The 57671-nt window shown below is 61.4% G+C and carries 46 protein-coding genes and 1 tRNA gene (2 of these 47 cut by a window edge); 20 read left to right on the top strand and 27 right to left on the bottom strand.

Annotation, left to right across the window (positions count from 1 at the left end):
- Positions 1 to 18, top strand: a tRNA-Arg gene (locus tag EKN07_RS07740); it begins 55 nt to the left of the window's first position.
- Positions 19 to 136: 118 nt separating this feature from the next.
- On the opposite strand, the gene EKN07_RS07735 is transcribed toward EKN07_RS07740, so the two are convergent.
- Together EKN07_RS07735 and EKN07_RS07730 are read right to left on the bottom strand one after the other, a co-directional pair.
- On the bottom strand, positions 137 to 928 hold the full coding sequence (locus tag EKN07_RS07735) for a glycerophosphodiester phosphodiesterase family protein (protein WP_240611244.1): 792 nt from the start codon (positions 926 to 928) through the stop codon (positions 137 to 139).
- A gap of 51 nt (positions 929 to 979) precedes the next feature.
- Positions 980 to 3079, bottom strand: a complete 2100-nt coding sequence (locus EKN07_RS07730) for a M23 family metallopeptidase (RefSeq protein ID WP_126146097.1) — start codon at positions 3077 to 3079, stop codon at positions 980 to 982.
- A 388-nt stretch (positions 3080 to 3467) separates the two neighbouring features.
- On the opposite strand from EKN07_RS07730, the gene EKN07_RS07725 reads away from it, so the two are divergent.
- From EKN07_RS07725 to EKN07_RS07710, 4 genes are all read left to right on the top strand, one after another.
- Entirely contained in the window at positions 3468 to 4067 is a 600-nt protein-coding gene (locus tag EKN07_RS07725) for a GDSL-type esterase/lipase family protein (protein WP_241228154.1), read from the top strand.
- A 792-nt stretch (positions 4068 to 4859) separates the two neighbouring features.
- Positions 4860 to 5882 (top strand): efflux RND transporter periplasmic adaptor subunit, encoded by a 1023-nt coding sequence (locus tag EKN07_RS07720; RefSeq protein ID WP_126146096.1) that lies wholly within the window; start codon positions 4860 to 4862, stop codon positions 5880 to 5882.
- 1 nt (position 5883) lies between these two features.
- A complete protein-coding gene (locus tag EKN07_RS07715) occupies positions 5884 to 6576 on the top strand; it encodes an ABC transporter ATP-binding protein (protein ID WP_108716136.1) in 693 nt (230 codons plus the stop codon).
- Entirely contained in the window at positions 6576 to 7976 is a 1401-nt protein-coding gene (locus EKN07_RS07710; protein WP_126146095.1) for an FtsX-like permease family protein, read from the top strand. The genes EKN07_RS07715 and EKN07_RS07710 overlap by 1 nt, the downstream gene beginning before the upstream one ends.
- Positions 7977 to 8174: 198 nt before the next feature.
- Here EKN07_RS07710 and rsrA read toward each other — a convergent pair whose 3' ends face one another.
- Both rsrA and EKN07_RS07700 read right to left on the bottom strand, forming a co-directional pair.
- Positions 8175 to 8492 (bottom strand): mycothiol system anti-sigma-R factor, encoded by a 318-nt coding sequence (rsrA, locus tag EKN07_RS07705; RefSeq protein ID WP_126146094.1) that lies wholly within the window; start codon positions 8490 to 8492, stop codon positions 8175 to 8177.
- A 2-nt stretch (positions 8493 to 8494) separates the two neighbouring features.
- Positions 8495 to 9100, bottom strand: coding sequence for a sigma-70 family RNA polymerase sigma factor (locus EKN07_RS07700; protein WP_126146130.1), 606 nt, complete (start codon positions 9098 to 9100; stop codon positions 8495 to 8497).
- 201 nt (positions 9101 to 9301) lie between these two features.
- Here EKN07_RS07700 and EKN07_RS07695 point away from each other — a divergent pair, with 201 nt between their 5' ends.
- Genes EKN07_RS07695 through EKN07_RS07670 form a run of 6 tightly spaced genes read left to right on the top strand, consistent with a single transcriptional unit; the run spans position 9302 to position 17460 of the window.
- Positions 9302 to 9808, top strand: a complete 507-nt coding sequence (locus EKN07_RS07695; RefSeq protein ID WP_108716138.1) for a DoxX family membrane protein — start codon at positions 9302 to 9304, stop codon at positions 9806 to 9808.
- Entirely contained in the window at positions 9805 to 11247 is a 1443-nt protein-coding gene (aroA, locus tag EKN07_RS07690) for a 3-phosphoshikimate 1-carboxyvinyltransferase (protein WP_108716139.1), read from the top strand. The genes EKN07_RS07695 and aroA overlap by 4 nt, the downstream gene beginning before the upstream one ends.
- Positions 11244 to 12308 (top strand): ribosome small subunit-dependent GTPase A, encoded by a 1065-nt coding sequence (gene rsgA, locus EKN07_RS07685; protein WP_126146093.1) that lies wholly within the window; start codon positions 11244 to 11246, stop codon positions 12306 to 12308. The genes aroA and rsgA overlap by 4 nt, the downstream gene beginning before the upstream one ends.
- Positions 12309 to 13145, top strand: coding sequence for a histidinol-phosphatase (hisN, locus tag EKN07_RS07680; RefSeq protein WP_126146092.1), 837 nt, complete (start codon positions 12309 to 12311; stop codon positions 13143 to 13145). It abuts the gene before it with no gap.
- Positions 13146 to 13202: 57 nt separating this feature from the next.
- Positions 13203 to 14456 carry an exonuclease SbcCD subunit D gene (locus EKN07_RS07675; protein ID WP_126146091.1) on the top strand — a complete coding sequence of 418 codons (1254 nt, stop codon included), beginning with the start codon at positions 13203 to 13205 and terminating at the stop codon, positions 14454 to 14456.
- Entirely contained in the window at positions 14437 to 17460 is a 3024-nt protein-coding gene (locus EKN07_RS07670; protein WP_164546636.1) for an SMC family ATPase, read from the top strand. The genes EKN07_RS07675 and EKN07_RS07670 overlap by 20 nt, the downstream gene beginning before the upstream one ends.
- 196 nt (positions 17461 to 17656) lie before the next feature.
- Here the strand turns inward: EKN07_RS07670 and EKN07_RS07665 are convergent, their stop codons facing one another.
- From EKN07_RS07665 to EKN07_RS07655, 3 genes are read right to left on the bottom strand one after another with little or no spacing between them, the layout of a single operon-like run.
- Complete coding sequence (locus tag EKN07_RS07665; RefSeq protein ID WP_108716144.1) at positions 17657 to 18154, bottom strand: hypothetical protein; 498 nt, start codon at positions 18152 to 18154, stop codon at positions 17657 to 17659.
- Positions 18151 to 19452: a tyrosine-protein kinase family protein gene (locus EKN07_RS07660; RefSeq protein WP_126146089.1), complete on the bottom strand. Its 1302-nt coding sequence runs from the start codon at positions 19450 to 19452 to the stop codon at positions 18151 to 18153. Before EKN07_RS07660 ends, EKN07_RS07665 begins: the two co-directional genes overlap by 4 nt.
- Positions 19449 to 20033 carry a hypothetical protein gene (locus EKN07_RS07655; RefSeq protein WP_126146088.1) on the bottom strand — a complete coding sequence of 195 codons (585 nt, stop codon included), beginning with the start codon at positions 20031 to 20033 and terminating at the stop codon, positions 19449 to 19451. The genes EKN07_RS07660 and EKN07_RS07655 overlap by 4 nt, the downstream gene beginning before the upstream one ends.
- A 116-nt stretch (positions 20034 to 20149) precedes the next feature.
- On the opposite strand from EKN07_RS07655, the gene EKN07_RS07650 reads away from it, so the two are divergent.
- The gene (locus EKN07_RS07650; RefSeq protein ID WP_108716727.1) at positions 20150 to 20371 is read left to right on the top strand and encodes a helix-turn-helix domain-containing protein; all 222 of its coding nucleotides are present in this window, start codon (positions 20150 to 20152) and stop codon (positions 20369 to 20371) included.
- Positions 20372 to 20622: 251 nt separating this feature from the next.
- Here the strand turns inward: EKN07_RS07650 and EKN07_RS07645 are convergent, their stop codons facing one another.
- Complete coding sequence (locus EKN07_RS07645; RefSeq protein ID WP_126146087.1) at positions 20623 to 21144, bottom strand: hypothetical protein; 522 nt, start codon at positions 21142 to 21144, stop codon at positions 20623 to 20625.
- A 191-nt stretch (positions 21145 to 21335) separates the two neighbouring features.
- On the opposite strand from EKN07_RS07645, the gene EKN07_RS07640 reads away from it, so the two are divergent.
- Both EKN07_RS07640 and EKN07_RS07635 read left to right on the top strand, forming a co-directional pair.
- A complete protein-coding gene (locus EKN07_RS07640; RefSeq protein WP_108716148.1) occupies positions 21336 to 21989 on the top strand; it encodes a LysM peptidoglycan-binding domain-containing protein in 654 nt (217 codons plus the stop codon).
- A 22-nt stretch (positions 21990 to 22011) separates the two neighbouring features.
- Positions 22012 to 22758: an Rv3235 family protein gene (locus EKN07_RS07635; RefSeq protein WP_126146086.1), complete on the top strand. Its 747-nt coding sequence runs from the start codon at positions 22012 to 22014 to the stop codon at positions 22756 to 22758.
- Between the two features lie 302 nt (positions 22759 to 23060).
- On the opposite strand, the gene secA is transcribed toward EKN07_RS07635, so the two are convergent.
- From secA to EKN07_RS07540, 19 genes are all read right to left on the bottom strand, one after another.
- Complete coding sequence (secA, locus tag EKN07_RS07630) at positions 23061 to 25916, bottom strand: preprotein translocase subunit SecA (RefSeq protein WP_108716150.1); 2856 nt, start codon at positions 25914 to 25916, stop codon at positions 23061 to 23063.
- An 820-nt stretch (positions 25917 to 26736) separates the two neighbouring features.
- A complete protein-coding gene (locus EKN07_RS07625) occupies positions 26737 to 29037 on the bottom strand; it encodes a 5'-nucleotidase C-terminal domain-containing protein (RefSeq protein WP_126146085.1) in 2301 nt (766 codons plus the stop codon).
- Positions 29038 to 29328: 291 nt separating this feature from the next.
- Positions 29329 to 30261: a polyprenyl synthetase family protein gene (locus EKN07_RS07620; RefSeq protein ID WP_241228157.1), complete on the bottom strand. Its 933-nt coding sequence runs from the start codon at positions 30259 to 30261 to the stop codon at positions 29329 to 29331.
- A 93-nt stretch (positions 30262 to 30354) separates the two neighbouring features.
- On the bottom strand, positions 30355 to 31995 hold the full coding sequence (gene nuoN, locus EKN07_RS07615; protein WP_126146084.1) for an NADH-quinone oxidoreductase subunit NuoN: 1641 nt from the start codon (positions 31993 to 31995) through the stop codon (positions 30355 to 30357).
- The gene (locus EKN07_RS07610) at positions 31992 to 33620 is read right to left on the bottom strand and encodes an NADH-quinone oxidoreductase subunit M (protein WP_108716153.1); all 1629 of its coding nucleotides are present in this window, start codon (positions 33618 to 33620) and stop codon (positions 31992 to 31994) included. The genes nuoN and EKN07_RS07610 overlap by 4 nt, the downstream gene beginning before the upstream one ends.
- A 16-nt stretch (positions 33621 to 33636) precedes the next feature.
- The gene (gene nuoL / locus EKN07_RS07605; RefSeq protein ID WP_126146083.1) at positions 33637 to 35595 is read right to left on the bottom strand and encodes an NADH-quinone oxidoreductase subunit L; all 1959 of its coding nucleotides are present in this window, start codon (positions 35593 to 35595) and stop codon (positions 33637 to 33639) included.
- Between the two features lie 17 nt (positions 35596 to 35612).
- Positions 35613 to 35912: an NADH-quinone oxidoreductase subunit NuoK gene (gene nuoK, locus EKN07_RS07600; RefSeq protein WP_108716155.1), complete on the bottom strand. Its 300-nt coding sequence runs from the start codon at positions 35910 to 35912 to the stop codon at positions 35613 to 35615.
- Positions 35909 to 36853 (bottom strand): NADH-quinone oxidoreductase subunit J, encoded by a 945-nt coding sequence (locus tag EKN07_RS07595; protein WP_126146082.1) that lies wholly within the window; start codon positions 36851 to 36853, stop codon positions 35909 to 35911. The genes nuoK and EKN07_RS07595 overlap by 4 nt, the downstream gene beginning before the upstream one ends.
- On the bottom strand, positions 36850 to 37596 hold the full coding sequence (gene nuoI / locus EKN07_RS07590; RefSeq protein ID WP_108716157.1) for an NADH-quinone oxidoreductase subunit NuoI: 747 nt from the start codon (positions 37594 to 37596) through the stop codon (positions 36850 to 36852). Before nuoI ends, EKN07_RS07595 begins: the two co-directional genes overlap by 4 nt.
- On the bottom strand, positions 37589 to 38977 hold the full coding sequence (gene nuoH, locus EKN07_RS07585; protein ID WP_126146081.1) for an NADH-quinone oxidoreductase subunit NuoH: 1389 nt from the start codon (positions 38975 to 38977) through the stop codon (positions 37589 to 37591). Before nuoH ends, nuoI begins: the two co-directional genes overlap by 8 nt.
- On the bottom strand, positions 38974 to 41559 hold the full coding sequence (locus EKN07_RS07580; RefSeq protein ID WP_126146080.1) for an NADH-quinone oxidoreductase subunit G: 2586 nt from the start codon (positions 41557 to 41559) through the stop codon (positions 38974 to 38976). Before EKN07_RS07580 ends, nuoH begins: the two co-directional genes overlap by 4 nt.
- Positions 41556 to 42902 (bottom strand): NADH-quinone oxidoreductase subunit NuoF, encoded by a 1347-nt coding sequence (gene nuoF / locus EKN07_RS07575; RefSeq protein WP_126146079.1) that lies wholly within the window; start codon positions 42900 to 42902, stop codon positions 41556 to 41558. The genes EKN07_RS07580 and nuoF overlap by 4 nt, the downstream gene beginning before the upstream one ends.
- Positions 42899 to 43588, bottom strand: a complete 690-nt coding sequence (gene nuoE / locus EKN07_RS07570; protein WP_108716161.1) for an NADH-quinone oxidoreductase subunit NuoE — start codon at positions 43586 to 43588, stop codon at positions 42899 to 42901. Before nuoE ends, nuoF begins: the two co-directional genes overlap by 4 nt.
- Positions 43588 to 44937: an NADH-quinone oxidoreductase subunit D gene (locus tag EKN07_RS07565; RefSeq protein ID WP_126146078.1), complete on the bottom strand. Its 1350-nt coding sequence runs from the start codon at positions 44935 to 44937 to the stop codon at positions 43588 to 43590. Before EKN07_RS07565 ends, nuoE begins: the two co-directional genes overlap by 1 nt.
- Entirely contained in the window at positions 44937 to 45638 is a 702-nt protein-coding gene (locus tag EKN07_RS07560; protein WP_277600505.1) for an NADH-quinone oxidoreductase subunit C, read from the bottom strand. Before EKN07_RS07560 ends, EKN07_RS07565 begins: the two co-directional genes overlap by 1 nt.
- Before the next feature lie 23 nt (positions 45639 to 45661).
- Complete coding sequence (locus tag EKN07_RS07555; RefSeq protein ID WP_108716163.1) at positions 45662 to 46222, bottom strand: NADH-quinone oxidoreductase subunit B; 561 nt, start codon at positions 46220 to 46222, stop codon at positions 45662 to 45664.
- Between the two features lie 10 nt (positions 46223 to 46232).
- On the bottom strand, positions 46233 to 46592 hold the full coding sequence (locus EKN07_RS07550; protein ID WP_108716164.1) for an NADH-quinone oxidoreductase subunit A: 360 nt from the start codon (positions 46590 to 46592) through the stop codon (positions 46233 to 46235).
- An 88-nt stretch (positions 46593 to 46680) separates the two neighbouring features.
- Positions 46681 to 47940 (bottom strand): geranylgeranyl reductase family protein, encoded by a 1260-nt coding sequence (locus EKN07_RS07545; protein WP_126146077.1) that lies wholly within the window; start codon positions 47938 to 47940, stop codon positions 46681 to 46683.
- Positions 47941 to 48286: 346 nt separating this feature from the next.
- Complete coding sequence (locus EKN07_RS07540; protein ID WP_126146076.1) at positions 48287 to 48982, bottom strand: demethylmenaquinone methyltransferase; 696 nt, start codon at positions 48980 to 48982, stop codon at positions 48287 to 48289.
- 152 nt (positions 48983 to 49134) lie between these two features.
- On the opposite strand from EKN07_RS07540, the gene EKN07_RS07535 reads away from it, so the two are divergent.
- The 6 genes from EKN07_RS07535 to EKN07_RS07510 form a co-directional block, all read left to right on the top strand.
- Positions 49135 to 52065, top strand: coding sequence for a hypothetical protein (locus tag EKN07_RS07535; protein WP_126146075.1), 2931 nt, complete (start codon positions 49135 to 49137; stop codon positions 52063 to 52065).
- A gap of 60 nt (positions 52066 to 52125) precedes the next feature.
- The gene (locus tag EKN07_RS07530; RefSeq protein ID WP_126146074.1) at positions 52126 to 53892 is read left to right on the top strand and encodes a hypothetical protein; all 1767 of its coding nucleotides are present in this window, start codon (positions 52126 to 52128) and stop codon (positions 53890 to 53892) included.
- Between the two features lie 57 nt (positions 53893 to 53949).
- Positions 53950 to 54909 (top strand): 1,4-dihydroxy-2-naphthoyl-CoA synthase, encoded by a 960-nt coding sequence (locus tag EKN07_RS07525; RefSeq protein ID WP_126146073.1) that lies wholly within the window; start codon positions 53950 to 53952, stop codon positions 54907 to 54909.
- 2 nt (positions 54910 to 54911) lie between these two features.
- On the top strand, positions 54912 to 56045 hold the full coding sequence (locus EKN07_RS07520; RefSeq protein WP_126146072.1) for an AMP-binding protein: 1134 nt from the start codon (positions 54912 to 54914) through the stop codon (positions 56043 to 56045).
- Between the two features lie 210 nt (positions 56046 to 56255).
- Entirely contained in the window at positions 56256 to 57128 is an 873-nt protein-coding gene (locus EKN07_RS07515) for a 1,4-dihydroxy-2-naphthoate polyprenyltransferase (protein WP_108716173.1), read from the top strand.
- Positions 57129 to 57356: 228 nt separating this feature from the next.
- A protein-coding gene (locus EKN07_RS07510) for a PLD nuclease N-terminal domain-containing protein (RefSeq protein WP_108716174.1) crosses the window boundary here: on the top strand, positions 57357 to 57671 show its 5' portion. The gene runs 54 nt beyond the window's last position; 315 of the gene's 369 nt are visible here — the first part of the coding sequence; its start codon is at positions 57357 to 57359; its stop codon lies off the right edge, out of view.

Raw genomic sequence — 57671 nt, 5'->3', positions numbered from 1 at the left:
CGAATCCTGTCTGGGGCACGACGGTGCCGGGGCATTCAACAATGCCCCGGCACGTGACATTTCTGGCCTTTGCCCTGACCCTGTTCCTCCCCGCACCGAGAGCCTTCCCGTTCCTATTGACCGGGCAGCTGCCGCCCTACAGTTCGACCGTGATTCCCCTGGCGGCGAGTTGGTCGCGCATTGCGCTCGGCTCATCCGTGATGATGCCGTCCACGCCATAGCTCAAGAGTCGGGCGGCCGTGTCGATGTCATTGATCGTCCACGCATGCACCGCAACACCTCGGGTATGAGCCGTTTCCACCAGCGCGGGAGTTAACACGGCTACGCCGCGGTAGTGCAGCGGAACCTGCGCCGCCTGCACACCCTGCTGCGGTCCTGTGAGAAAACGCACGAACTGCCGTCTTAGCGCCGCAGGAAGATGCGCCACTCCCACGTACCTCGCGATCTGCCCCACTCCGAGCGACGTCGCAACCTGCGGCAACGCGCGGCGTATGCGCTTCAAACGCCGCTCGTTGAAACTGGCAAGGCATACCCGAGCCTCAGCTCCCGTTCTCCGAATGGCGCTGATCAGGGGATCAGTCACCGCATCAGTTTTCGCGTCGATATTGAAGATCATCTCCGGAAACGTGTCCAGGACCTCATCCACCCGCATCATCCTGCCCCCGGAAGCGTCACGGAGGCGTGAGAGTTCGTTCCACCTGTAGGCGGATATTTCGCCCGAACCACCCGCTGTGCGATCAAGTTCAGGATCGTGGCAGAGGACGGCGACGTCGTCGCGAGTAACGTGCGCGTCGGTCTCGATGTGCCGAAAACCGGCTGCGCGCGCCGCCTCAAAGGCTTGTGCGGAGTTCTCCGGATGCTCGTTGGCGCCGCCGCGGTGGGCGAGGATGAGGGGGATGCCGTCAGGCCGGTAGATCCTCTGCTTCACGCGCATCTGCCTCCCGACATCATATGATCGATGCGCATATATACCATCGTTCTAGTCGCACAGCTCCGAGATATATACGGCGCCATGCTCACTCAAGAACTCCAACGGATCCCGTAGCTCATCATCGGCGTCGTGAATCTCCAGATGCAGATGGGGGCCGGTGGAATTTCCATTAGAGCCGACCTTGCCGATCTGCTGACCTGCGGTGACCCTATCGCCTTCCTTAACGTGCACGCCGTCGTCGTACATATGGACGTACCACGAGTAGAAGATCTCGCCGTTTATCTCGTGCTTGATAATGATCAGGTTATTCGAACGGCCCTCGATTCCCTTGCCGGCGTGAGTAACGGTTCCATCGGCAATGGCGAAAATGGGCGTGTTGAGCGGGGCCGCCATGTCCTGGCCAGCGTGCAGTGAGTAGTCGCCGTAAATCGGGTCAACGCGGTAGCCGAACGCCGACGAGAGCCGGTAAACCCCGTTCTCCAGTGGCATAACAATGTAATTCGAAGAGTCTACGAAGGCGGCACGCACACCTTGCGCGCCCTCGGCGACGCACGCGGACGAGGCGGCATTGGAGCGAGCCTGCTCGCTGGCGGAGTTGGTCGCGCTGCGCGCGGCGGCGGTATCACTGCCGGTGAGGGCCCGCGGCGTGGTTGCCTGAGCAGTGGAGCCTCCCACCAGAGAGTTGGTATATGCCTGCACCGCCTGGGCGGCAGGTCCGCCCGAAGTGCCGAATCCCATCACCGGCAGGGCAATTCCGGTGACTGCCAGCGTGCCTACCACAACGCCTTGCAACATCCGATTGCGGGAGGGGCGCTTGCGCGTCGGGGAGACGAGAACCACGGGCACAGCGGGCTGTGCCCCGCGCTCACGGCGACGGCGTTCCACCCGAGAGAGCCGAACGCCCTCTCCGACAACACTTGTCAGTTCGCTACGCGATAGGACTTCAGTCGCTTCGATTTCGGTGGGATAGACCGGAGCGCCGTCGGCCGGAGCGTCGTCGTCTACCGGAACGGCATCGGCCTCGAACTCAGCCGGTTCAGCGCCGACTTCGCGCGCAATGCGCGGGGCCTCAGCTTCAAAATGGCTGCCGCCGGACTCGAGCCAGGCATCATCGACTTCGAGGTGCGAATCGGCCGACTGGTCCAGCTCAGTAAGATCAGGACTTGCCTCGCCGCTCTCCGCCATTTCAGCATCGGAGGTGGCCAGGACTTGATCATCATGCACCTGCGCCGCAGCAGTTTCGCTTTGGCCGCTCTCGCCGAGGGCCAATGTATCGGTATCTTCGCGTTGCTCGGCCCGGGCGTCGGACGAACCGATCAGCTCGGTGACGACGTCAATCGGCGCGGCGGCAGCGTCCAAACGGGCGTCGGCCGCTTCGCCCGGTTCACTGCTGGTCTCTCTGGCGATCACCTGCTGCTCATCTACAACGGCCGAATCGCGCGATGCGGAGGCTGTAGCCGGTTGCTCAGTGGTGCACTCGTCCGAATCCGTGCCGTCGTTGCGGATCGCATCATCAGCCTTCTGCGCGCCCGCTGCCTGCAGCCGCTCCTGCCGTCGCCGTTCCGCCCGGCTTATCCGCCGCGGTGCAACCTCATCATGCCCGGCAGCGCTATCACCACGATCATCTGCGGCCACGCCACTGGATTCCAAGGTGTTGATGGCAGTGTCAGCCGCTTCAGCGGCCTCAATAGTCTGTGCAACCTCAGTCTGTGCAACCTCCGCTAGCCCCGTGGTGAGTGCAGCGACGACGGCGGTGGTGTCACGCTTGGGCGAGACAGCCTCCGGTACAGATGGACGCGCCCGTTCAGAAGTAGGCTGGGTGACAGAAGCGGATTGCGCTGCCCGGGCGGCTGCGGCCTCCTGCGCGATCCTAGCTGTCCGACGCCGCCTGACAGCTACCGGCGCATCAAGATCCTCGGCCAACTTTTGAATCTGTGCGGCGGCGAGGGCGGCCTCCTGGGCGCGACGCGCGGCTTTTCTGCGCGCAGCGGCCTCCTCGGCCTGGCGAGACAATCGGATATCGCGACGGCGACGAGGCAGTTCCTGCTCGCGCAGATCCGCTCGGCGCGGACGTGCACTCACCGGAACTGCAGCAACCTCTTCGGTCGCGCGCCCAGCCGCGTGCTTACCCACTTGCCATTCCTTCATGTTGAAATACACCGCCGCGTGCGCGGCCAACTATCACAAAATGATAACGAACCCGGTCGGCACTAGCCAGCCGGTGTGATCGACCTAGCTCTCATCATTCCCGCCTCAAACCGCCGAAATACGCCGCGGACTAGGTGTTTTACCCCGTTCATGACGAACGAAAGCCGCCGGTGTGAAAAATCCAACTCTGAAAACTGCACGCACGCGCACCCACATACCCATCACGAAAGGGCGCAGCAGCTGTTCATACCGGCAGGCGAGTATCTGTTCTCGCCGCTTCTCAAGCATCACGGACTCTTTCACGTACCGTCGCGTCAGTCGGCCACAGGAATCCCCTCATCCGGCGCGCGGAGATGCCTGGACCGCATATTTCTGCCAAAGTAGAAGTGTGACTAATCCGATTCGCGTTCTTTTCATCGGCGACGAGCTGGTAGCCGGCCTTGGCGATGCCCGTGCGCTGGGATGGACGGGGCGAGTCATGGCACGCACCGCAAACGATCCGCCAATACTCGCGATGACCCTGGCTGTCCCCGGTGAGGACAGCGCCCACCTCGCCACCCGTTGGGAAGAGGAGGTGGGGAGGCGGATCGATCCCGAGACACAGTGCAGACTGGTCGTCGGCCTCGGCTCGCACGATCTCGACACCGGTCAAACCCTTGCCCGGGCACGGCTTCATTTGGCCAACCTCCTTGATTCGGCCGAGCGCATGCATCTCAAGCCCTTCGTCGTCGGCCCACCACCTCGGCGCGATTTTCCGGAGAAGATCCAGGCCGATCTCACGCGGGCCTACCGGGATGTCTGCGAACGTCGCAACACGGTCTTTGTTGAGACCTTCTCACCCCTTGTCACCCATGAAAACTGGAATACGGATCTCACTCTCTCGGGCGGGTATCACCCGGGACAAGCCGGGTACGGACTCATTGCCTGGCTTGTGCTTCACAACGGCTGGAACCAGTGGCTCGGCGTCAAAGCAGCACCTGCCTCCTAAACCTTGCCACTTCCCCGACCTATCACTTCGCGCTAGGGAATGCGACTCCGCCAGCTCGTGCACCGCAGTATCCGCCACCCGAAAGAGCTCTACCCGCCCGTGGGGCGCACCTGGCGCGCCCAACTCGCAACGAGGTTCCGCATCGCCCTCAACAGAACTCCAAGCGAACTCCCCCGTCGCCCTCGCTTTGATGCTGGCCGTCCTTATAACCGCCGAGGAGTGTAGTGTGCACGATGGACGAGACGAAACACCCTGAAATCCAGCGACGCGTCCGTGTGAAATCACAAGGCGACGCTAGGCGGGTGGGATCCGCGTTGGGAGACAATCCGCGTTGAGAGACAACGTGGGACGTGGAGCAACACCCCGCGAGACCACAAAATGGCGGGCTCGGATCAGAATCCGAGCCCGTTGGCATTACTCGCTCCGATTAGGCATTGGGCCGCTTGCCGTGGTTGGCAGCCTTACCCGCACGAGAGCGGCGCTTACGACCGCGCTTGCTCATCTTGTTCCTCCTCGCTCAGGTGCCGCAGGTTCGGCACGCGACGATGTTTCATCGTAGCAGCACCACGGGCAGATGTCATTCAGAGGTGCCACGGGCAGATGTCATTCAGATGCGCGAACCGGACCATAGGCGAACACGCGGTCATCAGGTAGCAGGCCAACACATGCGAAGCCCACCACCTGCCCGTCCTCCACCAACCTGTCCATGAATAGGACTGGCCTTTGAAGCGCCGAGCAATTACCATGTAACTGTCCAGGCAGTTCCGTTACCAACGCTGACAGGAGACCAACATGGCAGTTCGCCGTTTCCGCTGGGCCACAGTCGCCACCAGCCTCAAGATCCTTGTTTGGGTGGTTATTGCTGGCGCCTTGGTAAAGATAGCGTTCTTCCCACCGTCCTCAGAAGATGCTTCTGCACAACCTGACCCGCACGCTACCTTTGGCCAAATGACAATCACCCCCTACCCGAGTTCGATCACCAACACGATTTCCCTAGAAGGAACCATTGAACCTGATGCGGCCACGCCTGTGAAAGCCACAACTGAAGGCAAGGTCAACTATCTTTTCGTGGAAGACGGCGCCCCGGTAGTAGCCGGGCAACGGATTCTGCAGATCGAGTACGAAGTTCCCGGTGAGGATGTAACCACCACAGACGAGGACGGCAATACCGTCGTCACACCCGGACAGGCAACCAAACACTATGCCAATGTCACCGCGCCTGCCGATGGCACCTTGAAACTCGATGCGCTTATCGGTCAGCAGTTCGCCATCGGCGATTCCGTCGGCTCGGTGCAACCCTCGAGTTTCAGCGCAGTTGCTTCTTTGACTCCCGATCAGATGTACCGAATCGATAATTTCCCCGAGACCGCCCAGATCACCATCAAGAATGGCCCCGCCCCGTTCACCTGCGAAGGGCTCACCGCAGGCACTACAAGCAGTGCTACCAACAAGTCATCTGATGACGACAACAACTCTGCTGGCTCCTCCACCTCGCTTCGGGCCCGATGCGCCATTCCTGCCGATCAGAAGGTATTCGCTGGATTACAGGTCACCATGGAGATTGTCGGAGGCGAAGCGGCGGACGTGCTCGTACTACCGGTAACTGCGGTTGAGGGACGCTACCAAACCGGTTACGTGTACGTACCAACCGATGACCCGGTTAATCCCGAAAAGGTCCCCGTCAAACTGGGTATCACCGACGGCAACGTCGTACAGATCATCGAGGGTGTCACCGAGGAACAGGAAGTCCTTGAATACATTCCGGGACAAACAACGGAGGATACCTGCGACCCTATGACAGGTGAGGGCTGCTGACGTGCCGCTAATCGAATTGCAAGACATAACCAGAGCGGTACCCATTCCCGACGAAGACGACCTCCATATCCTGCGTGGAATCAATCTTCGGGTTGAGGCAAGAGAAAATGTCAGCATCGTCGGACGGTCCGGCACCGGGAAAACGACACTGCTCAACATTATCGGCATGCTGGACCTGCCAGACTCAGGCACCTACCACGTCAACGGACGCGACGTTCTCACACTTGGGGAGGGCCGACGCGCCGCCATGCGGGGGAACACGGTCGGCTTCGTTTTCCAACAGTTCAATATCTTCAATACACGGACGGCACTAGAGAACGTCGCAGTCCCACTCCTGTACGAGCGGGGCCTACGTTTCTGGCGGCGTAACCAGATCGCAGCGGAGATGCTTGACCGGGTGGGCCTAGGCGACCGGTTACACTCTTCGCCCGCACAAATGTCCGGTGGCGAGCAACAGCGCATCGCCATCGCCCGCGCATTGATACGCGAACCACAGATCATCCTGGCAGATGAGCCCACCGGTGCTCTTGACCCGGAGACTGGACGCACCGTGATTGAGCTACTGCAGAGAGTTGCCGCCGAGAACAGTGCCGCGCTGATCATCATCACTCACGATATGGATATCGCTCGTGCTGCCGACAGCCGTTACGAACTCGCACAGGGAGTTCTCCACCCACTGGAAGGAGATGGATAATGCGCTGGATTACGGCGCTAATAGCGCCTCTCATCGAGGCGTGGGGCGAAGTAAAGGTACAACGTGCTCGTGTTGTTCTGTCTCTGATCGGTGTCGTCGCAGCAGTGGCAGCCATGTCAACCGTCATGGCTTTGGGAGCTCTGATTGTCCAATCAAACCGTGAAATGATCGAAGCGTCACAGGGCCGCACAACTACGCTCACTTTCTCGATTTCGAAGTCCTCTGATGATGAGAGCTCCGGTGAGTATGTTATCTCCGGTCCTTCGAAGTCCGGTATGGATCCCGGTTCAAGTGGCAACGACGCCGACTCCTCCGGCAGCGGTTGGGCGGCGGAAGATACCGGCATCATAAACGATCCGGTAGGTAACGCAATGAAGACTGTGGCCGAACGTTTCAAGCTGCCGTATTGGAGCCGCCGGGCACAATCATCCCTTCCGATTAAAGAGATCAAAGAACTGGAAACCACCGGAATGTACCGGGGGCAGGCCGTACCGCAACCCAAGTACGGTTATGATCAACCCCAAGTCCTAGCGGTGGATCCGGCATACGCGACCATCTACCGACTGCGCGTCGTGGAAGGCCGCTGGTTGCAGACGCGCGACGCTGATCAACGTGTCACCCCGATTGTGATCAACACACGAATGTGGGAATACTTCGGCCAACCGAATATCGCGGACCCCATGATCATCACCGCAGGCAATGACTCCGGTGATCGTTTTCGCGTCGTTGGGGTCGTTCAGTCCCACCGATACGATATGGCCACCATGTACGTGCCCTACGATGCATGGATGCTCACGCAAGAAAACTCGTCCGGCAACGTGATCGGCTTCGACGGTAAGGAGATGCTGGTCTGGACTGATCCCGAACAAACCAGTCAAGCACACGAGGACATACAGAGCGCTTTGACCGCCATCCTCGGTCCGGGATGGGACCTCACTGTTTGGGGCGATGAGATCTGGGATGATGGCGATGCCATGTTTGGCAGCGACGATAACAGTGCAGGTACCCGCAACATCGTTATGGCCATCGGAGCAGTAGTGATTTTGCTAGGCGCACTTGGCCTGCTCAATGTTGCGATCGTAACCGTCCGGCAGCGAATCCGGGAGATCGGAATCCGGCGCGCGCTGGGGGCGTCCGCCAAAAGGATATTCTTCGCAGTCTTCATGGAATCAGTGGTGGCCACCTTTGTGGCCGGTGTCATCGGCGTCATGCTCGCCATAGTTGCGATCCGCGTTATGCCACTGGAAAGTATGGACATTGAGCTTCAGGATGTTCCGGCTTTCCCGGTTTCTGCGGCTTTGGCTGGGATTGCCATCTCCACCGGGATAGGCGCGCTATGCGGCATTATTCCCGCTCTTGCTGCCGTCCGAGTGCGGCCGATTGACGCCATACGCTACTGAAGCCCGAGGACGTGCATGTTACTCAGAACCAAGCGCATGCCAGTTGCTGAACACCGAGGAAGCACGGCCAAGGTCTGGTGGTGCCTACGAGGCCGGACCACGGTCCGCGCCAGACGGCGGTACATCTGTGGCCCGACTCCCCGTGAGTGCCCTCCATGTGGGCCGCAGCTGGGAGTGTGCCGTCTCTCGGAGTGAGGCTTATTCCGTGGCCGAACGGTACACCGCGATCTGGCTGGTGATGCGCATCCGCAGCGTGGCTGGCGCCGACTCGCTGCACGAACGGCGCACAATTTCGCGCACGTGTGCTTCCGCTTCCGCCAGCGCGCTGCAGTGGGGGCAGCTATCCGCGTGGCGCTGTAGTCGCTCCGCCTGTTCGGCGGGCATCTGCGAGTCAAGAAGCTCGAAAATGTGATCGGCTACCTCGGAGCAGGAACATCCCCCCGTACCGGAGTCGGCACGCACGCTGGTTTCCACTCGGGTGGCAAATTCATCGCCATTGAGCATGGCATCTGACATGCTTACTTCTCTTCCTTCCCATATCCGAGCTCTCGCGCATAGTCAGCGAGAAGCTCACGCAGCTGACGTCGCCCGCGATGTAGACGAGACATGACGGTTCCAATCGGCGTCCCCATGATTTCCGCTATCTCTTGGTAGGAGAATCCCTCCACGTCGGCCAGGTACACCGCCAGCCGACGATCTTCCGGAAGCTTGGCGAGCGCCTCGCGGATCTCCGAGTCCGGAAGGTTCTCGATGGCTTCGGCCTCTGCGGAGAGCATTCCACTTGATGCGTGCGACGCCGCCGCGTACTCCTGCCAATCCTCTACTTCCGGCGAGTCGGCCTGACGCGGTTGCCGCTGTGCCTTGCGGTAGTTTGAAATGAAGGTATTGTTCAGGATTCGATACAGCCAGGCCTTCAGGTTCGTGCCGGGCTTGTACTGGTGGAATGCGGCGAAGGCCTTCGCGTACGTTTCCTGGACCAGGTCCTCGGCATCTTGCGGATTCCGCGTTAAGCGCATCGCGGCCCCGTAGAGCTGGTCGAGGAAGGGCAGCGCTTCACGCTCGAAGCGTTCAGCACGTGCTGCCGCGTCTTCTCCGGGGGCGGTGCGTATCGTCTGTGTTTCCATCGTTCCCAACATAACCTAGATCGTTCGTGGAACGCATCGAACCCGCACGGCATTCCCGCCGCGCGCACGGGTTCACGACGCACTGCGGCACGTGCTTAAGAGCATCCTCCCGTAGTGAATCTTTGCGCTCAGGAAAAATCCGTGTGTATCGCCGGCCGTTAGACCCCTGCGCGGCGGGCCATTTTGCGGTAGGAATGATATATGAGCATTCTGCGACTTATTGCCCGCCCGTTGTTGGCCAGCCCCTACGTCATTAGTGGCGCCGACGCTCTGCTGCGCCCTTCCAAGCACCGCGAGCGCGCCGCAGTTTTCGCACCGTTGCCGGAGAAGCTCGGCATAACACTCGATGACCAACACATCGATATGGCAACCCGCGTATTGGGGCTCGCTCACGTGGCGTGCGGGACCGCACTGGCACTGGGCAAGGCCCAGCGCCTGGCGGCTTGTACATTAGCCGTCACACAGGTGCCAATTGCCTTGGCGAATAATCCCTTCTGGCAGCACCGCGCGGAGGAACGCAAGGAGGACCTCTCCTCACTCGCCGCAGCTGCCGGCCTTATCGGCGGCACGCTATTCGCCGCGATGGATCGCAACGGCAAACCGTCGTTGTCCTGGCGTCGTGCGGCGGCACGCGCACATCGGTCCGAGCTGCGTGCCGTGCGTTCCGAGGCACGCGAGAGAATAGCCGCTGCCAAGAGGCCATCATGAGCGATCCCAGGCAGCGGTTCCCCGATCCGTGGCCAGCCCCGCTTCACCCCGAACCGCTGACGACGGCGGTACGCGTACCCGGCTCGAAATCCCTGACGAACCGCTATCTCGTGCTGGCCGCGCTGGGTGACCAACCCTCCGTCATCCGGGAACCGTTGGTGGCACGCGATACCGTCCTGATGGCTCGCGCCTTGGAATCCATGGGAACGGGGCTCGAGTTCTACGATCACGAGCTTTTCGTGTACCCCGGACCATTGCATGGCGCACAGGTCAGGGCGGGGTTAGCGGGAACGGTCATGCGTTTTCTGCCGACGGTGGCGGCACTTGCTCAGGGCGATGTGCTGATTACCGGTGATGAGCAGGCGCGCCGTCGACCGATGGGCCCCATTGTCCGCGCACTGACCGCATTGGGAGTGAATATCAGCCACGCCACACGCGAAGACGGCCAAGCCACTCTTCCCCTGACCGTGCACGGCACCGGGTACGTGGCCGGTGGCAGACTGGACATCGACGCGTCAGCATCCTCGCAGTTCATTTCCGCGCTGCTTCTTGCCGCCCCGCGTATGGACGGCGGCCTCGAACTGCGTCATACCGGCACGGCGATCCCGTCCACTCCACATCTGGAGATGACCGTCGAAGTGCTTCGTGATGCCGGGATCGAGGTATTCACATTCCCCGACGACGCCGGTCCCGTGCGTCAGGGGCACCCGGCGACTCGCTGGATTGTTCGCCCGGGAGTGCCCGACTTGGGCAACGTGGAGGTTGAGCCCGACCTGTCCAATGCGGGTCCATTCCTCGCCGCCGCGATGGTCACCGGCGGTACTGTACAGATTCCCGGTTGGCCGCGCAGCACCCGGCAACCGGGAGAGGCGCTACGTGACATCTTCGCCCGCATGGGAGGGGAAGCCAACGTGGTAGGTGGCCGCCTTGCCCTCAAAGGACCACGCGCCGAAGAATTGCTACCGCTGGATATGGACATGCACGACGTTGGCGAACTGGTTCCCACGGTGGCCGCAGTCGCAGCGCTCTGTCCCGGACGCTCCGTCCTGCGAAACATCGGACAATTGCGCGGGCACGAAACTGATCGGCTTCACGCGATCACCACCGAATTGAACCGCCTGGGCGGACGGGTCCATGTGGAGGGCGACGACCTCATCATTGAGCCGGCGATTCTCCACGGCGGTGAAGTGGAGACCTACGCCGATCATCGTATGGCCACCTTCGCGGCCATCCTCGGCTTACGAGTACCGGGTATCACCATTCGGAATATTGCGACGACGTCGAAAACCCTGCCACAATTCCCGGATATGTGGCTGCGGATGGCTGCGGATGAGTTGCGCATAGAAGCGGGCCTGCCGGACTCGATTCTCAACCATGACTTCGATGCGTCGGAAACCGTACCACTGCCAGACGGGCGTGATGAGGTTGCACAGCCGTGAGGCGTGATATTGGAACGGATGACCCCCGAGTGCATGTGCGGCCCGGACGCCGGTCGCGCCCGCGCACCAAGATACGCCCGGACTATTCTTCCGCACCGCTAGCACGGGTGACCGGCGTAGATCGCGGACGGTACCGGCTCCTGGTGGGTGACGGCACCGAAGTGACGGCGGTTAAGGCCCGCGAAATTGGCCGGGGCGCTATCGTGGTTGGTGATCGCGTCAGGGTCGATGGCGATGTGTCAGGACGGAAGGATTCTCTGGCCCGCATTGTGCGTGTCGAGGAGAGAAGCTCCGAGTTGCGTCGGTCCCCGGAAGAAGGAGAGGGACGCGAACGAGTCGTCGTCGCCAATGCCGATCAGCTGGCGATCGTCACTGCGCTGACACAGCCGGACCCGCGGCCCGGAATGATTGATCGGTGCCTGGTGGCCGCCTATGACGCCGGTATGACGCCTCTGCTGGTTCTCACAAAGTCCGATCTGGCAGATCCGGCAGAGTTGCAGGCCCTGTACGAGCCGCTGGGCCAGGATATCTTCGTGCTCCGACTGCGGCAAGGTTCGGACGATGAGGCAGATGCAGCAGATGACGCCAAGGTGGGCGTTACTACGGCGGACGTGGATGACGCCAACGGGCAGCTGGAGCGGCTGCGGCAGGCATTGACCGGGCACGAAACGGTGCTGGTCGGCCACTCTGGCGTCGGAAAGTCCACCGTGATTAATGCGCTGGTTCCCGGCGCCAACCGAACAACCGGCGCGGTTAACGACGTTACCGGGAAGGGGCGTCACACCTCGACGTCAGCGGTTTCGCTCCCGTTGCCGGACGGGGGACGTCTTATTGACACGCCAGGCGTACGCAGCTTTGGCCTCGCCCATGTCAAGGTGGACGATGTTTTACGAGGTTTTACCGATCTTGTGGAGTTGACGAGCAATTGTCCGCGCGGATGCTCCCATGACGCCGCCGCGCCCGAATGTGCATTGTCGGATGCGCAGGACGTGCGCCTCCGAACGCGGGTCGCCTCCTTCAGGCGGCTTCTCGCCTCGCGCGGACAGGAAGAGTGGAAGTAAATGGCAGGTTTGACCAGGCTTTCAGACGATTTGGCCTTTGCCTCGGCGATTATCGACCGGGTGGACCAGACCACACGGCAGCGGTTTCAAGCTGCCGACTTGCGGGTGGAGTCGAAGCCCGATCTCACACCGGTAACGGATGCAGATCGTGCCGCCGAGGCGATTATCCGCGACATGCTCACGCATTCACGTTCCCGCGATGCGATATATGGAGAGGAGGAGGGTGGAACACGCACGCATGCACCCCGTCGTTGGATTATCGACCCCATCGATGGAACGAAGAACTTCGTGCGCGGCGTTCCCGTATGGGCCACCCTGCTCGCATTGGAAGAGGACGGCGAGATCACGCTCGGAATCGTGTCTGCCCCGGCGCTCGGACGTCGCTGGTGGGCGGCCAAGGGCATGGGGGCTTTCACCGGGCGCAGCTGGGCGAATGCGAAACAGATCCACGTATCCGATGTTTCTCGTGTTGCGGATGCGTCAATCTCGTATTCTTCGCTTAATGGCTGGGCGACTCGCGGACAGCTGCGCGCCTTCCTACGGCTCGTGCAGGGTTGCTGGCGTTCACGGGCCTACGGTGACTTCTGGAGCTACATGTTGCTGGCCGAAGGGGCGGTCGACATTGCCGCGGAGCCCGAGCTGGAAGTGTACGACATGGCGGCATTGGTACCCATTGTCGAAGAGGCCGGCGGACGGTTCACCTCTCTGCATGGCGAGGCGGGGCCCTGGGGTGGTTGTGCGCTGGCAACCAATCGTCACCTGCACGAACAAGCTCAGGCCATACTCGACTCGGTGCGCGACGATATCGACGTCGCACCCGAGAACCATGACGTATAGGGCCGACCTACGCATGCCTGCGCAAAAGGTGTCGGAGGCGACCGCTAGGCTGAAGGCATGTTGATTCTCCACACGTCCGATTGGCACCTCGGGCGTTCGCTGCACCGTGCGGACTTGACGCCCGCATTCGAAATGTGGTGCGAGCACGTGATTACGACCGTGCGCGAACGTGCTATCGACGCCGTCTTGATTAGCGGCGACGTGTATGACCGGGCAATTCCACCCGCTTCCACAGTGAAGCTCTTCGATCACACGCTCGGCGAGCTCTCCCACCTGACCACTGTTATCCTCACCTCCGGCAACCACGATTCGCCGCAACGGCTGGGATTTGGTGCCGAGCTGATGCGCGAGGGAATTTATTTCCGCACCGACTCTCGCGCATGCAGCACACCGATAGCCATTCGCAACTCCTCCGGGGAAATTGGGGCACTCGTCTACGCCATCCCCTATCTCGATCCGGATACCGAGAGGCGTCGTCTCGCTCCGGCACACGCGCAGAGTCAGGCCGAGCCGACGGAGCCGAATCAATACCTGGAACGCAGCCACGAAGCGGTGCTCGGTGCAGCATTGGAACGCATCGGCGATGACATCCGCACCGGTGCATACGCCGGAAGAAAGATAGCGCGGATCTGTATGGCGCATGCCTTTATCACCGGTGGAAACCCCACTCTGTCCGAACGCGACCTTCATGTCGGCGGTGTCGATAGCGTTCCTTCCGGGCTATTCAGGCTGGGCAAGAGCGGCCCCGGTCCACTAGATTACGTTGCGCTTGGTCACCTGCACTCTCCGCAGCGGGTTGGCCTGGCCGATGATCCCCTCATGCGCTACTCCGGTTCTCCCATCACCTTCTCCTTCGGAGAGGCCACCCCGAAATCCTCTGTTCTGCTCCACGTGTCGGATGGCGAGGTTCGCGAAACGGAGCTGATTCCCGCGCCGGTGTGGCGCCGGGTGAGTACTCTCGAGGCTCCCCTGGGTGACCTACTTGATAAGAAGAACGCGCGTCTACGTGACGACTTCGTGCGGCTAATTGTCACCGACTCCGCCCGTCCCACCGATATGGCTGCGCAACTACGCGCAGTGTTCCCGCATGCATTGGAGATCCAGCATCGCGGTATACGAAGCACCGCCTCCACCACGACGGCGGAAGGCGTTGCCACCCGTAGCCCGCTCGCCGTCCTTACGGAATTCATGGAAACGGCCGGCAACCGGGCACTGACCGCGGAGGAGGCAGAGCTGCTGCAGGATGTATGGGAGGAAGTTCTGCGCACGGAACTCGGGGAGGTGCATTCTCATGCAGCTCCGGCTTCTTAGCCTGCGAGGCATCGGTCCCTTCGGCGGCAGCGTTTCCATCGATTTTGATCGCCTTTCGGTGGGAGGTCTCTACCTGCTGGACGGTCCCACCGGCTCCGGCAAATCCACCATCATTGATGCCATCACCTGGGCGCTCTACGGCGGCGTTGCCGGTGGGGAGGATTCCACCGACGAACGCGTCCGCTCCACACACGTTTCCGCAGAGGTAGAGTCCTTTGTCGACCTGGTTTTCAGTGTCGAAGCCGGTACCTTCCGCATTCGTCGCACACCGGCATGGACAAAGCCTGGTAACAAGAATCCCACCGCGCCCACTGCCACACTGTGGCGCCTGGCGGAAGCTTCCGTGGAGTCGGGAGACCTCGACGCCGGAGAGGTATTGGAGACAAAACCCAGCGGAGTCACTCCCGCCGTCACCGCTCTGCTCGGACTCAACCGCCAGCAGTTTGTTCAAACGATTGTGCTGCCGCAAGGAAAATTTGCGGACTTCCTTCGGTTGAGCAGCAAGGACCGCACTCGGCTCCTCGAACAGATCTTTGCCACGGCCGTGTACCGGCGGGTCAGTGACGCACTTCAGGAACGCGCTCGTGCAGCCGAACGGACTATCGCAGACACGCGTGAACGTTTCATCAGTGCCAGCGACGATCTTCTGGGCACGGCGGCCCCTGAAGATGCAGCAACACTGGGAGATACCGTACGCGGCGCGGTCCTGCCTCGCGAAGTGGAAGGGCAGCTGCGAGCGCGCTTCAGTGAATTGGTTACCAGCGCGGAACGTGGTATGAGCGCGGCGCGGCGTCGCAAGGAGGCTTCTGATCGGGCCGAGCAACTCGCGGCGGACTCGCTGCGAGAAACAGAGGAACTGGCGAAGCGTCTGGCTCGTCGTTCCAACGCGCTGGAACGACGCCGCATCCTGCTGGAACGTGCCCCGCAGATCGCTGCTGTGCAGACCACCCTCAATATGGATGCCAAGGCCGCGTGCCTTCTCCCGCTGGTGCAGGCTCACGCCGCGGCCGAGGTCCGGCTGGCTGATACATGTCGGCGACTCGACGTACTGAAGATCGATCCGCACAGTGTGAGCGAAGGCACCCTGGCTGACGCTCGGCGGAAACTGGTACGACTTAACGAACTCAGTGGCATATTGGCGGAGCTGATGCAACTGGAGGAGCAGGTCGCCGTGACGACAGCTCAACAGGACGTAGACCAAGAGGCTTTGCGTGCGCTGGGTCGGCAACGTGCGCAAAAAGAGGAAGAAACCGCCGCCGCTGAGCAGCGCAGGCAGATTCTTCTCCGGGAACAAGAGGTGGCCGCTTCCCGGGCGGCACATCTCGCAGGTGTGCAACGGGACCTAGAGGCGGCACAGCACCTGGGAGAACAGGCGAGGAAGCTGCGGGGGCTGCATTCTGAACTCGAGGAGTGTGAGGTCCACGTCGTACAGCTCACGCAGGCCTTCCAGGACGCACGCAGTCACGAGGAAGCACTGACCGACGCATGGATAGCATCAACGGCACCACAACTCGCCGTAACACTCAAGAACGGTGTTCCTTGCCCAGTATGCGGCTCATGCGAGCACCCTGCACCAGCGCCTGCCGCCGCTGTCCTCGCCAGTCGCGAGGATGTTGATCGCGCGGCCCGCCTTCGCGAGGCCGCGCGGCACGATCTTTCTGATGCGCGGGAGCGGCTTGCCGGTGTCCGTACTCAGGTAGACGAGCTTACCCCGGTCCTTTCCGGCCTCAGTGCCGATCAGGTGGAGGAGGGCATTGCACATGCTGAGGCGGAGGTCGCTGCGGCCACACACGCAGCGTCAAAGGCGCAGGCATTGCAGAGTGAGATTAACGAGCTCAGCACGACGGCGCAGCGCCTGACCGAAGAACTGCAGGCCCTTGCTTCTCAGACTGCCGCTCTTGACAGTGCCATCCGCGAACGCGGCGAACGTTTGGCTGCCGATCAGGAACGTCTGTCCGCGCAGCGGGAGGGCTATCCAAGTATCACCGAACGCCGGGCGGCCCATGCTGAGCAGCTTCGTCGGCAACGGGAAACCGTTGATGCGCTGGCCGATCTGCTCCATCAGGGTGCGCAAGCTGCGGAGAGCGAGCAGGAACTCGCCGCCGCCATCGCTGAATCGGAGTTCGCCGATGCCTCCGCAGTGCGCGCTGCCATGCTTCCACCGCCGGATGCCGAGGCTGCGCGCGTGCAGGTCCAAGAGCATCGCGATGCGCTCCGCGATGTGGAACGCGACCTCGCCCAGCCCGAGCTCGCGGCACTTCGTGGGGACGAACAGGCAAACGTGGCTGAGGCGCAAGCTGCCTATGAGGCGGCCCATGCCGATGCAAACGAAGCACGCGACCGGGCCGCCGAGGCCACCAGTTACCACAGGCAGATCGCTGCACAGTTCTCGCGCGTCGAGACGCGCTACCGCGCTTGGCAGGAGGCGTACCACGCCGCAGGCGCGTCTGTACGCCTGGCGGAACTGGCAAAGGCCGGACCGGCATCGGTCACTCACGTGCCGTTACCGACATACGTGCTACAGCGACGATTCGAGCACGTCGTCGAACGCGCCAACGAGCATCTTACCGGGATCTCGCAGGGTCGCTATGAGCTGGTCAGAACCGATGAGAAGGAGAAGGGGTCGCGGCAGATACAAATGGGCCTCGGGCTACTCGTTATCGACCACCTGGGTGACCCGACCGGCGACACCTTTCGCTCCACCCGCAGCCTGTCGGGCGGCGAGACGTTCTACGTCTCCCTCGCCCTGGCACTGGCGCTGGCCGACGTCGTCCAGGAGGAGAATGGGGGCATACAGTTGGATACCCTGATGATTGATGAGGGCTTCGGCAGTTTGGATGCCGATGTTCTCGACCAGGTTATGCAGTGTCTGACCAACCTGGCCAGCAGCGGACGGACTGTCGCCGTCGTCAGCCACGTCGAGGAACTCCGCAAGATTATCGCGGAACAGATCATCGTGATTCCGCAACCGGACGGCTCGTCCACCCTAGAAGTGCAGGCGTAGCACCCTGGAAGTGTGAGCGTGGCGCCTTCCGCCACCCCCACTCGGACAAGGATTTAGTCACTCGGCCGAGGCTCTCGTCACTCGACTGCACCTTTGTTACTCAGCCGAGTCATAGACACATCTGCCGTGACACTGCTCCCGCTCGCCACGTTTCCCACTTGCAGGCCCGCTGACGACGTAACCGCATTCCCGTCCGTTATGCGCGCTCTGCCTTGTCCTTTGCGCTGGTTAAGGCACGCGCAAGATCGAGTCGTTCGGTGACGTCGTACCACATGAGTTCTTGATCAGCGAGGCGGTCAAATGCGGCGGCGTCGCCTCCCGCAGCCGCCTGCACGTCTTCCGCTACTGTCCCATCATCCACATGGATCGACACGATCCGGTTCCAGTCAACCGGGGATGCGAGTTGACGTGCGGTGACCAGTTCATCCGAGAGCGGGGCATCACTGAGCGCCTGGGGCGGTACGTCAGCTGCCAGTACCATACGGCGCAGCGGCAGAGTCTCGCCTGCCGCTAGCTGCTGCGCGATGAGATGCAGCGAAGCGTCAGCCGCCGCATTCATGGCAACAGCCTCCAACACCTCAGTATCCTCAAAACGAATCTCTTGCTCCAGGGCAGCGGTCACACCATGCACAATCCGCGCAGGAACGGGCTTATCTTCCAAGTCGGTGATCGTTGCCGGAATGTAGATCCTCACATACCCATCCTATCCGTGCCTCGCGCAGTTGCGGAGGCCTGTACTACTGCCCGTAGTGAAACCTGTGGGAAAGTGGCCTCAGAGGCTAGGGCCCCTTCCTTCCCGGCAGCTGCATGTTGATATTGCCGACGCCGCCAGAAACGCCTCCGTACCGGAAGTGGCACCCCCGTCACGGCTTCCGCCAGATTCCTCATGTCGTGGCTTAGTCCACACTGCGGCGCGATCTCGTCATGGGTGACGCCGCGCATCACCGCCTGTTCCAAGTGTTCGCGGTCGCAACGCAGCCAGGAAACCGACTCAAAGCCACGCCCGGCAAGCAACGCTTCAATCTGACGGCGGTCCACCGCCCGCCCGCGCGAGCTCCGCGCGCCAGTCAGGACGACATGCGACCGCTGCACCCCGAGCTCATGCGCCACATCTAGCTGCCGGAGCAGACGACGAATGCCCAGCGGATCGAAACTCGAAACACACAGCACTGCCGTAGCGGCTGCCAAGAGTGACAGCGTTACGGCGTCGCGCTCCATACCGTATTCCAACTCATCATGCTCGCACTCGGCCGCGCAATCGACAACCGCCATCGGCCAGCTCTGTTTGATGTGTTTCCACAGGTCGTCCACCACGGCCACCGGCAATTCGCGCCAGCGAGCACCAGTATTGAGTCCCGCCAAGAAGGCGAAACTCGCAACCTGCTCCACGTTATCCCCAACGGCCGTGGCGACTCGCTCCCCGTGATTGAAACGCCGGGCAACGGCGACAATCGCGGAGGTCTCCTCGTTACACCCCAGGAGCTGCGCCAGGCACGGGCTGCGGGTGTCCGCATCGATCAAGATAGTCGAACCTGCGGCACCGAGTACGTTCGCGAGGTCGCGGGAGACGGTGGAGCGCCCCGGGGCGCCCGGAGTTCCCCACACAGCGATAAGATGGCCTTCCTCCTGCGAATGCCGCGACACGGTCCGGTCGCAGACCGGAGGCGGCGCGTCGCGGAACGCGGCAATGGCCTCAACAACGGTCTCCGCAATAGGCGGCGCCACCGCATCGCACCGCGTATTACGCGCCCACTGCGCCGCAGGATCCCGTGGAACAGCCACCACACGTACCCCGCAAGCGTGAAGCTCCGCAACCAGAGTGCGGTCCGCCTCGTCCACAACGGCCAGTTCTGCCAAGCCCGCCTGCGCGCTCGCCAGTACTTCCGCCCCGTCCGCGCAGCGCCGCACCACGACGACGGGCGGCTTGTGTCCTTCCAAGACCCGCAGAACGCTTGTTTCCAGCTCGGAGTGGAGGCACAATAAGATGTTCATTTTTGCTCCCCTGGTACAAGAACGAATCCATCGTCTCCGCCCAGGACCAGCAGCACATCCCCCACCGAGGCACGCTGAATCCGCACTTCCGCCGTGGCGGGTTCACCGAGACTGCCCTGCCCGGTGTCCAGGCGAACAACCATTACCTGCGAGGCCACCAGTTCTGCGCTTGTGGCATTAACACGCCACAGTTCCACCACATCGCCCCGTTCTACGGATGATGGCACTCGAGTTGCCAAGGGCACCACCACATCGCACCCGTCATCAGTCTCACCCTGTACGGCGGTGCGTGCCACCAACTCGCCCTCGTAGACAACTGATCGTAGCTTCTTATCGCCAGAACGTCGCAGGTCGGACGGCTGCAAGTACTGGCTGGAGATTCCTCTCGGAACGCCGACGAGCACCAGATCCGACTCGTTGAGGGCAGCACCGGGAAGTAGCGTCGAGGCAGCTCGGTACACCTGCACCTGCTCCGGGCCCGCCAGCAAAGCACCGCTGGCGATGGCAGATACACATACCAGCAGTACACCGATTGCCAGGCGCGGATCCCGCCAGCGAGGTCCAATCCGATGTCGTGCCATGCTCACTCCTTCTGTCGTTCCACCATATTCACAGGCCGTCCTACCGGCCTGCCAAGAGTGTCCACAGGCTTGTGGACAACTTTCCCGGCACGCGTGTGACGTGCGAAAATACCACTATGGCGAAATTCCTGACCATCGCAGATGTAGCTGAGTATCTCAACGTCTCCGCCGGGCAGGTGCGCACTCTTATCCGCTCGGGTGAGCTTCCCGCAATCCAAGTCGGTGGCCGCGGGCAGTGGCGCATCGAGGACACCGTTCTTCAGGGCTATGTTGATGAGCGCTACGAGCAGACACGGCATCTGGTCGAAAGTCGACGCTCCGAGCACTCCAACTCGTAAGCAATATTGTCTTGTCACTACGGCCCGTATTGGCCAGCCTCTCGCAGGTCGGCTCCACCTACTCAATACGGCCGACACCACCCACTCAATACGGCCAGTCAACATATTCACTTTTCTCCCGGCATCGGCTGATGGGCGGCGCGGTCGCAGTCCGCACTAGCTCAACCAGAAGAATCAAAGGCCGTCAGGCTGAGAGAATAAGCGGCGGAGTTAAGAGACTCAGCGGCCGGAAGAGTCAACCACCAGAAGAATCAACGGCGGCGTGGCGAAGAGAAGTCGACACGTTCAATCTGACCTAGAGAAATAACAAGAGTGGCATTGAGTTCCAGCCAATTCTGACCGACGCGCGTTATGCGCCCCTGTTCCTCACCACATGTCAGAACGCACCGGACCACACGGCCGCTCCGCATCAGGCGGCGTAACTGCGAACCCAGAGAAATGGACTGCCTGCCAGCCCGTTGCTCACAGCGCTGCGGAAGACCGCGTATCGTAGCTATGGCAGCATACGGAATCAAGGTCATAATCCGCTCGCGCTCCCCGAGAAACCACGTGTCAGCGCATTCACGTACCAGGATCACAACTATGCTCCCTCCCCGTGTACGCACCTTTACGATGTTGCCAATGCTCGCCGCCAGCCTGTCGGCCAGGCGAATGCTCGCCTCCTCGGCCTGCCGCAGTTCGTTTGCCAGGCCGAGCCGTTCAGTATGCAGCTCCGCATCCATTTGGCTGGCCACATCGGTGCTGTAGCGCTCCCAGGGATCCATCTCGCTCATACGCGCAGCGTAGCCGGTTGCAAAGAGGCCGCCACACCCTTTTCCACAACAACGGCGGTCCGAAAGTACACCAATTCCCATCTTTGGGAGCGATTGGGTATACCCGGCAGACTTCACTCTTCGGCACATGCACAATGGGATCACAGCATCAAACGTCACCAAATGACATGATCAGCCCGTTAGGAGCATCTATGCGTCCCTTACGCACCGCCATGGCCTCGCTAACCGTTAGTGCACTCTGTCTGGCTCTCACGTATACCTTCCTGAGGGATTACCATAACGTCTCCGCAGTTGATCAACTCACGGGAATGGCGATGGCCGTACTGGCCACCATCGGATGTCTGACCGGTGTGTGGGTCGCCCTGTCCTACATCAGCCTCTGGTACGCGCAACGATGCATGCGAACGCGGAGTCGATCCACGGCTCGTCATAGGAAACGGCGCAACCTAGTACTGACGGCGGGTCGACTACTCGGGACTCCTCGCGTGCGCCGCACCCTTGCCGCAATGGCGCTGACCGGGCCATGGATCACGCCTGCTCTGGCCGACGGCGCACCCGGCCCCGACCTGGGATGGGGAGCCTCTGAAACAACAACTTCCGCCCACACCATGGTAACTGGCGAGGACCTTGAAAGCCCGACATCACGCGCTTCTGAGACTCACACGACCCATATGGTTCTACCGGGAGAGTCACTCTGGCAAATCGCCATGCAGGATCTGCCGCCCGATTCCTCACCAGAACAGATTGCCGCTCATGTCCATCGTTGGTACGAGGCCAATCGTGAGTCAATCATCGACCCCGACCTCATCTACCCCGGCCAAGTCCTTCACACACCCAAGCAATAATTCTCCCCTCTAAGGAAACATCATGACCTCGACACTCACCACGCTCACATCCCCTGGCAACGCAACCGCATCCACACCATCCACACCCCAGCCGCCACGCGCATCAACCGCCTCCACGGGCCAGAACTCTGCCGTCGCCGCTTCACCCCTCGTGCCAGCTGCGCCTGGTACGGAGACCACCAGTCAATTGGAACCACAGCGCCACGCCGAGGGCGACGAAGGTCCTTCAGGCCCGGTGCGCGTCACGAAGAGGCCACCCCACCGCGAGCGAACGCGTATCACCGCGGAAAGCACCGTGGCGCGCAAGCAGCCCCCTCCCCAGCCTCCCGTGACCACGCCGGAAAAGCAGTGGGATCGCCTCAGTCTTTCCGTCGCGGCGTCGCCGCCGACCGCACTTAGTCATGCGCGCAAGCAGCTAAATGCACCGCTGCCTCCTGAGACTCCGCCGCCCGAACGAGTGGCCGCCCTGATCGTGATTCAGGCAGTTGAGATACTGCAGGGGCATCGCCCCATCGGTCAACTACGACACTGGCTCACACCAGAGGTCTTCGGCCCACTGGCGCGCCGTGCCGGTCTGGCAATGCGGATCAAGGGCCCGGCCCCTCGCACTCAGGCACCGCGAATCTTGCACCTGCTTGTATCAACCCCAATGCCACGAGCCGCCGAAATCGCCGTCGTCGTGCACGATGGCACGAAGGTTCGCGGCGCAGGTATCCGCCTGGAGTATCTCCGCGAACGCTGGCAAGCAGCGGCCCTCGAAATCGGCTGAGCCAGTCAGCCCAACAGGAACGACCACCAGCCCGAACCAAACAACACCGCTAACCGTCGCAGTCGACGTTGCCCCGGGTGCTTCCAGGCTTCTCGGTGCTTGCTGCCCCGGTGCACACCCGGATCTGCGGTACCCTGTATCTCCATAGCTGAGCGGCTCGGACGCCTGCAGCTTCGCCCCTGGCAAGCACCGACGCTTCGTGCCTCGCGTACACCGACACCTTCCTACCGGGCGTCTCCGGCACGTGCACCTCTATGGGGTGTCTCCAGCGCCGACTCAGCCACCTCCGGCCCCTCGGTTCCTCAGTGCTTTTTGCGCTTGGCGGCGGCACGACGCTGAGCGCGATTCATGCCACCGGCCGCTCCCCCAGCGCCCTGCGCACCGCGTGAACCCGCCTTCGGAGCTTGCCGCACGGCCTGGCCCGCAGCATTCGTCGTCTGCGTTCCGTCGCCATCCTTCGCAGCAGAAGAGTACGAGACATTGACATTGCGCTGCGGCACCTTGATTCCGAGGACCTTCTCCGCGTCAACGCGCTCCTTCTGCGTTCCCTTGGACGCCGAACCGGCCTGCGCCAGGCGCTGAGCATTCTGGCGTCGCATCTCCACGGCGGCCGCTGCTGCGGTCTCCTCCGCCACGGTGGCGGCCTCACGAGCGGCGCGTTCCTCCGGCAGTTCGAAGTTGAAGAGGTAGCGGACAGTGTCCTCCTTGATGCCGTCACTCATGGCTTGGAACATGTCAAAGCCCTCAGACTTGTACTCCACCAAGGGGTCGCGTTGTGCCATGGAACGCAAGCCTATGCCTTCCTTGAGATAGTCCATCTCGTAGAGGTGCTCACGCCATTTCCGGTCGAGCACAGACAACAAGACCTGCCGCTCCAGTTCACGCATCTTGTCGGACCCGACTTCCGCCTCACGATCCTCGTAATTGGCGTGTATATCCGTCTTCAGTTCGTCCAGCAGTTCATCACGTTCTAGCCGGAGCCGACCGCCCACTTCCTGAACGAGCTCATCGGGTTCGAAGCCCGGACGGTAGAAGCCACGCAGATCATTCCACAAGGCGTCAAGATCCCACTCGTCGACATCCTCGTTATCCGTATGCGCGGCTACGACGTCATCGACAACGAAATCGAGGAACCCCTCGACCATGGGCTCAACATCTTCCCCCTCCAGGATCGAGCGGCGCTCACCGTAGACCACCGAGCGCTGCTCGTTCATGACGTCGTCATACTTGAGCACGTTCTTCCTAATCTCGGCGTTCTGCGCCTCAAGCGACGTCTGAGCGCGCTCGATGGACTTTCCGATGACCTTGAATTCAAGCGGCTCGTCCTCCGGATAGCGCGACGGGTCGAGCGCACGCGCCGCCAACCCGGTGGAGAAGCGGCGCATCAGGTCATCTTCCAGAGAAAGATAGAAACGCGACTCACCCGGATCGCCCTGCCGACCGGACCGTCCGCGCAACTGGTTATCGATACGCCGCGACTCATGCCGTTCAGAACCGAGGACGTACAGCCCACCGAGTTCCACAACTTCGTCGTGTTCTGCGGCCACCGCATCCTTGGCCTTTTGCAGGGTCTGCGGCCACGCCTTCTCATATTCCTCCGGAGTCTCCTCCGGATCGAGGCCACGTTCGCGCAGCGCAGCAACGGCCCGGTGCTCTGGATTGCCGCCCAGCATGATATCCGTTCCACGGCCAGCCATATTCGTTGCTACGGTTACAGCACCCTTCCTTCCCGCCTCGGCGACGACGGCGGCCTCCCGCTCGTGCTGCTTGGCGTTGAGAACCTGATGCGGGATACGCGCCTGGCGCAGCAGCGCCGAGAGTTGCTCAGACTTCTCCACGCTCGTGGTACCAACCAGCACCGGCTGTCCCGCCTCATGCCGCGCGGCGATATCCTCGACGATTGCCTTGAGCTTGCCGTTGAGCGTGGGAAACACGTAGTCAGTCTTGTCCTCCCGGATCATCGGCATGTTGGTCGGAATCGGCACCACACCGAGCTCGTAGGTGGATGCGAATTCCTCCGCCTCGGTTTCGGCGGTGCCCGTCATACCGGACAACTTCTTGTATAGCCGGAAGTAGTTCTGCAGGGTGATGGTGGCGAGCGTCTGATTCTCCGCTTTAATGGCAACGCCCTCTTTAGCCTCAATGGCCTGGTGCATACCCTCGTTGTAGCGGCGGCCGGGCAGCACGCGGCCGGTATGCTCGTCAACAATGAGGACTTCGCCCCCTTGAACGATATAGTCCTTGTCTCTTTCGAAGAGCTCCTTGGCCCGAATCGCGTTGTTGAGGTATCCGATCAGCGGCGTGTTCAGCGACTCGTACAGGTTATCGATACCGAGCAAATCTTCCACCCGGTCGATACCCGGCTCCAGAATACCGACGGTGCGCTTCTTCTCGTCGACTTCGTAATCGCTATCGCGCCGCATGCGCTTGACGACGCGCGCGAATTCGACATACCACTTGTTGGCATCACCTTCCGCTGGGCCGGAGATAATCAACGGTGTCCGCGCCTCATCGATCAGAATCGAATCAACCTCGTCGACAATCACGAAGTTGTGACCGCGCTGCACAAGATCGTCCGTCTTCCACGCCATATTGTCGCGCAGATAGTCGAATCCGAACTCGTTATTCGTACCGTAGGTGATATCGGCCGCGTATTCCTTGCGGCGCTGTTCCGGTGTCTGCCCGGTGAGGATGCATCCCGTGCTCAGGCCGAGGAAACGGTGAATACGACCCATGAGTTCGGACTGGTATGAGGCGAGGTAGTCGTTCACGGTAACAACGTGCACTCCCTCCCCGGTCAGCGCGTTGAGGTAGGAAGGCAGGGTGGCAACAAGAGTCTTACCTTCGCCGGTTTTCATCTCCGCAATATTGCCCAGGTGAAGTGCGGCTCCACCCATGATTTGCACGTCATAGGGCCGTTGACCGATGGTGCGTTGCGCGGCCTCACGAACCGTAGCGAAGGCCTCTGGGAGGAGCTGATCCAAGGTCTCGCCGTCGGCAAGCCGCTCACGGAAGAGATCGGTTTGCGCGCGTAGCTCGGCGTCACTCATCTCCTGCACCGATTCCTCGTGCAGGTTGACCTGTTTGGTTATTGCCTCCAGCTTCTTGAGGGTGCGCCCCTCGCCTGCGCGAAGAATCTTGTTGAGGATCTTTCCCACGGAATTGACTCCTTCGATACGGCATCATGCAGCGCGGCTTTCCGCGCACGGCCAAACTACGCCCATTCTAAGCGAGTATGCCGGTTCTACCTCAATCCCCGATTACGCCCGGTGAGGAATACTGCGGTCCTCAGTGTGCCGACTGACAGACACGACCTGCCGACTGACAGGCCGTACCCGCCAGGTGCGATAAGCAAGATGCACCAGCTCATAGGCAGGATTTTCATACAGGTACCAGCAGCAACCACTCGCCACGGTGTCTCCTCTCCCGCGTGCCTCACAAATCTCCGAGTTCTCCGCCATTTTCCGCGAGTACCCAGAAGTCTGCCGAAAACCCGGAAAATGCGGAGCCGCGGCGAGAAGGCGAATTAGGCGAGCCTGGCAAGTAACGAGAGCCAAGTAAGAAGTCGCCAAGTAAGGCGAGTCACAGGTAGGCGCGAGTAAGAGGTAGGCGAGCCAGGCATGTAAGAAATATGCGAGTAGGAATAGGAAGTGGAACGAGGCCGGGCATTCCCACCCGGCATCGTTCCACTCCTGTTCTCTTCACCAAGTAGCCGTCCATGCACGCGCCGCCCACAGACCTGCCCAGGCACGCGTCCCGGGTTTGCGGCCCAAGTGGCTACTCAACCACGCGGCCCAGGCTCCTTCCCATGAACGGAAGGCCTAGGTACCTCTCCAGACAGCGCGTCCGCTGGCACCTCCCCAGGCCCGCGCCACCCCAGCACAAACTGCTCAGGCAGCAGTCGAGTGTCACCCTCTCAGAGCCTCAACTCATCCGGGCGTAGGGACGCTAGCACCACGTAGACGGTCCGGCGAGCAACTATGCAACACGCCGTCGTGCGGCGAGCATGCCGCCGGAGATCATCAGGAACAGGGCAACAGCTACAAGTCCTTGCGTGTCGGCACCGGTGCGGGCAAGAGTGCCGGTGCGCACCTTCGTTGCGCCCTTGCCTCCCGCCTCACTCCCAGTCTTTCCAGTCCCTGACCCGCTCGCACCGGTACTCGCCGTAGCCCCAGAACCACCGGAGCCAGAACCACTGCTCGCACTCGCACTCGGCTTAGCATTCGCCCTGGCTGCAACGGTGAGTTTCGCCGAAGCCTTCAGTGGAGATTGTGTCACCACAACGGTATGCTCGCCCGCAGCGACTCCAGTCGGCACCTCAAAACTCACCGACGCGGCACCTGCGCCATCAGTGGTGACCTTCGCCACCTCTACCGGATCCGAATGCAAGCTCACCGCCACCGCACGGTTAGGAACGAACCCGCTCAGGGTGGCTGTAACCTCGTCACCAACCTTCGCATTGTCGGCAGACAGTGTCACTGTCGGATTTGGCGTCGACGTCACCAGGGCCCAGTTGTCGACGAAGAAGTTCGCCGGATCGATCACGCCGTCGGCCGAGGCGCGATCAATAATGAGCTGACGGATCTCCTGCGTCTCGTCATACACGATCGGTGCGTTTACCACGTGCGGATAATTGCCACCACCGCCCTGTCGGTAGTTGTTTATCGCAAGAATAAAGACGTCGTCGTCGACCACCGGCACGCCATTACGTGACAATCCAACAATGCGTTCACCCACCGGCTTGGAGACGTCAATGAGGTAATCGACTCCAGTCAGCGCGTCATAGTTATAATCCATGATCCCACGCGTTGCTCCGGGGTATAGGGCGTTAACACCAGTCTCCGGATCGAAGGTTGCCCCTTCCTCAACCTGCACAAAGTAGCGGGCCGAGTACTCCAGGTACTCCTTGATCTGCGCTCCGGTCAGCTTTACACCCAGCAGCGTGTTCTCGTAGATGTACAGCCCGGCAATATCCTTGATAGTCACATTGCCCTGTGGGAAGACCGCAGTACGCGAGAAGGGGGAAACCTGAGACAGTACCGGAATACCTTCATGCTCGGTTCCCTTCAGCGCGTTTGCCACGGTCTCGGTTTGCACCATGCCGATATAGTCGAGAATCGGGGTGTCCTCATAGTAGGACGTTGCCGCCGAGAGTTCCTCGGTGGAGGTGGAAACGGTCGTATTCACGTACTCAATCGTCGCCGCATGATCCGCGGTGAGAACCGCATTGCCGGTGATATCAGGAGAGTCAGCCACATCTTTGGTTTCCAGTGGCACCGCTAGCGCGCCGATCTCCGCATCCGTTTCCGGCCAGGCAACACGGAAACCGTCGCCATCTGCCTCCAGAGGCACCGTCACCTCGGACACGGAACGAGCCCAGACGTACGGTTGCGTGAATAGTACCGGATCGCCATCGGGAGCATGGTAGACCACCGAGGCCTTATTGACCACATGCGAGTGACCGCCAACTACTACGTCGACATCGTTGACTTTCGTGGACAACGACTCTGCAACATTTTCCTGCAGCAGACTGGCGTCCCACGGAACACCCGGTGCATCCAGGCCGGAGTGAATCAGTACGACGACGACGTCGGCCCCCTCTGCCTTTATCTGCGGCACGTACTGCTGGGCGGTGAGCACGCAATCGCGGAACTCCAAGACGCCCTGCACATGGTGCTTGTCCCACACGCGGACGCCGGGCGTGACAACGCCGAGCACGCCCACCTTAACCGTCTTGCCGTTCACCTCCTTATCGACCATTACGTACGGCTTGAACACCGGATCGTTTGTGCCCGCTTTCACCACATTCGCACCCAGCAAGGGGAAGTTCAACTGACGCTCGTAGTTGTACAGGTAGTCCATCCCGTAGTTGAACTCGTGGTTACCAACCACCTGCACGTCATAGCCGATTGTGTTGAAGGCCTCCGCCATGGGATTCGTGGAGTACGGCAACTTATCCGGTTGCATGGCCGCCAGATAGGTGAGCGGAGTACCTTGGACCGCGTCACCGTTGTCAACGACCAGTACGGACTGTGCCCCCTTCTCATTGCGGACATTGTCCACGATGGTGTCAACGCGCGCCATACCAAGCTCGGGCGTACTACCCTGCGGATAGGGTGCGTCTCGGAAGTAGTCCCAATTGAAGACGTGCCCATGGATATCCGTCGTGGCCAGAATGGTCAGATTACTGTCGCCCTCATCCGCTGCCGCGATCGGTTGCGGCGAGACGGTAAGCGTGCCCGCCGCGAGTGCGGCGAGCAGGAGTCGTGAGTGTTTCATCTAATCTCCCAAGTTGTCTCCCGGCATCGTCGGTTGATGCCGGTTGGGACACTCATACTAGACGTGAGTGACTCGCGACACGCCGGTTTCAGAAACCTCGTTCGAATCAGATGACGCCGCCGTTGATCGGGTGCGAATACCGTGCCCGCGTTTGTGGCCTGCTGTGGGCCGCTCCGTCTGTGCGGTGTGGGGTGCGCCTCCCGACAGCGAGCTTGTGCCCTCCTGCGCCGATTCGCACCAAAGCCTTGCGGGTGGCAGCCCTCGCGCCCGCGCGCTAGTGCCCTGCCTGCCTCACGCAGTCCGTTGGACGGTGGCACGCGCAAAGGCCGTCAGAGCCTCCCGCACGTCGTCGTGCGGAAGACCCTCGAGGAACGTGAGAGCGTCGCTTACCCACTGCAGCGCAAGTTGCCGGGTCTGGGCTACCACGTCATGCCGACGGAGCATGCCAACCACTTCCGCCAAGGCCGTATCCGAGCTCAGATCCGCGCTCTCCAGTCGCTCTAGGATACGTAGTCCGAGTGCGTCCAGAGTCCCGGCCGCCTGCTGTTCGCGCAGCAGGATAACCGGCATCGTGTCCACACCCTCCCGCAGATCGGTTCCCGGTGTCTTGCCGGTCTGCTGACCGTCCGAGATGATGTCGATCACGTCATCGGCCAGTTGGAAGGCGACACCAACCCGCTCCCCGTATTCGGCGACCACATCGGCCATATTCTCATTGCCCCCCGCCGAGAGCACGCCGTAACGAGCCGACGCCGCTATCAGCGAGCCGGTTTTATCTGCCAATACGGCCAGATAGTGTTCGCGAGCACTCTGCCCGTCACGTCTGCCAATAGTTTCGTGCAACTGCCCCTGACACAACCGCTCGAATGTACGGGCATGTAACTCGACTGCCCGCGGCCCCAAACCCGACACCACGATTGAGGCACGGGCAAACAGAATATCCCCCGCCAGAATGGCCACGGAATTGCCGAAAAGCTCCTGGGCGGAGGGCACGCCGCGGCGCATCGGCGCCTCGTCCATAACGTCATCGTGATACAGCGATGCCAGATGGGTAAGTTCGACAACGACGGCGGAATCCAACACCGCCTGCGCCTCCGGATGCGGGCCGAGCTCAGCCGCCAGTAGGACGAGGGCCGGACGCAACCGTTTGCCACCGGCGTCCGCCAGGTGCGACGTCGCCGGATCCACCTGCAGATCGTCGAGGCGCACTTGTGCCCGCAGCATGGACTCGACTACCTGCATGCGGCGGCTCAGGTGGGCAGCAAGCCGCCCCTCCCCAAAACTGACGCTCAAATCTAGAACACCGGAACCTAAGATCTACGACAAAAGACCAAGTACCGGCCCGGGTAGTATCCCGAGCACGATCGTGAGCGCGGCGCATGCAATGATCGCCACCCCCGCGTATCCTTCCGAGGCCACCGTCACGGACGTCGCCGGATCAGGTTGCCGGAAGAACATGTTCAGGATAACCCGGAAGTAGAAGAAGGCAGTAGCGGCAGACGCCAAAACGGCGAATACCACAAGAACTGTTTGCCCACCGCTGACACCGGCGGCGAACACCACGAACTTGCCGATGAAGCCGGATGTCAAGGGGATCCCCGCGAAGGAGAGCAGGAAAACAGTCATGCACACCGCCAACACGGGATTGGTCTTACCCAGTCCCTTCCAGTGGTCAATGGCAGTCGCCTCACCGAGAATGTTTCCCGCCTCATCCCGGTCACGCACCAATGTGATAACACCGAAGGCGCCCACGGAGGCGAGGCCGTACGACAACAGGTAGAACGCTATCGGCACAATATTGGCGGCAAAACCGACTTCTGACATCTGCCCGCGAAGTGTGGCGCTTACCACAGCGGCATTCGCGCCAAAGAAGGCCGTAACACCGATGAGGAGGAACCCAGCATGAGAGATCGCGGAGTACGCGAGCATGCGTTTGATGTCTCGCTGAACAATCCCGAGGACCGTGCCCACCAGAATCGTCGCAATGACGATAATCCACAATACGGGCTTGAGCGTTTCGTACAGGGAGACGGCGCTCCACCCGATCGTATTCGAGTTATCAGCACCCCCGAGTAAACGTAGTACCGCCGCAAAAACGGCAATCTTCGTGCCGGCTGCCATGAAGCCGGTAACGGGAGTGGGCGCGCCCTGGTAGGCATCGGGAACCCACGAGTGGAAGGGGACCGCACCCACTTTAAACAGAAGCCCAATAAGCACCAAGGTTGTGCCCGCAATAAGAAGTAGCTCTTGGCCACTAGCCTCAAGGTAGGCACGATTCCAAAGGTTGAATCCACCGGAGAAGCCGTACAGCAATGCGACGCCCATCAGGAAGAAGGCCGAAGAGAACGCACCCAGCAAGAAGTACTTCAGCGCCGCTTCCTGCGACAGTGCACGACGCCGCCTCGCCGTCGCACACAGTACATATAACGGTAGTGAGAGCACCTCAAGGGAGATGAACATCGTCAGGAAGTCCCCCGACATGGTAAAAGCGAGCATGCCCGCAATGGAGAAGAGCATCAGCGGGAAAACCTCTGTCTGCTCCGCCCCAAGCCGATTCGCTTCCCGTTCCTCGGACGAACCCGGCTGCGTCGCAGCAGAAGCGGCAAAGGCTCCCTCCCCCGTTGCGGTGCGATCAGCTGCAATAAGAAGAGCGAACAATGCACAAGGCAGCACTATCGCCTGGAAGACGATGGCAAGGCGGTCCTCGAACAACGTTCCAACCGCTGCTTGTTCATTCAGCTTCAGCACAACCGCGTATCCCAAATCGCCGACTTTTTTCCACTGGGCGATAACGGCGACAAAGGCTCCTGCGACAGCGAGGAATGACACGACGAGCTGCGTGTTACGCCGATAACGCTCCGGAACGAAGGCCTCGACAAGCACGCCAATCACTGCAGCGCCCAGCACGATGAGAATAGGTGTAAGCGCCACCCAGTTGATGACGGGATTGCTACTCACTTCATGCTCCCTTCTGCGGTCGCAGCGGACCACGCAATTGAGCCGGTTCCATCCACATGTGCCGGTGCCGCCGCCACGGTCTCACGTGTATTCGTCTCTTGCGGCGCCTTGGCGTCTGCGGAGATTTCCTCCGAGAGGTAAACGGTTGTCATCTCCGCCGCGGGTGTAATGGTGTCGATAACGGGCGCCGGTCCCAACCCGAGGAACAACATGGCTGCGATAAGAACGGCGGAAACAGTCTTTTCTGCGCCATCCATGTCGTTGACCTCAATGCTTGGCCGGGGACCGGTAAACACGCGCTGATATGGCCACAGGATGTATACAGCCGCCAAGATGACGCCGAAAACGGCAATGGTCGCGAGTGGCACGTTCACGGAATAGGTGCCGATCAGAATCAAGTATTCGGGAATGAATCCCGAAAGGCCTGGCAGCGCAATAGAGGCTAGTCCAGCTACCAGGAACACTCCGGCAATCAGTGGAGTCACACGCTGCCAGCCGCCGTAATCGCTAATCATGTAGGAGCTTCCGCGCCGACGCAGCGAGCCGACCGTCAAGAACAGGGCACCGGTTGCAACACCATGCGCCACCATATACAGAATCGCACCCGTCATTGCCACCGAGGAACCGGAGAAGATTCCCAGCACCATGAAACCGAAATGGCTGACCGAGGTGTACGCAATAAGACGCATAAGATGCTGCGAGGTGATCGCCATGAACCCGCCCCAGAGAATGGAGATCACGGCCAGAATCATTATGGGTGTGGCGGCCCGCTGCGCGGCATCCGGGAAGAAAGGAACGCAGAAGGCGATCATGCCGTAGGTGCCGATCTTATCCAGCACGCCAACCAATAGTGTTGACGTACCTGCCGGTGCCTGCTCCGTCGTATCCGGCAGCCAAGTATGTAGTGGAAACATCGGTGCCTTGATGGCAAATCCGATGAAGAAGGAGAGGAAGATCCACATCTGCGCGGTGTCTGATACGGCAAGCGCCCCGCTGATGTTCTCGACGAGCAAACCGCCCTCCGGCAGGGGCGAGGCGACCATCAGGGCTATCACGCCGACCAGCATGATCAGACCGCCGACCAGGGAGTAAATGACGAACTTAATTGCCGCGCGATGCCGCTTCTCACCGCCGTAACGCCCGATGAGGAAGTACATCGGCAGGATCATCAACTCGAAGAGTACGTAGAAGAGGAAGATATCCCTGGAGGCGAAGATACCGATCATGATGGCTTCCAGGAAAAGAATCCACCCGACATACCCGGCCACTCGGTTCTCATTCTCGCCACGGAACTCATTCCCCGATGCGAGCAGCACCACCGGCACCAGGAAGGTAGCCAGTCCGATCATCACCACGCCGATGCCGTTAATGCCCCACGCCAGCGACACCCCAAGCTGCGGAATCCAAGAATACGTTTCCGCCAGCTGGTACTCGGCCGAACCAATGTCGAATCCGGTCGTCACTGCCGTCAGGAATACGACGAGTATCGCGAGTGACACCGCCAGACCGAAGGGCAACGCCATTTTACGCAGTGGCCTGACAAGCCACAGCGCCAATGCCGCCAGCACGGCCACCACAATCAGTAGGCTGAGCCAGGGAAAGGCTGCCTCGTTCACGGATTGCATTATTCTCCTCTCCCGGTCAGAACCGCGACGCCAACGCGATAATCAGGGCGATAACCACGCCAACGTACATGTAGGCCGCGTACGAGCGCACGTAGCCGTTTTGCAGCCGACCCAGCAGACGCCCGGTGGCAGTAGTTCCCCGCGCCACCCCTTCCACGGCACCGTCAACCACATGTTGATCGACTACCGCTACAGCGCCGGTGGCCGCGAGGCCTGGCTTCATCACCAATGTCTCGTTAATGACATCCTGGTACAAGTCATTTCGAGCCGCTCGCGTCAATGCACTACCAACCGGTACCTCCACCGGCACCTGCGAGGCCAGATACATCTTCCAGGCCACCCCTACCCCAATTGCCACAACCGCCAGTGTTGCTACGGTAATCGCGACCGGAGCAATCACGGGTTCACCGTGCTCGCCGCCCCCGGTAACCGGTTCGAGCCACGCGGTGAATCCGACCCGGTTGAGCACGAAGCCCAGCGCAAGCGAACTGATCGCCAGAATCACCTGCGGCATATACATTGATGCCGGCGCCTCATGCGGATGATGTGCATTCTTCCCCTTCTTGGAGAAACGCTCCTCGCCGTGGAAGATCATGAAGAACATGCGCGACATGTAGAAGGCCGTCAGCCCGGCGACGAGCAACGCCAAGGTTCCGAATACCCATGGTTGCCATCCCTGCCCCACGAAGGCGGTCTCAATGATCTTGTCCTTGGAGAAGTAGCCGGACAGGAACGGGAAGCCAATGATGGCGAGGTAACCACAAAGGAAAGTTGCCCAGGTGATCGGCATGTACTTGCGCAAACCTCCAAAGCCGCGCATATCAACTTCGTCGTTCATCGCATGCATAACCGAGCCGGCACCCAGGAACATGTTGGCCTTGAAGAAGCCGTGCGTGACCAGGTGGAAGATGGCGAAGCCCGCGCCCACCGGTCCCAGTCCGGCGGCCAACATCATGTAGCCGATTTGCGACATGGTCGAGGCGGCCAGCACCTTCTTCATATCGTCTTTCGCGCAGCCGACGACGGCACCGAACAGGAGGGTAATTGTGCCGATGGTCGCGACTAGCAATTGCGCGGTGGAGCTGACCGCGTAAATCGCCCCGGAACGTACCATGAGGTACACACCTGCGGTCACCATGGTTGCAGCGTGGATAAGCGCGGAAACCGGCGTCGGTCCGGCCATGGCGTCACCCAGCCATGCCTGCAACGGGAACTGCGCCGACTTGCCGCACGCTGCCACCAGCAGGAAAATCCCGATGGCCGTCACCGTGGTAGTGGAAGCCCGGTCGATACCTGCGTTGACGCCCTGGAAGGTTACCGTTCCAAGAGTCGAGAACATGATCATCATGGCGATGAGCATGCCCATGTCGCCCACCCGGTTCATAAGGAATGCCTTCTTACCTGCGGTGGCGTTCTCCGGTACCTGGTTCCAGAAGGAGATGAGGAGGTAGGAGGCCAGGCCCACGCCCTCCCAGCCGACGAACAGAACCAGATAGGAGTCGCCGAGAACAAGCAACAGCATGGAGGCGACGAAGAAATTCAGGTAGGCGAAGAAGCGGCGTCGTGCCACGTCGTGCTTCATATACCCAACGGAGTAGATATGAATCAGCGTGCCGACGAAGGTGACCAACAGCAGGAAGGTGACCGACAACGGGTCCACCCGCATGGCCAGATTCACCGCCTGTGCCCCGGCAAGAGGAACCCACCGGTACAACGCCACATCCAGAACACGCCCGTCGGAGGGCAGGCCGATGAGCTGGAAGAAGACGGCGGCTGCCACCACGAAGGAAACCGTTGCCGCGGCGATGGCGAGCCAGTGCCCCCAGGCGTCGCTCGCCTTGCCCGCGACAAGCAGGATGCCTGCGGTGACAAGGGGAACAGCTACGCATAACCACACCAGGCTCGCGGCCCCGGTAGCGGGAGTTGCGAGGGCCGTGGTAGCGGTGACGCTTGCTGGAATGAGTGCCAGAGTCAATTCACACCTGCTTCCCGTCAGTGCTTGAGCTGGTTCGCACCGTCAAGCGAAGCGGACCTGTGGGTTCGGAAAATAGCGACGATGATTGCCAGGCCCACCACTACTTCGGAAGCGGCGACAACCATGACGAAGAAGGCGAAGACCTGCCCCTGAATATCTCCCCACATACGTGAGAAGGCCACCAGCGCAAGGTTGCAGGAGTTGAGCATGATCTCCACTCCCAGCAGCGCGATAATGGCGTTGCGGCGAGTGAGCACGGCCGCCCCACCGATGGCGAAGAGTATGATCGCCAGCACCACGTAGTACATCAGGTTCACTTGGATTCCTCCTCACCGGACTCCAATTCACTCTTCAGCTCGCCGTCTTCCAGGACATCGCGTGTGTCTGGTTCTTGCGCCGGATACACCGGCGCAGCCTCTCCGGGCATGCCGGGCAGTCCGCCGTTGCGCACCGCCGCCGAGCTGCCCGGCCCGGTCAGTTCGTTGCGTGCGGCGCGGGCCGCCGTCACCGGGGAGATCTCCTCGACCGTGCGTTCCTGGCCGCGTATGCGCAACACGCGCTGCATGGAGCCCTCCGCGACCTTGCCGCCGACCGTGAGAGCCGGATTGGCCGCTGAATTCGACTCCGCGTACACACCGGTGGGTGGCTTTTGACCGATATGCCGTCCGCTGGTGGCATAGGCCTCCATCTTCGCCTCGGCCAGTTCGGGCTGCGTCATCCGCTTGTGCACCTGCCGGTGTGTAAGCGTCATGGCTCCCAGCGCCGCTACGATCAGCAGCGCGCCGGTCAGCTCCATGGTCAGCACATGCGAACTGAAGATCTCCTGTGCGATCGCCTTCGGGTTGGTCGCGGCGTTGGCCATTTTCATTCCAACCGCTTCAGGTGTGGCGGCGCCCAGCACCGCACCCGCCGCGACGATGATGAAACCGAGTCCACCCAGCGCGGCCAGGGGGCGCTGTACCCGTTTGGTCTCATGGGTGGAGTCCGATGGATCCACACCAATCATCATGAGGACGAACAGCAGCATCATCAGAATGGCGCCCGTGTACACCGCGATCTGTACGACACCCATGAAGGGCGCCTCCAGCATCGTGTACAGGATGGCGAAGCCGACCATAATGCCGATAACGCATACAACGGAGTAGACCGCACGGCGCGTGAACAGCAGGCCGTATACCGCGAGGGTTACCATAACCGCCGCGAGGATGAAGAATAATACGGCCTCCCCGGTAGAGATCTGCAAAGGTTCTATGATCATTGCGCGTTCTCCTCCACTGACGGTTTCGGCGCCGTAGGCTGAGCTACCGGTGGCACTCCTCGAGCCGCAGATGCATCCGGAACCGGGCCCTCTTCGAAAACCGGGCGGGCGGTCGCTAAAGTGGGGTCGTCGGGGCGATGCTCGCGTACCCAGTCGATCTGACTCTGTGTCGGCCCCGTAACTTCACCGTGGTAATACTGCAAATGCGTGGCACCGGTCGGCATCGGGTGCGGCGGAGCAAGCATGCCCTCCTCGGGCGGTACCAGTATGTCCTGCTTCTCGTAAATTAGCCCCTCGCGAGTCGGTCCGGCCATCTCGAACTCATTCGACATCGTCAGTGCGCGAGTGGGACAGGCCTGTATGCAATAACCGCAGAAAATGCACCGCTGGTAGTTGATTTGATAGACCCGTCCATATCGTTCTCCCGGCGAGTACTGCGCTTGTGGATCGTTGGGTGCTGCCTCCACAAAAATCGCATCCGCCGGGCAGGCCCAGGCGCAGAGCTCGCAGCCGATGCATTTCTCCAGCCCGTCCGGGTAACGGTTGAGATGATGCCGACCGTGGTAGCGGGGATGCACCGGTACCGGCTCCTCCGGGTACTGTTCGGTGGCCACCGGGTGGAACATGGAACTGATCGTCACCCCATATCCGGCAACCGGTGCAAAAAACTCGCCGACGGGGCCTTTCCGGGGACGTTCCCACAGGTTTGGATCGGGCGACGACGCCGAAGTGTTCTCAGTCATGATCGGCCTCCTGGGTACTTAAGGTGGCCTCGCGGCGCTTGGCGCGCGGGGACGGGGGCAGGGATTGTCCGGGCAACGGTGGGACGGGGAAGCCACCGGCCATGGCATCGAATTCATCCTCGGGACGAACGAAGTCGGCTGCAGCCTGCGCCTCGTCGCTCTCGCCGTCGAGCAGTGCAGGCGTGGATTCACCAGCACCGCTCTCACCCGTCGGCTCCTCTTTATCACCCACCAACCAGATAATCGCCATGGCGATAAGGAAGACGACCGCGATTCCAATGTAGAGCTGATTGCGGGTAAAGGTGCTGAAGGACGTGACGCCGCGGATCACGACGACGCAGACGAGCCAGATCAGTGAAACTGGAATGAGAACTTTCCATCCCAGCTTCATGAAGTGGTCATAACGCATACGCAGCAGGGTGGCGCGGGTCCAGATCATGAAGAACATGAATAGCCAGGTCTTCAGGAAGAACCACAGCATCGGGATCCAACCCACATTCGGATCCCCACCCCACAGCGAGTAGAGCCACGTCATAATCGGCCCGGCACGCCATCCCCCGAAGAAGCAGGTTGTGGCAATCATCGAGACGTTGAACATATTCACGTACTCGGACAGGTAGTACCACGCGAATTTCATCGAGGAGTACTCGGTGTGCGGGCCGGCCACCAACTCTCCCTCTGCCTCGGGCAGATCCAGCGGCAGGCGGTTGGTCTCGCCGAACATCGAGATGATGTATATGCAGAAGGCCGGGAAGAGCGGAATGCAGTTCCAAATTCCGGCTTGGGCATCCACGATTCCCGAGGTAGACATTGTCGAGGCCGTGAGGAACACGGTGACCAGTGAGAGGCTCAAGGCCAACTCGTAGGAGATCATCTGCGTTGCGGAGCGTACCGCGCCGTACAGCGGCAAGGTGGAGCGGGCAGACCATCCACCCAGCACGAGCCCGTACTCGCCGAGTGCAGCAATACCGAGAATCAGCAGCAGCGCCACCGGCGAATCGGCCAATTGCAAGGGTGTGGAGTGCCCGAACAGCGAGATCTGTGGCCCCATCGGGATAACGGCCATGATGCTGAAGGCACAGGCGGCGGAGATAACCGGCGCGACGAAGTAGACGATCTTGTCGGCGCCCTTGAGCCACATGTCCTCTTTGATGATCAGCTTCAACGCATCGGCGAATGCCTGACCCAGCCCCAGCGGTCCGACTCGATTCGGCCCCAAGCGCGTCTGCATTCTCCCCAGGCCGCGCCGTTCCACCCACAGCGCCAAGATAACGGAGAGGATGAGGTAGACCAGAATGAAGACTGCCTTAATGGCCCAGATCCACCACGTGTCCTGGGTGAAGTCCGCCGTTTGAGCAGCCGCAATAGCCGACGAGCTCATTTTGTCACCTCCACAGTGGCCGCGCTGAGAGCGACCTCTTCTCCGGCACGCACACCTAGCGACGCAATCTGGCAGCCCACAGAATTCTGTGGAGCCCACACGACGCCGTCGGGCATCTCCGCGATACCGGTGCTAAGAGTGATTGATCCGTCCGGACCGCTGATTGTGAGAGCGGCACCGTTATGCACACCGACCGCATCCGCTGTGGCGGCGGATAGTAGCGCCACGGGCGTGCGCGCAGTTGCCGCCAGATGCGGCTCAAAGGCCTGCAATGTTCCGGCTCCGAGCATGAGGTTCCAGCTGGCAAGTACGGCGTGCCCGACTGTCGCTTCGGCAACCTCGGCGGCGGCGACCGTCGGCGCTGCCATCCGCACCCCATCCCAGGCGGAGAATTCTTGGATCTCGCGTACAACATCCTGCAGGGTTGCCAGGCCCAGGTCCGTTCCCATTTCGGCGGCGAGGTTATGCAGCACCACGCGATCAGGAAGTTGTACCGATGTCAGTACCTGCCCGAAGGGCCGGATCCGACCCTCCCAGTTAACGAAAGAACCACCTTTCTCACTGGGTGGTGCCACGGGAAGGACGACGTCGGCTGCGGCCGTAACCGCTCCGGAGCGCACCTCCAAGGAGACGACGAAATCGACCGCCGCCAGCGCGGCTGCGGCGTCTCCGGGCAGGTCGCCCAGTTCAACACCGGCCAGGATCAGCCCTCCCAATTCGCCCGCTGCCGCGGAGGCGAGGATCTCGTCGGTTCCACGCCCGGCATCTTCCGGCGGGCTTGATACTCCCCATACTGCGCCGGTATCAATCCGGGCAGCCGAATCACCCACCGGGCGTCCACCGGGCAGTAGGCAGGGGTGCGCGCCCATATCCAGGGCTCCGCGATCACCGGCGCGGCGCGGCACCCACGCCACGCGGGCTCCCGTACGCTCGGCCAGGCGCAGTACGGCGCTTAGTGCGCCGGCAGATTCCGCCGCACGCTCTCCCACCAAGATGATGCCGTCGTCACACAGGGCGTCGAATGTAGCATCGCCGACTGCCAGATCGTCAAGAACGGCTGCCTCCGCTCCGGGGACAACCGGGATCAATCGGGCATCCATCTTCCGGGTTCCGGCGCTGGCGTAGGGCGCCAGAACAGAGACGGCAACCGTACCGGCCCGCACGCCCTTACGCAACCGCAGGAAGATCGCCCCACATTCCTCTTCGGCTTCCAGTGCCACCGTCAGAACATGACCGCCCCGTTCCAGCGCGGCGTATGTCACTCCGAGACCGCTACCGGCGACGGCGGATCCGAGGAAAGCATCCTCTTCACAGCGGGCCGGGCGGGTGCGGAAGTCGATATCGTTCGTCTTCAGGACCGTGCGGGCGAACTTGGAGTACGCGTAGGCGTCTTCCATGGTCAGACGCCCACCGACCAGTACACCTACCCCCTTTTCCGCGGCCTTCTGCAAGCCGCGCGCGGCCACATCGAGCGCATCGGGCCACGACGTAGCCACCTGTGCGCCGTCGTCGCGCACCAGCGGATGCCGGAGTCTGTCCGTACCGTTCTGCCACCGGAAGGCGAAGCGGTCCTTATCGGTGATCCACTCCTCGTTCACCGCCGGGTCCTCGCCCGCCTGCCGCCGCAGCACCTCACCGCGTCGATAGTCGATGCGCAGGGCGGAACCGGAAGCGTCGTGTTCGGTTACTCCGGGCACCGAGACCAGGTCGAAGGGCCGGGAGCGGAAGCGATACGCGGCACTGGTCAGCGCGCCAACCGGGCAAATCTGGATGATATTGCCGGAGAAGTATGAGGCGAAGGGCCGTCCGGACTGGTCGAGCTCGGCGTCGCCCACCGGACCGCTCGCAAAACCGCTTGCCAGCCCGGGTGAACCGAACGGCCCCGCATACTCAGCCGGAGTTGTCTTCGGCTGGCTGCCCGCCGATTCTGAGAAATGCAGAACGCGGGCATCAAAGCGGCCGATCTGGGAGGCGTTGAGGGAGTGAATCTCGTAGCCGGGTGTTCCGCCGCCTCGCCCCTGCAAGGCGATGAAACGGTCACCGACGATTTCATCCTGGAAACGGGTACAACGCTGGCAGAGAATGCAGCGGTCACGGTCGAGCAGTATCTGGGAGGAGAGTTGCACCGGTTTGGGGAATGTCCGCTTCACGTCGATGAAGCGTGAGGTTGAGCGTCCATCGCTTATCGCTTGGTTCTGCAACGGACACTCGCCGCCCTTATCGCAGATCGGGCAGTCCAGCGGATGGTTGATCAGCAGGAACTCCATGATTCCGCGCTGCGCCTTCTGCGCAACGTCAGAAGTGACTTGGGTGTACACCTCCATGCCGGGGCTGACGGCCTCCGCGCAGGACGGCACCGGCTTCGGTCCTTTCGCGATGGTGCCATCGCGGCCCGGCCGGGCCACTTCCACCAAGCATTGCCGACACACGCCCACCGGCTTGAGAAGAGGATGATCGCAAAAGCGCGGAATGCGCACACCGGCCTTCTCGGCGGCGCGGATGATCATCGTCCCCTTCGGCACGGAGACCTCGTGGCCGTCAACCTTGATGCTGACAAGCTCTACCGTCTCGTTACTCGTCATTGGACTCCCACCTCGTTGTATGCGGTCGTCTTCTCATACGGGAACAGTTCCCACGCCGGCGTTGTATAACCGGCCTCGAACTCCTCCCGGAACCGTTCGATTCCCGAACGAATCGGAACCGCGGCGGCATCGCCGAGCGCGCAGAACGAGCGGCCGGAGATATTGCCGGCGATTTCGTAGAGCAGGTCGACGTCGCCTGGTTGCCCCTGGCCCGCCTCCAAGCGATGCATGATCTGCCGCATCCAGTACGTGCCCTCCCGGCAGGGCGTGCATTTTCCACACGACTCGTGCTGGTAAAAGTCCGTCCACCGGGAGACAACGCGTACCACGGAGACGGTGTCGTCGAACATCATCAGGGCACGGGTGGCCAGCATTGACCCGGCTGCTCGCACCTGGTTGTAGTCCAAAGGAACATCCAACTCCTCGGGGGTGAACAGGGGGGCTGATGATCCCCCGACGGCCCAGAACTTAAGTTCGTGCCCTTCCCGGATACCCCCTGCCAACTCCAGCAACTGCCGCCCGGTGATCCCGATCGGAGCCTCGTATTGACCCGGATGGCGTACATGCCCGGACAGGGAGAAGAAACCGTGCCCCTTCGCCGTGTCGGTGCCCATGGCTTGGAACCAGTCCTTGCCATGGCGCAGGATGCCAGGAACGGAGGAGATGGTTTCCACATTATTGATAACGGTGGGGCGCGCGTACAGTCCCTCCGCCGCGGGGAATGGCGGCTTCAGGCGCGGCTGCCCGCGGTATCCCTCCAACGAGGAGAGTAGCGCGGTCTCTTCTCCACAAATGTAGGCCCCGGCCCCGGCGTGCACGGTTATCTCGATGTCGTAGTCCCCGTTCGGTCCCAGCCCCTTGCCGATAAGGCCCGCTTCGCGTGCCTCTCGCGCTGCGGCCAGCAGGCGCCGGTACACATGAACGACCTCGCCGCGCAGGTAAACGAAGCCGTGGTGGCCTCCCACTGCGAGCAGGCAAATCGCCATGCCTTCGATCAGCGCATGTGGATTCGCCATCAGCGCCGGCACATCTTTACAGGTTCCCGGCTCCGACTCGTCGGCGTTGACCACCAGGTAACGCGGCCCCCCATCCGGCGGCGGAAGGAAGGACCACTTGAGCCCGGTGGGGAATCCAGCACCGCCGCGCCCGGCAAGGCCGGAATCCTTGATCAATTCAACGATCTCGCCTTCGCCGTATCCCCACGCCTTCTGCAGACCCTCGTAACCTCCGTTCGCCCGGTAGGTTTCCAGGGTCCAGGAACGTTCTTGGTCCCAGGTATTCGAAATGACCGGCGCGAGCACGCCGGGAGCGGAAAACGCGGCCGCTTGCTCTTGCTCGCTCACTTGGTCTCCCCTCCATTCGAAGTGGTAGCTTGCGGGGATGTCCAATTGTTCTGGCGGGCCTGCCGCAATCCGGCCAGGGTTGCCGGTCCGGCCCCGGGGCCCTCATTGACGTGACCATCCTCAAAACCCGCGAGCACGCGTTCCGTCTCTTTGAAGGTGTGGACCTTCTCGGCGCCACGCGTCGGATGCACATCCTTCCCGGCCTGCAGATCATCCACCAGCTGCAAAGCTGACGCGGGGGTCTGATTATCGAAGTACTCCCAGTTGATCATGACAACCGGGGCGTAATCGCAGCCCGCGTTGCATTCGAGCGCCTCGAGCGTGATCTTGCCGTCGTCGGTGGTCTCATCGGAACCAACCCCGAGTTTCTCGGTCAGGGCGTTCCAAATGTCGTCACCGCCCATCACTGCACACAGCGCATTCGTGCATACCCCCACATGGTATTCACCGTTGGGATGACGCCGATACTGACTGTAGAAGGTTGCCACCGCCGAAACCTCCGCCCGAGTGAGCGAAAGGATCTCGGCGACCAACGCGATGCCGCGTGGAGAGACGAAACCATCCTCCGACTGGATGAGGTGCAGCATGGGCTGGATTGCCGAACGCGGGTGGGGGTAACGCGCGATGATCTCCTGCGCGTCCACCCGCAGTCTCGCTTCGACTTCCGGTGCGAAATTCTCAGACATCAGCGGTCAACACCTCCCATAACGGGATCGATAGAGGCCAGGCACACGATGGCATCGGCGAGTAGACCGCCTTCTGCCATCATGGATAGACCCTGCAGATTGTGGAAACCGGGGTCGTCCACATGCACCCGATAGGGGCGGGTTCCCCCATGAGAAACCAGGTGGCATCCCCACACGCCCTTCGCATGTTCCACCATGGTGAAAGACTGACCGGCGGGAACGCGGAAACCTTCCGTGATGAGTTTGAAGTGATGGATGAGCTGCTCCATAGACTCGCCCATGATTTCGCGTACATGCTCCGGTGCAGTGCCCTGCCCATCGGTTCCGATGGAGAGCTGCGCCGGCCATGCGATCTTCTTGTCGGCCACCATCACCGGTTCGCCCTCACAAGCGTCAAGGCGATCAAGTACCTGGTAGATGATCCGCAACGACTGGTAGCACTCATCAAAACGCACCATCGCCCGGTTATAGGCATCGGACTGGCTATAGGTGGGAATATCGAACTCGTACTGCTCATAGCCGCAGTAGGGTTGGGACTTTCGCACATCCCACGGCAGACCCGCCGCTTTCAGTCCCGGTCCGGTCTGGCCCAGTGCCATCAGTGCGGAAAGGGAGAGCACTCCAACATTTTGGAAGCGGGCCTTGAAGATCGGGTTCTCGCCGACGATGTCCAACATCTCGGTGACGCCCTTGCGAATATCCGGTAGCAGTTCGCGGATGTAGTCTGTTGTTCCCTCCGGAATATCCTCGAGGACGCCGCCCGGTCGAATGAACTCGTGATTCATACGCAGCCCGGTGATACGCTCAAAAATGCGTAACACGTCTTCGCGCGTACGGAAACCAATGGTCATCATGGTGGTGGCGCCCAGCTCGTTGAGTGCCGAACCAATGGCCACCAGATGCGATGCGATGCGGTTGAGTTCCATCAGGAGCACGCGGATCATATTCGCGCGCGGCGGCACGTCCTGCTCGATACCGAGCAGACGCTCCACCCCGATGCAGTATCCGACCTCTTGGAAGAAGGGGGCGACGTAATCCATACGGGTGACGAAAGCTACACCCTGAGTCCAGTTGCGGAACTCCATGTTCTTCTCGATGCCAGTGTGCAGGAAACCCGTTGCACCACGGATCTCGCGCACGTACTCGCCATCCATCTCCAGGAGCAACCGCAGCACGCCATGCGTTGAGGGATGCACGGGTCCAAGGTTGACCACAATGCGCTCCTCCGCCATCTGCTCCGCTTCGGAGGCGATGTCGGACCAGTCCCCACCACTGGCCATGAAGCTCGGCAGGCCCTCCAACTCTTCCTCGGTTACGCCCGCCGTGGCATGGAAATTCGGTGCAGTCATCAGTTGTAGCTCCTCCGAGTGTCCGGTGGCGGAATAACAGCGCCCTTGTACTCCACCGGAATACCTCCCAGTGGGTAGTCCTTGCGCTGGGGGTGCCCCACCCAGTCATCCGGCATAGCGGTACGAGTCAGACCCGGGTGGTTATCGAAGATAATGCCCATCAGATCCCACGCCTCCCGCTCATGCCAATCGTTGCCCGGATACAGTGCAACGATTGACGGCAGGTGGGGATCCTCCTCCGGGCATGTGGTTTCGATGGCGATGAAGCGATTGTGGGTGATGGAGAACATCGGATAGTAGGCGTGCAGTTCGCGGCCTTTATCATCCGGGTAGTGCACCCCGCTCACCCCGATGCATAGCTCGAAGCGTAGATCCTGATCATCACGCAGGTAACGCATCACCCGTTCCAGGTGATCGCGAGTCACGAAGATCACGAGTTGACCGTTTTCCACCACGACTTTATCGATGGCCTCGTCCACGACGACGTCGTCGGCCTGCAGCAGCTCGACAATGATGTCCACGACTTCGTCGAACCAGCCGCCGTAGGGGCGCGATGCCGGGCGGGCCATGATCTCCGTGTGGCGCAGGCCGGTGAAGCCGGATGTATCACCCGAGCCGTGTACGCCCCACATCCCTTGGACGGTACGCAGGAGTTCCGGTGTGGTATGCCCGCCAAGCGGGGCTGCGTCACCGGGCTGGATTACAGCGCCTTCTTCATTCTCACTCACGCGAGCAGCCCTTTCATATCAAGCAACGGGGTGGCGGCCAGTGCGGCCTCCTCGGCGGCTCGCGCCGCGGCCAGACGCCCCTTCTTCGTAATGTGATGCTGGGCTTTGACCTGTTTACGCAGTTCGAGCACCGCATAGATCAGCATTTCCGGGCGGGGCGGGCAGCCGGGCAGGTAAATGTCAACCGGCACGATGTGGTCGCAGCCCTGCACCACCGCGTAGTTATTGAAGACTCCGCCGGACGTGGCGCACGCCCCCATGGAAATGACCCACTTCGGATCCGCCATCTTGTCATAAACATCGCGCACCACGGGCGCCATTTTCTGGCTGACTCGGCCGGAGACAATCATGAGGTCGGACTGCCGCGGAGAGGCGCGGAACACCTCCATACCGAAACGGGAGGCGTCGAAACGCGGGGTTCCAAACGCCATCATCTCGATAGCACAACATGCCAGGCCCATGGTCACCGGCCACTGCGAACTGGTGATAGACCAGTTGACCACCGACTCCACGGTGGTGAGGAATACTCCTTGGGAGCCGTCTTTTTCGTGTGCCATTCTTTCCTCCTCAGTCCCACTCAAGACCGCCACGGCGCCACTCGTAGATGAAGGGCACGGTGATCAGAAATACGAAGAGGAGCATGGCGACCATTCCGAATGCGCCAAGAGCCTCGAAAGACACCGCCCACGGGTAAAGGAAGACCACCTCGATATCGAAGATGATGAAGGTCATCGCCGTCAGGTAGTACTTGACCGGGAAGCGCCCTGCACCACCGGCGTTCGGCGTCGGTTCAATGCCACATTCGTAGTTCTCGAGCTTGATCCGGTTGAATCTGCTCGGGCTGAGGATCGCGCTGAGCACGAGGCCGCCGATTGCAAGCACACCTGCCGCAGCGGCCATAACCAACAGGGGAACGTATGCGTTCACCGTGCCTTCACCTGCTTTCTCTCGTCGTTACGCGTACCATCGTGGGACGTTGGACCTAAAGTTGCCGTTGTCTCCATCTTGACACAATTCATGCTTTTGGTACTGCCTTTGCAAAAGTTGCGATCAGCCGGTCCATCCAGTCCCCTCCCTGCCGGTCATAACAATCCGAGAGGAGTTTCATTACCAGGCGCATCAGCGTCGGCCGCGGTAGACCGTAGGTCACACATAGATGCATGATCTGCGGACGCTCGATCAGGGCAGCAAAAACGCGCCCGAGCGAGTAATAGCCTCCCAACTCGGCGGAGAGCTGGGCGGGGTACTGCTCCAACGCGCGTTCTTGCGCAATGACGGTTGGGCGCGAGTGGGCCTGCACAATCGCATCGGCGGCGAGCCGTCCCGACTGTAGTGCATAGGCGATGCCTTCCCCGTTGAAAGGCGACACCATGCCACCGGCGTCGCCGACAAGAAGGAGGCCATCGCGGTAATGGGGCTTGCGGTTGAACGCCATGGGCAATGCCGCACCGCGTAGCGGAGCCATTCGATTATCCGCAGCGAGTTCCCACTCTTCGGGGACGTTGCGCATCCACACCTCAAACATCTTTCGGTAGTCGAGGCCGGTGGGCTTCGCATTCGATGAGAGTGACCCCAGCCCGACATTGACCACACCATCCCCCAGCGCGAATATCCAGCCGTACCCGGGCATCAGTGCAGACTCGTGCGGGCGGCCCTCCCACAGTTCCAGATGGGATTCCATCATGGTGTCCACACTGCGGGGAGAACGGAAGTACGCCCGATGTGCCACTCCCATGGGGCGTTTCACATCCTTGTGGCGGCCCATCGCCGTCGCGAGGCGGGCTGAGACACCGCCCGCGTCCACCACCCAGCGAGCGCGAAAATGATGCAGTTCGCGGCTTGCGCCGTGCCGCGCGACGACTCCGGTGATTCTCCCGGTACGCTCGTGCACAAGCGGAGCGGTGACGGTCATATTCTCATGGAGTAGTGCGCCACTGTGCACCGCATGCCGAATCAATGCGTGGTCAAGATCCCGCCGAGAACGTGCCAGGCCGTAGGAGGGGAGCGAGGCAACCTCGGGCCACGGAACCTCGATACAGTGGCCGCCACCATAGGTGCGTAAACCGTGGTTGCGTGCCCACCCGCGTGTATCGACTCCCATTCGCACCAGTTCTCCGACCGCGCGGGGAGTCAACCCGTCACCGCAGACCTTGTCACGAGGGAAGGTGGCCTTCTCAAGAACGACGACGTCGAGGCCCGCCGTGGCCAGGTAATGCGCCGTGGCGGATCCGGCCGGACCGGCGCCGACAATGAGGACATCGCACCGCTCTTCCATGTGCCCCCATCCAATGTCGCGTCATGCCTGAGCGGCGACCCAGGCACCCAGAAGTTTACGCCGCGCCTCACACCGACTTAAAGCCGGGTTCACCGCTTTTTCGTAAGGATTTGCTTGCTTAATTGGCCTATGTGCGCGGGCATCGTCCACGGCCGTCGCCCCATCACATCCGCGCAGTGCCCACCACTGCCACGTGCGCCGTCGCTGGTATATGGATGCCACCACATGCACGCCCGATTTTACGGTGCCACAACACGCGCACGCCGATACCACCCTTGCCCGGTGGTAATGTACGGTCTTGCCGCACCGCGCCCGGGCACCGTGCCGTGCGCCGACGTCTGTCCGCTTAGTTCCGTGTTGCACGGTGCAGTGCAACAATACCGCAAGACAAATTGCGATACTGCACGGATCGGCCACCGGCGCGCTGGATCCTCGCCGCGAGCTGCTCCTGATCGGGCCAGGCCAGAATGGACTCCGCCAAATATTCGTATGCCGCAGCATCGGAGGAGAACAAAGCAGATATCGTCGGCATCGCCGTGGAGAGGTAGAAGTTGTAAAGCAATCGGAAGGGAGTCCAGGTGGGCCGAGAAAACTCCGCAATGACAATTCGCCCGCCGGGGCGCGTCACACGCAGCATTTCCCGCAGGGCGGCATCCGGGTCCTTCACATTCCGCAAGCCAAAGGAGATGGTGGCGGCATCAAAGGATGCCGTCTCGAAAGGTAGCGCCATGGCGTCCGCTTCCACAAAGCTGAGCTCCGGATGACGTCGCTTCCCCTCCTCCAGCATCCCGGCAGAAAAATCGCAGGCAACCACGTCGGCTCCCCGCGCGGCATACGCTGCGGCCGAGGTACCGGTTCCGGCCGCAATATCCACGATCCGCATTCCCGCGCGCGCATCCAAGGCGCAGACCACGGCCTCCCGCCAGACGTACACCTGACCGAGTGATGCCAACGTGTTCGTCAGGTCGTAACGCGAGGCGACATCGTCGAACATGCCCGCAACGTCGGCGGGCGTTTTTTCCAAAGTGGCACGGCGCTCCATGGAGAGTATTCAACCACGTTGAGGCCGACTTCGATATTGCCGCATCCAAGCCAAGCGGGCAGCGAAAGGTTGTTTTCGCCTCGAATACCCATACATTCGCATGATTCCCTTATCGTATGTAACAGGACGATCACCGAAATACAAGGATCACGATGAGCACACACGCCCCTTCACACCCCGACGGCACTCACCGAAGCTACTCTGCAGTGCCGGTGACCTCCCAGGGGGAGCGGGCCGATCCGATGGATAAGCATGCGGCTGCTGCAGGAGAACCAGCCAGTGCCAAAGAGCGGGCCAGTGCAGGAGAACTGACCACTGGTCAAGGGCAGACCACTGATAAAGGGCAGACCACTGCCCGCAAGACATCCGAACGTGTCGCGAGGGCACGCTACGCCGCCCCCGTGCCAGGCAGCACATGGTTGACAACAATACTGGCGCCGATTGCCGCTGTGGCGATCACCTGGTGCCTCGCCTTCCTGTGCATGTTGGTTCTCCCCACCCTGCCCTCTACTATCCGCCACGAACTTGTAGACTTCGGATCGTCCTGGAAAGGCGGGAGTCTTGCCCACTACTCCACGCTCGCCCTGCGCTACACGGCGATGGCGCTCAGCGGCTGGTTGACAATCAGATCCGGAGACGACACCAGCACATCCTGGACGCCAACGCTGACACTCACCATTGTTATGACAGTGGTGATTTATGCCGCGCATCGCCGCGAATTCCGACGCAATCCCACAGGTGCCTCGAATATCGCCCTGCCCCGCGTAGTATCTGGACTGGTCCTCGCCTCACTCGCGGGTCTGCTCATCCGCTTCAGCACCGCTCACTCAAGCACGCTTTCCGAAGGGAAACCGGTCACCGTAATGATCGCTCCCTCGTCGGCGGGTATCATCTTCGGCTTCCTCCTGGGCTTTCTCGCCGTCGCGCTCGCCTGGTCCTTCGCCGAACGTCCGCGTGCCGCCGACCGTTTCCAGAGGATACAGCGCCCTGTCTCAACGCACTCCCTCACCTTGCAGGCCCTATCGCAGGCCACGCGCGTGAGCCTCGCGTTCTTCATCGTGACACCATTGGTGGCAGGCCTTGGAGCCGCCCTCTTGGATCTTGTTAATCAGATTTTCTTCGGCCCTGCGCTACCTGCCACAGCACTGATCTTCCGGATACCAACACTCTACGCCACGGGTGTGTTCTCCATGCTCGGCGCTTTCGGAGGGCTGCGCTATCACGGTCCGGTGACGGAAGATGTGCGGTCATACCGCAGTTTTCGACCCGTTTACGAAACACAGCAAATCTTTGCGGACCAGTCGCCCCTGTACTACGGACTCGCTTTCCTCGTCATCGCTGTCCTGGTGTATTTCGCCAGACTGTGGGGGCGGACCCGCGACCCTCGCACCGAATCGGGCTTGGGGAACCGGTTGTGCGCGCCGGTTCTTTTTACACTTATCGGGGTGGTACTCATTAGGATCACCGCGCAAAGCCTCTCCTCTGACCGTCCCGTCGGACCGTATGCCGCCGGCGGTGCGCACTACTACCGCAATGGTCTGACCTGGACCGACCTGGTCTGGTTCTTTGCCTTCGGCGTCGTTTTCGAGTTGCTTGCAGCATTTTTCTCCTGGCGTCAGGCGCGAACCACCACCCACCACGAACAGGCGTCCGTCCGGCAGCGCGCAGATGTGCTGTGGCTCGTGACCTTCCTGGCACCCCTTGTGGCCGTTGCCGCAGCGGGAGGTCTGGCACTGCTGTGTGCCACCTCCTTGCCACATGCACCCGCCGAAGTGCAAGAAACCGGCAGTCGACTCGGCTTGTGGTGGTACAGCAATCCCGATGCCGATACTCTCGCCTTGGCCTTCCGCACGACGGCGCTGGCACTGTGCGCTGCCTTTACCACCACCACCTACATTGACAATGTTGACTATCACAGTTATGAAGTAGCAACCGGAACATGGCTGCCCGCCCTGACGCTCACTGTTGTGGTGGCATTGGTTATTTTTGCCGCCCATCGCCTCGAAATCCGCGACCCGCGGCATTCGACCGCGGTTCGGGCACCCGCCCTCTACTCCGGCATCACACTGGCAGTACTTACCCAGGTCCTTCGCTTGCAGACGAACAAAACGTTCAGCATAGATGAGCGCGTCTATCGCTTCGACACAGATGTATCCTTCCCTCTCTCCGGCCTGCTCCTCGCGTTCGTGGTGGGATTCATCCCCGTTCTCCTGGCGCGCACCACAGATACCGCACGTGCAACCGGTACCACACGTACAACCCGTGCCACACGAGCAACCGGTACCACACATACAACCGTTAGCACACCGGGCAGGAACCTGAAAAAGTTGCTTACCGCACTACGGGCACCGAAGGTCGCGCAGGCCCTGCGAATCGGTCTCGCCTTCCTCATCGCCACACCGCTGGCAACGGGGTTGGCAAGCGTACTCATCGAGACACTGCCCTTGAGCACACCATCTGCGGCCTTCGGTGCAACATTGCCTTATGTGTACAACATGGGGGTGTTCACCATGCTCGGCTCATTGGGCGGATATGCACGATCCGGTCCGGTAACACCGCCCGCGGGCGATACCACGCACCTGATTCTCAGCACCTTCTCACCCATGAACTATTGTCTGAGCCTCGTCGTTCTTGCCTTCGTCGTGGGTTTCGCGGTGGTGTGGGCACGCACAGGCCAACCACTCCTGCACGCAAGACGCGACAGGTTGATCCTGCCTGCAGTGATCACCGTGCTCGGCGTGTGCCTGATCCTGACGGACGCCGTGAAGCTGATCTCCACCGCACCCGTCGGGCCTTACGCCACCTCAGGCGCTTTGTCGTACACGCTGACACTGTCTTGGCTGAGCGTTTTGTGGTTCGTTGCCCTCGGTGCGGCGATTGAATGCCTGGCGCGAGTATTCACACGCTCCGCCCGATTCGAACGCTGGGCGGCAAAGCCACCACGCCGGGAGCGCCGTCGGCGGCGTCTTGAGCAGGAACGGCAGGGCCAAGCCGTCCCCGATTTCTCTCTCCTGCCCGATGTGCCCACTGGACATCCTGACACCGATCCACATGCGGCGCCCTCTTCCGCTCCGGCCCTGTGATACCGCGCAGCGGTTCCGGTAGACTGATACCCGCAAATCAATCATGATTCGAGGATTCAAATGACAAGTCCCACCCCGTTGCCACAACCACCATATGGCCGTCCGGTCGCTCCTCCGCCCGGTCCCGGCTACCCGGTCGGGCCGCGCACCCTGGCGCGTATGCGGTCGATCGGCTGGTTGACTACAGCCCTGGCGCCGCTAGCTGCGGTTTTCGTCGCCTGGTTCGTAGCATTCCTCAGCGCGCTTACCTTGCCCGGAATACTCGATTCACTTGCTGCGGAGCTAGCGGGAGATTACGGCCCCGGCTCTTCCTTCTCCCGCAGCTGGCTCACCTCCGAATACCAGGCGGACTACGTGCGCCTGGCCTTGTACTCCACCGCATTCGCACTGTGCGGTGCCTATAAGTCGGTTGTTGAAGCAGCCTATCTGGGCGAGTCCGTGAGCGTCTCGACCACCGTGTGGTTCCCGGCGCTTACCCTCACTGTCTTCATTGGGTTGATGATATATGCAGCGCATCGCTTTGAATCCCGCCGACTACCGCGCAATGCCCTGACCATCTGGGGGCCAGCTGCGATCTCGGGTGCGGTTCTCTCTCTTACCACCTTGGTTCTGCGACCGCTGGCTAGCCAGACATATGACCTGGGCGAAGACCTATTGAACTCGGCGCTTGGCTCATATGGCGACACCAGCGACCTTGGTGTAACTGCAAATATTACGCCGTCTCTACTGGGTCTACTGCTCGGATTCCTACTCGGAGCACTGCCGGTAGCCCTCGCCCGCTCCTTTGGAGAGCGGCCGACCAGCGGCAGCCGTTTCGCATTCCAGACTCGGCGGCAAGGCCGAACCACGCTGCATGCGCTGCGTATCTGCCTCGCCTTCCTGCTCTTCACGCCTCTTGCCACCGGCGTATTGAATACCTTCCTGCTGGTCAACGACACTCCGCTTCCGGTCACCGCCGTGATTTTTGCGGTCCCCTTCCTGTACAACATCGGTGTTTACACCATGCTCGGTTCATTCGGAGGACTGGCCCACATGAGTGGCAGGACGAACTTCCCAGGAACCTTCTCGACGGGTAGCGGTTCGTCGATCGAGGAGACGCACGCCGTCTTCGAAAGCCTTCCCTCCATGCACTACACGGCGATTATCGTAGTCGTGGCTGGGCTTATCGCATCGGCCATCGTATGGGGACGCACCCGGGATCCCTTCACCCAACGCACGCCGTGGGGTTGGCTCGCGATCCCAACCTTATCGACGGTGCTCGGAATAGTCCTGATCATCGTTGATGCCTTGCGCCTGTCGGGCAACATTCCCGATCTTGGCTATGGCAGCGGGGCTGGCCAGTATGGAGTTACCCTCTCGCTGTCCTGGCTGAGCATACTCTGGTTCTTCGGCTTCGGATTACTACTCGAGCTGGCCTCCCGCGCGTTCTCCACGCTCGGTTCGTCAACTCCACCCGCTACTTACCCCGCCGCAGCGCCGCAGGCAGGCGGACCGCAACCGGGTACGCCTTACGGCATGATGCCACCGACCAACCAAGGCGTTCACCCCGGAGGACCAGCCATCGGCACGGGAGTGGTGAATGCCGCGTCACCCACCTCGCCGACCCCACCGACGATGGCCACGCCGGGCCAAAACGGTGCGCCCGCATCGGCTGCGCCACAGAGCTTCGCACCTCCCGCGCCGCCAGCACCTCCCGCCTCTCCTGCGGCACCTGAACACGCCGAACCGGGCAATCAGGCGCCCGATACCGTCCAGCCGCACCGGCCGACAGCGGCACCGGACGCAGCGGAAGCCGCCTCTGATGACGGAACACCTCCGGAGGAATGATCCCCTATCGGGCCTGATAACAGTTGATTATCAGGCCCGATAGTTACACTGGGTGTTATGAGCGACCTACCCGCCGTACCACATGTGGTCTCCGAGCTATTCAACGCCGAACGCTGGCGTGAAATTGACGGTTTCCCAACCGGCGACATCACCTATCACCGCGGTGTCAAGCGGGTGCATGACGCCGACTCCGGTACTACAACCTGCCACGACTTGCCCGTCGTGCGGATTGCCTTCAACCGGCCGGAAGTGCGCAATGCCTTTCGGCCCGAAACTGTCGACGAGTTATACCGCGCCCTCGATCATGCGCGCCTGACCGGCGACGTTGGCGCGGTTATTCTGACCGGAAATGGCCCCTCACCCAAGGACGGCGGGTGGGCATTCTGCTCCGGCGGAGATCAGCGCGTGCGGGCGAGGGACGGCTACCGCTACTCCCGGGACGGCTCACCCGACCCTGCACGCGCCGGGCGGCTACATATCCTGGAAGTGCAACGGCTGATCCGCTCCATGCCGAAGGTCGTCATCGCCGCTATTCCCGGGTGGGCAACCGGAGGCGGTCATTCCCTCGGAGTCGTCTGCGACTTAGCGCTTGCCTCGGCACAGCATGCGCGTTTCAAACAAGTGGATGCCGACGTCGGTTCCTTCGATGCCGGCTACGGCTCGCAGCTACTGGCACGGCAAGTCGGTGATAGGCGTGCCCGTGAGATCTTTTTGCTCGCCCGTGAATACAACGCCGCACAAGCCGAGAGCTGGGGCGCAATCAACGAAGCAGTGCCGCACGAGCAACTGGAGACTCGCGCGCTGGAGTACGCCGCAACCGTCACTTCCAAGTCACCGCAGGCCGTCCGCATGCTCAAATTCGCTTTCAACGCCGCCGACGACGGCATTGCCGGCATGCAGCTGTTTGCCGGCGAGGCGACCCGGCTGGCCTATATGACAGATGAGGCGCGAGAAGGCCGTGATGCCTTCCTTGAACGTCGCTCCCCCGACTGGTCCAATTTCCCCTACTACGCATAGCCATGATTGTTCTCACGGAATCCGAAGGCCCCTCGGGCCTGCATTCCTGTATCCGTGCCGTTGAAGCCAAAGTCGCCGGTTTCGGCAAGGGCCCGATTTACGCGGCGACATCCAGGGATGACGCCGCGAGCGCCCCTGCACGGCTCGGCGGTTTCCCCTTCCCCGGCGACGCGATGGTGCTTCTTCGCACATCGGGTAGTACCACCGGCACCGGTCGCTTGGTCGTCCTCACGGATGCGCAACTGCGTGCCTCTGCTACCGCAAGCTCCGCAGTGATCGGAGGTCCTGGCCGTTGGGTTACCTGCCTGCCGATCACCCACATCGCCGGATTCCAAACCGTCTACCGCAGCGTCCTGGCCGGTAAGGAACCCATTTACGCCGGTTCGGGGCGACCTGCGGAACTTCGTGCCGCCGTCGCCCGCCTCGATGCGGATGAGCCTGCCTTTCTCTCCCTCGTCCCCACCCAGCTCATTCGCCTGCTCAATATGGGCGAGGCCGCTCCTTTGCGGCGTTTCCATGCCGTCCTCGTAGGAGGTGCCGCCTGCCCTCCCGAGGCGCTGCGGAAGGCACGTTCCGCCGGCGTGCGCGTTGTCATCACGTACGGGATGACCGAAACCTGCGGAGGGTGCGTGTACGACGGCCAAGTGATCGGTGATACTCGGATTATGATCGACCTTGCAGGCCGGATCACAATCGCCGGATCGGTGGTGGGAAGCGGTTACGCTGGGGAGGAGCCCTTCCACGGGCGCTTCGTCACCAACGACGCTGGGGAACTCGACGAGAATGGCCGCTTACGGATTCTGGGACGCCTGGACAATGCGATTACCACCGGGGCGTTCACGATTTCACCATCGCTCACTGAAGCCGAGCTGCAACACTTGGGCGCCGGGGAATGCGCCGTCGTCGGAGTTCCCGATCCGCAGTGGGGAGAAATCGTGATCGCCGTAACCACCAAGGCGCTCGTAGAGGACGAGACGAAATTGCACATACGGCAGAAGCTGAATCGCGAGCATGCTCCGCGGCGCATTTTCTCGCTGGAAACGCTGGGACTGGATGATTTCCCCCGCCTGAACTCGGGCAAAATTGACCGTCGCGCGCTATCCGGGTTGCTGGAAGAGAAAGGCATTGACTACTGACCCACCGCCGCCCTTGCAGCGTGTGCATCACCGCGCGCCGTCGTCATATGACCACAACATTGCGAGTAATCCCACTGGACTGTCAGATACCGACTGCCGTAACCTCCACAAATGTCAGAGCCCACTGCCGTAGCTTCCGCCAACGCGCCAGTAGGCGACGCGCTCGCCCGCGGCCTGCTGATGTGCCGACGCCGCGGCTAGGCTTAGCCTGTGGCATCGTTCAACGATTGGTTGGAAGGCGCTCGCCTTCGTACATTACCGGCAGCCGCGGCACCGGTGTTCGCCGGTACCGGCCTCGCCTACTGGCTGGGGCACGGCTCGCTTGTACGCGCATTACTTGCCGGCTTCGTAGCCCTTGCCTTCCAGGTCGGTGCAAACTTCGCCAATGACTATTCCGATGGTATTCGTGGCACCGACGATATCCGCACCGGCCCACCCCGCCTCACCGGCGGTGGTAAGACCGCGCCACGCAACGTGAAAATCGCTGCCTTCTCCTGTTTCGCAGCGGCGTGCCTGGCGGGATTGGCTCTGATCGCCCTTGCAGGCACCTGGTGGCTGCTATTGGCCGGGCTGGCAGCGGTATGCGCCGCCTGGTTCTACACGGGTGGCACACACCCTTACGGTTACATCGGCCTGGGGGAAGCCTTCGTCTTCCTCTTCTTCGGCTTGCTGGCAACAGCGGGCACCATTTACACGCAAGCACTGCAGGTTCCCTGGCAGGGCTGGTTGGCCGCCTGCACCCTCGGGCTCATCGCCTGTGCCCTACTGATGTGCAACAACATCCGGGATATCCCCACCGACGTTCAGGCCGACAAACGAACTCTCGCGGTGCGGTTGGGAGACGCCAGGGCACGACTCGCGTACCAATTGCTCAGCCTGGTTCCTCTTCTCGCATCGGTGTGCTTTCTCCCGGACCTGGGATGGCGCCTTCTGTTCCTGCTGCCTGCATGCGCTCTGGCGGTACCCTGCGTTTTACACATGCGTCACGCACGGGGCCGTGCTCTGATCCCGGTTCTGCGAAACACCGGTTTCCTCGAGTTGGCGTACGGACTCGGCCTATGCGCCGCATTCTTGCTGGCATGAACTGCGTTGACCTTTCACGGCGCCAGTGCATGTACGCATGTACCAGCGCGCAACTGCGGACGGCGGCCCTGCAATCCCCAGCGACACGCGGCCCGCGCTCAACCCGCGCAGAGGCGTATTCAGCACCGCACAGCCGATCCCGAGACGCGCCCTGATAGTCCTCACTGTTAGCCCATCGCGAACGGACGGGATGTACGGAGCCGAATGAGCTTCTATTAGACTTGAACCATGGCCAGAATCGTGCCGATCATATTCGCTGTCGCCCTCTGGGTGTTCGGGATCATCGATTGCGCCCGCATGCCGAAGGACCTCATGCCGGGACGGCTGCCCAAATGGGTGTGGATGCTCCTCAATATCTTTGTACCGGTGATTGGGAACATTATCTGGTTGGTCTTTATCTGGCCCTACCGCCATCCAGACAGCGATGGTTACTTCGGAGGTTTCACCCGCCCGAGCAAGCCGCAGCCAAGCGAAGCCGTAGCGCCCGATGATGATCCGGAATTCCTCGCCCGCCTTGACGCTGAGAATCGTTTCCGTGAGTGG

Source organism: Actinobaculum sp. 352 (genome assembly GCF_003957265.1).
Lineage (GTDB): Bacteria > Actinomycetota > Actinomycetes > Actinomycetales > Actinomycetaceae > Asp313.
Note: the sequence above shows the minus strand (reverse complement) of the source record. Positions and strands in the feature narration are given on the sequence as shown.

What these genes read in the sequence shown, in the direction of transcription:
- EKN07_RS07730 (WP_126146097.1), bottom strand. Translation starts at nt 3,079, where the DNA reads ATGAAGGAATGGCAAGTGGGTAAGCACGCGGCTGGGCGCGCGACCGAA.
- EKN07_RS07720 (WP_126146096.1), top strand. Translation starts at nt 4,860, where the DNA reads ATGGCAGTTCGCCGTTTCCGCTGGGCCACAGTCGCCACCAGCCTCAAG.
- EKN07_RS07710 (WP_126146095.1), top strand. Translation starts at nt 6,576, where the DNA reads ATGCGCTGGATTACGGCGCTAATAGCGCCTCTCATCGAGGCGTGGGGC.
- rsrA (WP_126146094.1), bottom strand. Translation starts at nt 8,492, where the DNA reads ATGTCAGATGCCATGCTCAATGGCGATGAATTTGCCACCCGAGTGGAA.
- EKN07_RS07700 (WP_126146130.1), bottom strand. Translation starts at nt 9,100, where the DNA reads ATGGAAACACAGACGATACGCACCGCCCCCGGAGAAGACGCGGCAGCA.
- EKN07_RS07695 (WP_108716138.1), top strand. Translation starts at nt 9,302, where the DNA reads ATGAGCATTCTGCGACTTATTGCCCGCCCGTTGTTGGCCAGCCCCTAC.
- aroA (WP_108716139.1), top strand. Translation starts at nt 9,805, where the DNA reads ATGAGCGATCCCAGGCAGCGGTTCCCCGATCCGTGGCCAGCCCCGCTT.
- hisN (WP_126146092.1), top strand. Translation starts at nt 12,309, where the DNA reads ATGGCAGGTTTGACCAGGCTTTCAGACGATTTGGCCTTTGCCTCGGCG.
- EKN07_RS07675 (WP_126146091.1), top strand. Translation starts at nt 13,203, where the DNA reads ATGTTGATTCTCCACACGTCCGATTGGCACCTCGGGCGTTCGCTGCAC.
- EKN07_RS07670 (WP_164546636.1), top strand. Translation starts at nt 14,437, where the DNA reads ATGCAGCTCCGGCTTCTTAGCCTGCGAGGCATCGGTCCCTTCGGCGGC.
- EKN07_RS07660 (WP_126146089.1), bottom strand. Translation starts at nt 19,452, where the DNA reads ATGAACATCTTATTGTGCCTCCACTCCGAGCTGGAAACAAGCGTTCTG.
- EKN07_RS07655 (WP_126146088.1), bottom strand. Translation starts at nt 20,033, where the DNA reads ATGGCACGACATCGGATTGGACCTCGCTGGCGGGATCCGCGCCTGGCA.
- EKN07_RS07650 (WP_108716727.1), top strand. Translation starts at nt 20,150, where the DNA reads ATGGCGAAATTCCTGACCATCGCAGATGTAGCTGAGTATCTCAACGTC.
- EKN07_RS07645 (WP_126146087.1), bottom strand. Translation starts at nt 21,144, where the DNA reads ATGAGCGAGATGGATCCCTGGGAGCGCTACAGCACCGATGTGGCCAGC.
- EKN07_RS07640 (WP_108716148.1), top strand. Translation starts at nt 21,336, where the DNA reads ATGCGTCCCTTACGCACCGCCATGGCCTCGCTAACCGTTAGTGCACTC.
- EKN07_RS07635 (WP_126146086.1), top strand. Translation starts at nt 22,012, where the DNA reads ATGACCTCGACACTCACCACGCTCACATCCCCTGGCAACGCAACCGCA.
- EKN07_RS07625 (WP_126146085.1), bottom strand. Translation starts at nt 29,037, where the DNA reads ATGAAACACTCACGACTCCTGCTCGCCGCACTCGCGGCGGGCACGCTT.
- EKN07_RS07620 (WP_241228157.1), bottom strand. Translation starts at nt 30,261, where the DNA reads ATGCTGCGGGCACAAGTGCGCCTCGACGATCTGCAGGTGGATCCGGCG.
- EKN07_RS07610 (WP_108716153.1), bottom strand. Translation starts at nt 33,620, where the DNA reads ATGCAATCCGTGAACGAGGCAGCCTTTCCCTGGCTCAGCCTACTGATT.
- EKN07_RS07595 (WP_126146082.1), bottom strand. Translation starts at nt 36,853, where the DNA reads ATGATCATAGAACCTTTGCAGATCTCTACCGGGGAGGCCGTATTATTC.
- nuoI (WP_108716157.1), bottom strand. Translation starts at nt 37,596, where the DNA reads ATGACTGAGAACACTTCGGCGTCGTCGCCCGATCCAAACCTGTGGGAA.
- nuoH (WP_126146081.1), bottom strand. Translation starts at nt 38,977, where the DNA reads ATGAGCTCGTCGGCTATTGCGGCTGCTCAAACGGCGGACTTCACCCAG.
- EKN07_RS07580 (WP_126146080.1), bottom strand. Translation starts at nt 41,559, where the DNA reads ATGACGAGTAACGAGACGGTAGAGCTTGTCAGCATCAAGGTTGACGGC.
- nuoE (WP_108716161.1), bottom strand. Translation starts at nt 43,588, where the DNA reads ATGTCTGAGAATTTCGCACCGGAAGTCGAAGCGAGACTGCGGGTGGAC.
- EKN07_RS07565 (WP_126146078.1), bottom strand. Translation starts at nt 44,937, where the DNA reads ATGACTGCACCGAATTTCCATGCCACGGCGGGCGTAACCGAGGAAGAG.
- EKN07_RS07555 (WP_108716163.1), bottom strand. Translation starts at nt 46,222, where the DNA reads ATGGCACACGAAAAAGACGGCTCCCAAGGAGTATTCCTCACCACCGTG.
- EKN07_RS07545 (WP_126146077.1), bottom strand. Translation starts at nt 47,940, where the DNA reads ATGGAAGAGCGGTGCGATGTCCTCATTGTCGGCGCCGGTCCGGCCGGA.
- EKN07_RS07540 (WP_126146076.1), bottom strand. Translation starts at nt 48,982, where the DNA reads ATGGAGCGCCGTGCCACTTTGGAAAAAACGCCCGCCGACGTTGCGGGC.
- EKN07_RS07535 (WP_126146075.1), top strand. Translation starts at nt 49,135, where the DNA reads ATGAGCACACACGCCCCTTCACACCCCGACGGCACTCACCGAAGCTAC.
- EKN07_RS07530 (WP_126146074.1), top strand. Translation starts at nt 52,126, where the DNA reads ATGACAAGTCCCACCCCGTTGCCACAACCACCATATGGCCGTCCGGTC.
- EKN07_RS07525 (WP_126146073.1), top strand. Translation starts at nt 53,950, where the DNA reads ATGAGCGACCTACCCGCCGTACCACATGTGGTCTCCGAGCTATTCAAC.
- EKN07_RS07520 (WP_126146072.1), top strand. Translation starts at nt 54,912, where the DNA reads ATGATTGTTCTCACGGAATCCGAAGGCCCCTCGGGCCTGCATTCCTGT.